We start from the raw sequence: 56,183 nt of genomic DNA, 5'->3' as shown, positions 1-56,183 counted from the left end.
CAAAACAGGCTTCGGCACTGGAGGCTGGCAACTTGCGGCGCTGCGCTGGTGCGCAAAAGCTGCAAGTAAACCAATAATTGCTGACGGCGGCATTCGCACCCACGGCGATATTGCCAAGTCGGTCCGTTTTGGCGCCACAATGGTGATGATTGGTTCCTTGTTTGCAGGCCATGAAGAATCTCCTGGTGACACGATCGAAAAAGACGGCAAGCTGTATAAAGAGTATTTTGGTTCTGCATCAGAATACCAAAAAGGCGAGCGGAAAAATGTCGAAGGCAAGAAAATGTACGTCGAGCATAAAGGTTCGTTAGCGGAAACACTATTAGAAATGGAACAAGATCTCCAGTCTTCAATTTCCTATGCAGGAGGCAAAAGGCTAGACGCAATCCGCAATGTCGATTATGTCGTCGTGAAGAATTCTATTTTTAATGGCGACAAAATTTATTGATAAAAAAACAACCGTCTTGGGGATGTTCATAAAGAGGATAGAAAGAATGGGAGTCTGTCTTTAGGCAGGCTCGTTTTTTATAAATAAAGTTTTAGAAGAGATCTAAAAATTAGAATAGGACAAAACTGAGTTATTTTTCACTTGACAAGAAAAAAGATCGTTGGAATAATAAATTTGGAAGCGCTTTCTTTGGAGGGGAGTTATTCTTTAAAAAAGGGACATTCTTGCTAACTTAGTTTATTTCATAAACAAACAAAGTGGATCACATAATTGGAGGAGGGGTATGTATGGGAAAAAGAGTAATGATTTTGGCTGTAGCTTTGAGTTTCTGTTTAATAGGATGCAGCGCGGAAGAAGAAGAAAAAGAGATTACGATTTGGAGCTTTACGGATGAAGGTGAGTACGCCGTTGAAGCATTTGTGGAAGAACACCCAGACGTAAAAGTTAATTTTCAGTTTATTCCTTCAAGTCAATATGAAACAAAGCTCCGCTCTGCTTTGTCAACAGGAATACGGGCACCTGATGTATTTGCACTAGAAGCCCAATATGTGCGAAAGTTCATTGACCATCCATCACTAGAATCGTTATCTGAAGCTCCGTATGACGCTGAGGCGTTGATTGACAGCCATTACGAGTATATTCAAGGCATGGAAAGGGATTCAAATGGCGATGTTCGCGCAGTTGGTTATCAAGGCACGACAGGTGGTGTTTATTTTCGCAGAGATTTGGCGAAAGAATATTTAGGAACAGATGATCCAAAAGAGGTTAGTGAAATGATCGAAACATGGGATGATGTGTTTTCGATTAGCAAGCGCGTTTATGAAGAAAGCGGTGGGACAGTCCATGGGTTGCCAAATTGGAATTCAATTGGGCAAGTGCAGGACGCACTCGTTAACCAAGCATGGGTTGTTGATGATAAATTAATCATCGATCAAGCAAAGAGGGACGTGCTGGATTTAGTGGATCAAGCGATTGAAGCGGACGCATTGGCAATGTTGGATGATTGGTCTCCTGGATGGACTGCTTCTATGCAACAAGGCTCCGTCTTGTTTTATCCAGGGCCATCTTGGTATTTGCAACATGTCTTGCAATCAAATGCTCCTGAAACAAGTGGGTTATGGGGACTGGCGAGTGGTCCTGCTGCTTTTAGTGGAGGCGGGACGTTTTATTCCGTTTATTCTGGCAGTGATAACAAAGACTTGGCTTGGGAATTTGTGAAAATGTATGGATTTGATGTTGACTTCTTACAGAACTTAGCTGTAGATGAACAGTATTATACAAGTCATCGCGGAGCAAATGAAGGCGTAGCGGATGAGATTACGAGCGATTTCCTAGCGGGCCAAAATTATTTTGAATTTTTTAATGAGGAGTCAGAAAATGTGCAGGCAGTTGTCCGTTCATCATTTGATGGCGACATTAATGACATTTTCAATGAACTTATGGGTTCATACGCCAAGGGAAATTTTCGTTCGCAAGAAGAGTTTTGGCAACGGTTTAAACGTGATGTGCAAACGTATTTTCCAGAACTTACGATTGAATAACCTTACTGGCTCCTAAAGCTATAATCCGAGGAGGGTTAACATGTTCATTAACCGCATTAATAAGGGAAATTGCGGATACTTTTTTATTGCCCCGTTTTTTATCGTATTCTTATTGTTTGGTCTATATCCAATTCTCTATTCTTTTTATTTAAGCTTAACCAATTGGGATGGGCTCAACGATCCAGAATTCATCGGCTTTGCGAACTACACCCGGGCGATAATCGATCCGTTGTTTCTTCAATCACTGTTTAATACATTCTTTATTTGGATTGTATCAGTGATACCTCAACTTACTGTCAGTCTAGTGCTTGCAGTCATTTTGACGAACAAATTCTTAAAAGGCAAAGATTTTTTTAGAGCGGTGTATTTCTTTCCAAACATTGTAACGGCTGCTTCCCTCGGCTTGCTCGTCAGTCTCATGTTTGACTGGCAAACGGGCAGTGTCAATCAGTTGCTTATGTCGATTGGTTTCTTGGACCAGGCCATTGATTGGAAAAACAACCCCTTGTTTATGCAAATGCTTGTGTCCGCCATTCTGTTTTTCCAGTACTTTGGCTACTCCATGCTTATCTATATCGCGGGCTTGCAAGGAATTTCGCCAGAGTATGCCGAAGCTGCCAAAGTAGATGGAGCGTCGAAAACCCAGATTTTCTTTAAAATAACCGTTCCGCTATTAAAACCGATTATTATTTTCCAAGTGATCACTTCATTAATTGGCGGAGTGCAAATCTTTGACCAGCCATACATGTTAACGGAAGGATCGGGTTCGCCTAACCATGCGACGTTGACGAGTGTCATGTATTTGTATCGGACTGCTTTTGAACAAGGCCGGTTTGGATATGGTGCAACCATTGCGTTTTGTTTATTTGTTGTCATTGTCAGCTTATCTGTCATTTCCTATTTGGTTTCAAGAAATAGAAGCAAAATCGCTTAAAAGGGGGAGTTAGCGTGAGCAAAGGGGCATTGCCTGTAAACGATGGAAAACTGTCTATGGAAGGACGCAGAAGAAAGCGGGCTCATCTCTCTCTTTATACAGGATTGATTGGTCTTGCCATTCTCTGTTTATTTCCGTTTTACTTAATGATCATGTATTCGACTCATGCAAACGCGGATATTGCCTCAACGTTTTTGTTTTTCCCGGGCGGGGAATTGGTTAACAATTTCACACGCATGGTGGAAAACGTCGATATTTTACGTGGGTTTATGAATAGTTTCATCATTGCCGGCGGTTCAACTCTATTAACGCTTTATTTCGGCGGCATGACGGCTTACGGGTTTTCGAAATTTAAGTTTCGTTTTAATACGATCTTGTTTTTGCTTATGCTGGCGACAATGATGATTCCCGCCCAGCTTGCATTAATTGGCAGCTATCGTTGGCTTGGTATGATTGGCTTGCTTGATTCCCATGCAGCTATTATTCTTCCAGCTGCGGCCAACACATTTGCCGTCTTTTTTATTAAACAGTTTTTAGACGGCAGCATTCCTGATGATGTGCTGGAATCCGCTCGAATTGACGGGGCGGGAGAGTTGAAGATTTTTCACCGGATTATTTTGCCGATGATCGTCCCTGCTCTTGCTGCAATTGGCATCTTTACCTTTATAGGAGCTTGGAACAATTTCATTGGCCCACTAGTCTTATTATTTTCCGAAGAGAAATACCCATTGCCCGTCATGGTGGCATTGATACAAGGTTACTATAATACAGATTACGGCTTAATGTACTTAGGCGTGGCCTTGTCCGTTTTACCAATTATTATCGTGTTTTCGCTATTTTCTAAACGGATTATGGGCAGTGTGGCAATTGGCGCTGTGAAAGGGTAAACGGTCTATTTCCTTCCTTTTCTTAATCACTTTTGGCTGTTTTCCATTTGTTTACGTGTAATAAAATCATCGCAGAACCAATTGACGAACCGTTTTTATTCTGGTGAAATAAAGACATGACAATAGCAAAAGCGTGTTATGAAAGGAAAAGATAGGGGAAGAGAGTGGTTCAACAATGGTTCACTATGACGGTAAGCAATTTGTGGCAAAGGAAAACAGTGAAAATGGCGAAGTTTCTTCAGCTACAGTCTTTCAATACAAACAGGAAGGCCGGATTTTGACTGGAACGTATAGCGGAGGCGAGATCCTTACAGGCACTTTAATAGGTTTAGTTGATGATCAAGGCCATTTGCGATTTCGCTATAACCATGTAAACGTCGATTATGAAATACGCGGTGGGGAATGCTACTCTATACCAGAACAATTGGCAGATGGACGAATCCGTTTGCATGAAAAATGGAAGTGGAATGATGATAGCAGAAGCGAAGGGACATCGATAGTAGAAGAAATTTTACGTTGATAGATGTTAAACATGAAAAGAACGCCTTGGGCAACAGCCCAAAGCGTTTCTTGACACTTTAAATCCAACTCCAGCCGCGGCGCCGGCCTCCATAGCCTCCGCCGTTATTCCCATTCTCGACAACCGATTCGTATTCTGTCCGCTCTTCGACTGATTCGGTTTGCGGAAAACTGTACTCACGGCGTACGACTTGGTTATTGACATAAGTCGTATGGGTCGGATACACTTCTGGGATAATGACGACTTCCGTTTGTTCTACAACGCGGTGCTTTGTAGGGTGAATGATCGGATCACATCTTTTCACCTTTGTCGGAAGTGTTTCGTAGCAAGGACGCTCAGTCTTTTTACAATCGCATGAGCATTTCTTATGGTCGCAGCTCATTTCTTACCTCCATGAAGAATTATTTAAAGCGCAAAGCTTTATACGATAACGTATGGAAAAAGCTGAATGCTCGTACTGGTTGGCTTTCCCATTTACGGGAAAATGGCTAAAACGTGGATCAGCGAATAGGAAGCTTGTTAAGAATTGTAAAGAAACGACTATGTGTTTCGAAAATTTCGTAAAGTTCGCTCTTTTTTGGCCGGTGTATGTTTGCCATTTGCTATACTAATCGTAAAGCAGTTCATTTCTTATTAGGAGGGACAGTATGAAAAGAGTGACTCAAAAAAGGACGATTCAGTCGGTTATCATTTTTGCTAGTTTTACAGTAGGCGTTCCGGCATTGGCAGAAAGCATTAGCGATCCTCCACCTGTATTGGAACCAAGTGACCCGAATGGAAAACGTGTATTGTTTGATAACAGCCATGGGCAAACAGCTGGTCAATCCGATTGGGTCATAGACGGAGCTTTTTCGGACTTTGCGGATGCACTAGTGGAAAACGGGTACTATGTCAAGGAACACCGTAGTGCAGAACCGCTAACTAACGCCGATTTAGACGGGTACGATGTGTTTATTATTCCTGAAGCGCAAATCCCATTTAAGGCGATTGAGCAAGAGGCGATTGCCTCGTTTGCAGAAGAAGGGGGCGGCGTGTTTTTTATTGCTGACCATTACAATGCCGACCGCAATTTTAACCGGCTTGATTCAAATGAAATTATGAACGGATGGCGCCGAGGGGCTTATGATGACATAACAAAAGGGATGAGCAACGAGGAAAAAGAAGCATTTGAAGGGGTTGTAAGTTCAGACTGGCTTGCTGAAGAATTCGGCGTTCGGTTTCGTTACAATGCCATTGACCATACAGTAGCCGATTCGATTGTCAGCCCTGAAGAGGCGTTCGGGATTACAGAAAACATTAGCGCGCTCTCCATCCATGCTGGATCAACGCTTGCGATTATTGATCCAAACGTTGCTAAAGGCGTTGCTTATTTGCCAGATGGCCTGACGCCGGAAGCGAATAAGTGGAACAACGCAGTTGACCAAGGTGTTTATCATGGCGGCGGAATGGAGGAAGGTCCTTATGCGGCTATCGGAAAAAAGGGATTAGGCAAAGCAGCCTTTATTGGTGATTCGTCACCAGTCGAGGATGCGACCCCAAAATACCGCAACGAAGAACATGGCGGGATGAAGCGGACGTATGATGGATTTATTGATCAAGACAATGGTGCTTTCCTCGTACAGGTAGTCGACTGGCTTGCTAAACAAGAATCCTATACCAACTTTGCTGAAGCAGGAATTCCTTTAGACGAACCGTCTCCACTTCTGGAAATGGAACAGCCTGAAAAAACAACAGAACCACAGGCTGAGCCATGGCGACAGCCGCAAGGGGATTATCGATGGTATGACCGTTCTACTTTTGCAGCCGGATCGTTTGGCAGTGGACAGGAAGCACCGCTAGAAGTGGAATATGATTTGGAAACGCCAGAGGCGCTCCCACTAGGAGGGCAGACGTTTTCTGTGACCGTAGAGCTCCGTCATTTGGCGCCGAACCAAACGGTCAACAGCCTTGACATGCAAGTATACTTACCAGGGGGACGTTCGATCTCGCAAATTCAAGGGGAGGATGGCAGTTGGCCTAGCTCTTACGGCTACCACCAAATCGGTACGTTGACTGCAGACGCTACAGGGACAGCAACGAAAACGGTCACGATGCGTCTGGACCCGTCTGTAGAGGCCGATTCGGCGATGATTCGCTTGCGCAATGACCGCCAAAATGTTGTGACGCAAACAGTTGCTCTTACTGCTGCCAGCGAAAAGGTGACGAAACTCCCGACGATTCAAAAGAGCTTAAAACGAAAAAGCGTACCAGTGGCACTAGCAGGAAGCTAGGGGATTTTTCCCCTAGCTTTTCTCGTTTACAAACAATGGAACGACTTTGCCGTTATTAACATCAATTAACCCGAAATCAGTAATTTTCAGGGCAGGGCTAACTGGCAAAGATAACGTCGACAGTGACATAATCGGATTGTAATGCTTATAACCTAATGCCGTTAGCGCTTTAACGAACGATTCGACTTTTGGCGCAAGCTCGGTTAGGGGCGCTTCAGAAAGAATACCGCCAACTGGCAATTCAAGCATCGCTTTCACTTCCCCGTTCTCTACTGCCGCACAGCCTCCTTGTGCTTGGATGACTGCGTTTGCTGCACAAACCATGTCTCTGACGTTTGCGCCGATAACGAGCAAGTTATGGTTGTCGTGAGAATACGTTGTGGCCACTGCTCCACGCTGTATAATGTCTCCGGCGATCAGGCCGTGGGCACGCCCGCCCGTTTTACCGTAGCGTTCAAATGTGGCAATAAGACGAAAGTCGCTGTCTTGCCATTGAAGGAGGCCGTTTGCAACAGGCACCTTTTCCTGAGTTTCCTTTGTAAAGGTTGAGCCATCTGCGACATTCATCACCCGGCAAACATGGATGCCGTCTTGGCGGTCGGCAACCACGTGAAAATCCTCATCCTGTAGAGGAGCAAGCTTGACGCTTTCGTAAAAATGTGGTGGAAACTGCCTTGGCTTTGGCGTTTGTTTGTACGGGCTTGCTGCATCAAAGGCGAGCATTCCATCTTTATAAACAGCGGAAAAAACAAATTGGCCGTCTTCTGCAAGAAGACTGAAGTCAGCGATTTTTCCAGGAGCAATCGCGCCCCGGTCATCAAGTTTCATCCGCTTGGCAGGTGCCATTGTACAAGCATAAATGACGTCCTCAAACTTCATTCCTGCTGCGAGCGCTTTGTTTGCAAGAACATTTAAGTGGCCACGTTTATAAAGGGAATCAGCCATGACATCATCAGTAACAAAGCAAAAATGTTCTCGGGTGTCGTTTTCAATCAAATAGGAAAGCACGTCGTCGGTCATCGATTTTTCTTGGATTTCTAAAAACATGCCAGCTTTAATGCGTGCTTCCATTCCTTCTCTTGTTTGGTGTGTATGGTCAGACCCAATTCCGGCAGCAACAATTTGATGAAGGTCGAGCCCTGTCAGCTTAGGCACATGCCCTTCGATAGGAAGAGCAGGATAGGAACGCCGGAAATGCTTGAGGATTTGGTTTGTTTTTGAATCAGGCTTTGAAATGACATCGACATAGTTCATGATTTCTCCTAAGCATTGGATGTCCTCTGTGTCCATTAATTCATCCATTTCTGCGATTCCGATGGCGCCGCCAGTCGTTTCCAAGCTAGTAGCGGGAACAGAACTAGGGATCGCATATTTCATATCAACCGTACAGGACGCGCTTGCCTCAATCATGGCTTTAATGCCTTCGATTCCAAACACATTGGCCATTTCATGAGGCTCTGCAACGATCGTTGTCACGCCATTTCGCAATAGTGCCCACGAAAAAGTTTCTGGTGTGACCATCGAGCTCTCGATATGCAAATGGATATCGATTAAGCCAGGAATCATTTGCCGGCCTTGGCCATCAATAGTTGCCTTGGCTTGAATCGATTCAAGTTCGTCGCTGTGACCGATCGCCACAAATCGGCCTTCGTTAATCGCGACGTCACTGGCGATAAATTGCTGTATATAGGCGTTATAGACGCGTACGTTTTTCACTAAAGTATCTACATGCATAATAAGTCCTCCAACTTCCGCAATGGACAATGGTTGTATTTCACTTTCGTATAGGGCCTAACGCAGGAAGCATTATTGGGTAATAATGATTTTATTGCTTGGAAAATGGAGGACGACAGGCGTGCCAATGTCAAGAGGCGTCGCCATGTCCGTATGGACGGTAAACGTGCCGGCTGCCGTTTCTACGATACATTGGTAACTTCGGCCGAGAAAGGTGCAGACAAGCACTTTTCCAGCTATGTGGTTGGCAGCGTCCCCTTGGTTTAAATCGAGAACAAGCTCAATGTCGTCAGGGCGGATTGCTCCTGTCATCCCTAAGTCGGAACCGGCATGTTTAGCGACTGAAAAGCGTTGTGCTCCGGAGGCAAATGCCCAATAAGCCCCTTTGTCTTCCCTGTCTGAGAATGGCAAGAAGTTTTTAAAGCCGATAAATTCAGCGACAAAGCGCGTTTTTGGATAGCTGTAAATATGGGATGGGGCATCAAGCTGTTCAATGACCCCTTTATTCATAATCGCGACATTGTCGGAAATGGAAAAGCATTCCTCCTGGTCATGAGAGACGTATACAGCTGTGATGCCGAGCTCTTGTTGAATGCGGCGAATCTCCACGCGCATTGTTTCACGCAAGTTTGCGTCCAAGTTGCTTAACGGTTCATCAAACAACAACAGGTCAGGTTCAATTACTAATGCCCGGGCGATAGCGACACGCTGCCGTTGCCCGCCAGACAGTTCTTTTGGAAAACGATTTTCAAACCCTGTTAAATTAACGACATCGAGGACATGGGCAATCCGTTTTTTTATTTCGCTTTGCGTTTGTTTGCGCATTTTTAAGCCAAAGGCAATGTTGTTATACACAGACAAATGGGGAAAAAGCGCATAGTTTTGGAAAACAAAGCCAAAGTTCCGTTTCGAAACGGGGACACGTGTGTAATCTTTGTCGTTAAATAAAAAGCGGCCAGATTTCGATTCGAGAAAACCAGCAATGAGGCGCAATGTCGTCGTCTTTCCACAGCCACTTGGTCCTAGTAAGGAAAGGAGCTCGCCTTTCTCGATCTTTAAATCAAACTGTTTTAAAATGTCTTGTTTTTGGTAAGCGACCGTCACTTGGTCTAATGTTAGTAAAGCCATGAGAGACCTCCATTCTTTTACAAAAGTTGCTATCAAGCATAGGGGAAACGGGAATCCGTTTCGTTATCGTTTCGTAAAATACGACAAGCCGACTAACCTTTCAATTGCAAACATCAATATAGCTGTCAACGCCATTAACATCACCGAAATAGCCGCAACCGTTGGGTCAAAATAATGTTCAACGTACGTCAGCATTTGGATAGGCAGCGTCGAAAGCCCTGGTCCGGTTAGAAAGACGGAAATATCAACGTTATTGAATGACTCTAAAAACGCGATGAGCACTGCAGCGATAATGCCAGATTTAATATTAGGCAAAATGACTTTGAAAAACGCGCCGAGGCGGCTTGCTCCGAGGCTCATTGCTGCTTCTTCAATCGAGAAGTCAAACGTGGCCATACTAGAAGCAATTACACGGATAATAAAGGGCAGCATCAAAATCGTATGCCCTACAAATAGCGCGACTTCAAGTGGAAGCTGATAAGCGACAATCAAATAGCGTAAAAATGTAAAACCGAGCACGGTGCCAGGAATGAGTATCGGCGATACAAACAACACATTCAACAGCGTTTTTCCTGGAAACTCGTAGCGGCTTACTGCATAGGCAGCTGGGATTCCAAGCAACAATGCACACAGATTGCCTAACAAGCTAACAAGCATCGAAAGCTTGAACGTGTCCATGAACGCAGACACAGCAAAAATATTTGCGTACCATTCAACAGAAAAGCCACTTGGCGGAAACTGCAGCACTGTACTAGGCTCAAAAGAAGCGACCGAAATAATAACGAGCGGCCCGAGCAAAAACAAAAAAATGAGAAAGGAAACAAACCCAAGGCCGATATGTTTTGATTGGTTCATCTGTTTACCCCCTTGGATTTAAAATCGCTGCGATTTTTTGGAAAAGACCAGTCACTACAAATGTGATGACAATCATAATGGTTGCAATCATCGCAGCAGCATGCCAATCATTTAACGTAATCGCATTTTGATATAAAAATGTCGAAATAACCCGTTGTTGGCCGCCTAGAAGCGCTGGCGTCGTGTAGGCGGTAAAACTGCCAACAAATACGAGCGTGCTGCCAATTACAAGGCCAGGTACACAGAGTGGCACCATCACTTTTAAGAATGCTTTTGCTTTTGAGGCACCAAGGCTTTCGGCAGCTAAAAACAAATCAGCATCAATGTTCTCCATTACGCCAACTAATGTAACGATCATGAGTGGCAAAAATAAATGGATGAGGCCGATTGCGACAGCGGCTGGTGTATATAAAATTGATAATGGCTCGTTTATCAGACCAGTCGCCATAAGAAACTCGTTAAGCAAACCATTGCGGCCGAGAATAATCATCCAGCTAAAAGACCGAACGACTGGGCTGACGAGTAATGGGAAAATGGCGAGCATGAGCATGATTGCTTTTTTGCCGCCTTTTAACTTAGAAATGTAATAAGCGGCGGGAAAAGCAAGAATGACGCAGCAAAAAGTCGTTAATAGAGCGACGAAAAGAGTTGTCCATAAAATTTCTAAAAAGTAGGCATCACCTAAAAAACGAAAATAACCGTCTAAGGAAAAGCTGCCGTTTTCGACGAATGTCGAGCTGATCGTGAGCACGAGTGGAATAAGCATAAAAACAGTTAAAAACAGCAGCCCTGGAATGAGCAAAAGCATGCGCATTGAACGGTTCACGAACAAATCACCTCACAGAAAAGAATGGCCCGGCATCGAGACGCCTAAGGCCATGTTCAGTTTTGAATTGAATGCAAAAAGTACGATAAAAATGCATCGCTGTCGATCTCAGTGGCAACGTTAACGTTTGCCGGTTTTCCTAAGCGCTGTTGCCTGTCGCATACCGTCTGCCCATCGCAAAATTGGCTGTTTGTTTCTACTTCCACAAACATCTCTTCCAAATGGAGCAATTCGGGTTTTAAGGCATAAGCAACGGCAAGAGGATCGTGGAGGGCACAAGCTGCCACGGTGTTGCGCGCTTCATACCGTTTTATATAGTCTGCGGTGCACGTTTTGATAAACTGCTTGATAGGCGAGTCAACGAGCGATCCAATGTTTTCCCTAGTGAGAAGTGCTTTGCGGGTAACATCTAATCCGACTTGCACAAGGGGGGCGAAGCCGGCATGGATCACCTTGCGCGCTGCTTCAGGATCGACATACATGTTGTACTCAGCCACAGGGGTGACATTGCCATGTGTAAAGGCGGCACCACCCATATAGACGACGCCCGCCACGAGTTTTGGCAAATCAGGGCATTTTTCAAGCGCTAACGCCAAGTTCGTCAGCGGCCCTGTCATGACAAGCGTGAGTTCGCCTGGATAACGGTTTGCCTGTTCGATTATATAATCAGGAGCATAACCGTCGGCAGGCTGTGCCGTTGGCTCAAAATGAGGCAAAGCACCGCCAAGGCCGTCATTGCCGTGGACGCTATGTTCAAAAAAGCACGGGCGCCGAAGTGGCGCATGAGCCCCTTGGATAACGGGAATGTCGCCCTCTTTATGAAGAAGTGTCAACACTTTTAACGTGTTAACAGTCGCTTTTTCTAAAGAAACATTTCCGTTCACTGTCGTAATTGCAAGCAGTTGTGCGTCCGTGCTTTTGGAGGCAAGGATAATGGCGAGGGCATCATCTACGCCTGTATCAACGTCAAGTAAGATTTTTCTGGCCACTTCAATGCCTCCTTAGTTGGCAATTTCTTTATTCCAGCGGTCAATCCATTCGGCTGATTCGCTGTTTACGTATTCCATGTCAAGCAGGTTTAGCGCCTCAATTGTTTCTTCCCCATAAGTGACGCCTTCCGCTTCCTGTTCAGACAACTCAACATCGATGTTCACAGGGGAGTCGACTTTCGCTTTAGCTGACGCTTCCTGGACTTCTTTGCTCAAATGCCAATTGATAAAAGCTTCCGCTAATTCTTTGTTGTCACTGTCTTTAACGACATTGACTGTATTCATGACTGCGTAGCCACCTTCTGTCGGGGTAACGAACTCAGCTTCAGGGACAGCGGCTTGCAAATCATGAAAATACATTTCCATAAATGGCCCAGCAGCAATCTCGCCTTGGGTAAACATGTTGACGAAGTCGGATGATTTATCATACTCTTTAACAATATTTCCTTTCAGGTCGGCAATGGCTGCAAATGCTGCATCGGCATTAAATTCTTCCTGTCCTGCTACGATGGAAGCTGCATCTAAAAACATTGGCCCTGTTGTCGATGTAATAGAAGGAATCGTTAAATTGCCTGCAAGAGAGTCATCCCATAAGTCGCTCCAGCTTTCGATTGGGCCTTTCGTTTGCTCAGGATTGTAAGCAATCCCGAATTGGCCAATCGTGTAGGCTGGTCCGTATTCTTCGCCAAGAGGGGCTTTCGCTATATCATAAAGGTTGTCAATATTTTCGATGTTGCTGCGATCGATTTCAGCAAATAAACCTTCCTCGATGCCTTGCTGGGCGTAATAATCAGATAAATAAACGACATCTACATTAGCAGTTCCTTGGCGAATTTTGTTAAGACGTTCTGCGTTGTTGCCGATATCGACAACAATATTAACGTTGTATTCTTCTTCAAATGGCTTGTAAACTTCTTCCTTAAAAAAATCCTCTGCAAATCCCCAAGTGGAAATGACAAGGTCTGTTGGTTTTTCATTGCCGTCCCCTGAAGCGGAGCATGCGCTAACAGCGACCAAGCTTGACGTGATTACAAATAAGCAAGAAAGATGTTTTTTCATTTAGAAAGTCCTCCTAGTACACATTTTTAATAAAGAAAAAAAGAAGACACACCTGTAGCAGCATTTGCCATCTACAGGTGCATCTTCCTTATGTAAACATAAGCAAAAGCAACCGTATTGAAAAGAATCGCAAATCCTCAACCAGACATGTCCAGTCTGCATTTACGAAGTGGAAAAAAGAATGTTTGTAAAAGCCCATTGCGTTTTTGCATCATAATCACGCAGCACAACCTCGATCGGGTCGTGGAAGTGCGTCGCTAATTGTTCTGCAAGTTTCCGTTTATAGAGAAGGGAAAGATGAAAATCAACTTCCATTTTTAAAGAAGGCACTTCTCCTTCAAGCGCAGTTGAACGGGCTGCCCGTTTATGCTTCGCTTGAATTGTTACAAGTGCCCCGGAGATGGAAACCTTTAATAAAGTTGTGCCAACGCCGAACATTTCTTTTGAAACATCATTATATAGATGAGCCAATATTTTTTTATTTTCGTTTGTATCGCCTATCATCCCATCACCTTTAAACGAAAAACAAATGATGTAAACTATTGTACATAAATTGCTATTGATATGCAATAAAATGTTCGGATTTAATTGAGTGTAATTTTCTTGAAGTCGAAAAAGGATGTCAAAAACAAGCAAACGACGAACATTGATAATAAAAAACGAGATACTCTTATTTTCTATTTAGATTTTTATCTAATTAGATTATAATAAAATTAGAAAGGAGAATGTGAACATGAAAATCGGCCAACTAGAGAAGGAAAACATCATACGTCATTTTATAGGGAAGGATGGCCGCTTAAAGACCATACCGGCTAAATTCAAGAAAAAGCTCATTCTTTTAGAACATATGTTAACAGGATTAGAGGAGAATATCGTTTATGAAGAACGGGAGATTAACGCTCATATTCAGTCTTTTCATGATGACTTTGCCACGATCCGCAGAGCATGGGTAGAGACGGGGTTTATGGAAAGAAAAGAGGGACGTTATACACTTGTGTCGCCAGCGAAGCGGCCAGCTTTTTTTAATGAAACTAATTAGATGGATGTCTAATTCGTTCTTTTGATCTTTTTTCATGGCAACAGGCAGCGTAATCCTAAATGAGACGATGACGTGGCAGCAGCAAACAAAGTCGTGATTTTAGGTCGGTATGACTAGTAGCATCTGAGCCTTTTAGAGCGCTCAGATGCTTTTTTATAGTCGTATTTAAAATACAAATTCAGTAGTTTTGTCAAAATTGGTACAATTGTTTTAATCTATGATGAAGGAAGTGAGTTGTATGGTTGGAGAAAAAGAGGAACCGTTTGTCGATCTGTGCCTTGAATGGCTAGGTTGCATTCGAACAGGAAATCCTGCTCAAATGACGAATTTGCAATCAAGAGCAAGGAGGCTTTTGGCCGCTGAAAGGAATGTCGATGACGCAGTCATCTCTCTTTACTTGCTCAATTCACACCTCCATTCTGAACAGTTAAAAGGCAATGGGAACACGTCTGAATTCATTAAGCTTGCTAACATTACCTATTTTTTAAGCCATTTCATCAGTGGAAGGATCAAACAGAGCAAAGCGGATTCGAATGGAGCTTTGCGAAATTATTTAAAGGCCGAACATGTGCTTACCTTTATTGAAGACAGCTGTGAAAAAGCAAAATTTTACGAAGCGGTAGCGGCTGCTTATAAAAATCTTCAGGAGGAAATCGCGGCAAACGCCTATTCGAAAAAACATAAGGAAGAGGCGGCAAAGTGCATAGTAGTGACGTAGCAGCAAATGTGGCTGCTTAGAGTTTTTCTAAGAATGTTCATAACATGAAGGCGGTAGGCGTTGCCATAGCTGTTATAATAAAAGAGAAGGATGCTTTTAAAGTCTCTAATCAGGAGGGAGTTGGAAGCATGTATAAACGAATTCTTGTTGGTGTCGATGGATCGAACCAGTCTGACCACGCCTTTTCGAAAGCGCTTTCCATCGCCGGAGAATGTAGGGCAACACTTATCATTGGCCATGTTTTGGACATTCGCAATTTTCCCAATGAGCATATGCTTTATGCAGGAGAGTTGTGGGATGAGTGGAAAGGCAAGGCCGACGCCATGCTTGCTCGTTATAAAGAACAAGCAGAGGCAGCAGGCATCAAAACGGAAATCGCGTTTGCCTCAGGGAATCCGCGCATTCAAGTCGCAAAAACATTGACAAAGGAGCATGGAGCGGATCTACTCATTACGTCAGCGACAGGGCGGAACCGAATGGAACGGTTTTTTACCGGCAGTGTCGCTGAAGCGTCCATTCGTCATGCGCCATGTGACTACTTGATGGTCAAAGACTATGAAACAGCTTCTCCGTACTATAAGACGATTCTTGTCGGCGTGGATGGCTCCGACCAAGCGGAAGATGCTTTGTCGGAAGCGGCATGGTTGGCCAAACAATATGAGGCAGCACTGACGATTGTTCATGTCGAGCCGATTGGCATTTATACAGGGGGAGCGATGGCTGCCGCTCCGTTATCCTATGAAGATAACCATCGACTAGAAGCTGAGCGCATGTTGACATCATATAAACAACAGGCAAAGGAGTCTGGAGTTTCAACTGTAAAAACGGAATACGTGCATGGGAATCCCCGTGCCAAACTTTCCACTGATCTACCGGAATCGCTTCAAGCGGATTTGCTCGTTTGCGGCGCAACTGGAACAAATACAGTCACCCGCCTTATGATTGGTAGTGTGGCAGAGGCAGCGATGCGCCATGCGCCATGCGATGTGCTAATGGTGAAGCGGGACAACAGCCGTTAGGCTGCAAGGAGCCGTCTTCAAAGAGGACGGCTTCTATTAGTGGAGTGAGAGAAAGGTACAGCCAAAGGGGACAAGCATTTGCCTTACAGTATTGGACTCGCCTCAGCTATTTAGCGAAACGCGGCTACTACGCGTACACTTGGAAATAATAAAGAGTGACATAAAAAAAGAGGACGATAAACACAAAGCTTGGTAAGCCTAGCGCGAATAATATGGATAAGAGTGGTGCATATGAGCAAACCGTTATTTAACATTCCTTATAATACATTTGAACGACTTAGTGACACAGAGCGTTATTTGTTAACTTACATTCATGACCATCTGGATGAAATTGCAACGATGTCGATTGTTACATTAAGCGAACGGGCGGCAGTCTCTACTGCCACTGTTGTCCGGCTGATGAAAAAAATTGGTTTTAAAGGCTATACGTCGTTTAAATACAAGCTTGAACAGGATAAGCAAATGATAGACAAAGAAGGAAGTTTGAGCGATATTGGCAACGAAATAAAGCAAGCGCTGCAAAAAAACGAAGAGGAAGTGCGCCGTACCATTCAACTGCAAAGCATTGGCCAAATTGAGGACGCGGTGCAAAAAATGCATGACGCCAACAAAATTTACATCTTTGCCCGTGGCTTTTCGCAAATGATTGCCAAAGAGATGGCCGTTAAGTTGCAAGTTCTTGACAAGACGTGTGAGATGCATGATGATCCGAATATTATCCGCATCAAATCGCAAAAAATGCATCACGATACGGACTTGGCGATTTTTGTTTCATTAAATGGAGAGACGAAAGAACTTGTGGAAGCTTGCCAAAACTTGAGCATCCGCCAAGTGACGACCATTACGTTAACGACCAAAGTGAACTCGACACTGAATAAGTTGTCTGATATGACGTTGATCGGATACAAAAGTGAACACTCGTTAATCCCAGATTATGAAGTTCGCTCACGCCTTTCCTTAAATGTGATCGCGAGAGTGCTCCTAGACGCCTATGTCATCCGTACAAAAGAATCTGTAAAGCCGCCCCATTGAACTAGAGGGCGGTTTTTTTCTTATGAAATCAACGCTGAAGGCGCTTTTACCAAATATTGTTTTTCAAGATGCGAAAACATTTTCATGTACGCCAATGGGATAATAAAGACATCAAGGATCGCATTTCTGAGACATTAAACGAAGTTGGTGAGGGCAAAATGATTTATACATGCACGATGAACACAGCAATCGACTTATATGTACAGTTGGAAAAGCTTATGCCCGACAAAGTCAACCGCACGATGGATGAAGACTACCAGCCAAACGGCAAAGGCGTCAATGTGTCGATTATGCTAAAACGCTATGGGATTGAAAGCGTCGCCACAGGCTTTATAGCTGGTTTTACAGGGGAATTTATTCAGGACTCTTTACAGAAGCTAAACATTAAGACTGACTTTGTGCACGTCGATGGCATTACACGGATTAACGTGTTTATGAATGCAGACAAGGAATACAAAATCGTCAATCAAGGGCCGTCCATTAGTAAAGAAAAGCAACGCTTGCTAATAGAAAAAATTGGCCAATTGGAAGCAGGCAGTACGTTAATTGTTTCAGGAAGTTTGCCTGTAGGCGTGTCAGAAGCCATTCTCGCCGAGATTGGCGCCATTTGTAAAATGAATGGCGTCCATTATGTCCTTGATACGAGCATTTCTTCTTTAGATGGCGTGTTGGCCTCTCAACCTTATTTATTGAAGCCGAATGAAGAAGAGTTAGCAGGTTTCTTTCAAGTGAAACATCGATTGAGTGAGAAGGAGCTTGTCTACTATGGGTATGAACTGATCAAACGTGGAGCGCAACAAGTACTCATTTCTCGCGGAAAAGACGGCAGCATTTATTTGAATAAGGACACTTGCTTGTTTGCGACGTCTCCTAAAGGCAAAGTACTGAACACGGCTTGTGCTGGCGATGCTTTGTTGGCCACGTTCATTGGCCATATCCAGCAAGGCACACCTGTGGAAGACGCACTAGCGAAAGCAACAGCAACAGGGGCTTCTACTGCCTTTTCTAAGGGGTTAAGCGATTTAAAAGATGTTCCAATGCTTCTCGATCAAGTACAAATTACACGGAGGGGATTCACATGGCAAAAGTAAAGATTGTCGCTGCAACGGGCTGTCCTACAGGCATTGCTCATACTTTTATGGCAGCGGAAGCGCTGAAAAAAGCAGCGAAACACATGGATGTAGAGATCAAAGTTGAAACGCATGGCCAAGCGGGAATCGAAAATGCGTTAACAAAAGAAGAAATTGAAGCGGCAGACGGTGTCATTGTCGCTGCCGACAAAGATGTCAATACGGAACGCTTTCATGGCAAGCGGCTCGTGGATGTCCCAGTAGCGAAGGCATTGCGAGGCGCCGAAGAACTAATCCAACAAATTATCGATAAAAGCGCGCCGGTCTATCGAGCCAAAGGCGGAGTGCTGCCAGAAGAAGCGACTGGCGAAGACAATCAGCCAACTGGCAAAAAGAACATTGGTCGTTCACTGTATAAGTCACTGATGAATGGTGTTTCCCACATGCTGCCATTTGTAGTAGGCGGCGGCGTGTTGATCGCAATTTCCTTTTTGTTTGGCATTTATTCTGCTGATCCGAACCATGAATCGTACAATGCCTTTGCCGCATTTCTAAATAAGGTTGGCGGCTTGAGTTTTAGTGTGATGGTACCCATTTTAGCGGCATTTATTGCCGAAGCGATCGGCAAACGTTCTGGCATGGTTGCCGGTTTTATCGGCGGTTTGCTCGCGGTTGAATCGGGGGCTGGTTTTCTTGGCGGCATCATTGCTGGTTTTGCGGCTGGCTATTTAATTGTGCTGTTGCAATACCTATTCAAAAAATTACCTCGGTCATTAGACGGGCTTAAAACAATCTTCCTTTTTCCGGTACTTGGCATCTTTCTAATTGGCGCGGTCATGTATCCATTGATGTCGCCAGTCGCCGCTCTAAACGAAGCAATGATGGCGTTTTTAGCTTCCGTTCAATCATCAAGTCCGCTGCTGCTCGGCTTAATTGTAGGCGCCATGTGCGCATTTGACATGGGCGGGCCTGTTAACAAAGCCGCATACGTAACAGGGACATTGTTGCTATCTGAAGGAAATTTGTACTTCATGGCTGGCGTGTCCGCAGCGTGTATAGCGCCACCGCTTATCACCGCATTTGCGGTCTTGTTCTTCGGAAAGTACTTCAATAAAGAAGAGCGAAACTCAGGAATGGTGAACTTTATTTTAGGATCCACCCATATTACAGAAGGGGCAATTCCGTTTGCTGCCAAAAACCCGATTGTCGTCTTGCCGATATTGATGATTGGTTCAGCGATTGCAGCAATCATGACGTATATGTTTGGCGTGCAAGTGCCAGCACCCCATGGAGGCTTTCTTGTACTGCCGGTTGTGACTGGAGCGGTGAAGTGGGTGATAGCAATTTTAACAGGATCGGTTATTGGCGGGGTCTTGTTCGGGCTCTACCGTAAAAAAATAGCGAATGGCAAACCAATCGAAGGGTAAAAGGAGAGACAGACATGATTACAGAAAAGCAAATTCAATTGCACTCAAGCGCATCAACACAGGAAGGCGTTTTTCAGGCGATTGCAGATTTGGCTGTGGAAAATGGCATTGCTGTAGACAACGCTAGTGTTGTTGCTGGATTAAAAGAGCGGGAGTCCTTAAGTACAACGGGCTTCCAAGATGGTTTTGCGATTCCACATACACAGTCTGACTCGATCACAAGACCAGCAATTATAATCGTCCGCACGGAAACAGGAATTGAGTGGGAATCATTTGATGGGAAGCCAGCATTCTTTTTTATTTCATTGCTCGTGCCACATGAAGAAGCAGGAACAACGCATTTGCAGGCGTTAGCGGCTCTGTCTCGGGCCTTAATGGATGATGAGTCGCGCCAAGCGTTCCTTACTGCGCAATCCAGTGAGCAACTTGCACATTTAATTAAAAATGCCATCCAAGGAGATGAGTAATTTGGGAATTGTATCGACTACACCAATGCTAAAAAGAGCAAAAGCAAATAAACATGGGGTGGTGGCATTTAACGTCCACTCTTTCGACAGCATTTTTTGGGTGCTGGAAGCTGCGGCAGATTTGAGATCACCGGTTATTTTGCAAACAACGGTCGGCACTGTAAAAGCGCTTGGCGCTAAAAACATTGTGGAAGTTGCCCGAGTCGCATCTGAGCATTTTCAAGTGCCAACAGGCCTACATTTAGACCATTGTACCGATTACCAAGTGATTAAAGAAGCAATCCGGGCAGGCTATTCCTCGGTGATGATTGATGCTTCTATGTACCCGTTTGAAGAGAATGTGGCCCGTACAAATGAAGTCATGGCTCTTGCCCAATCGTTAGAGGTAAATGTGGAAGCAGAACTCGGCAAAGTGGGCGGTGTGGAAGAGGATATTGTCGTTGCTGAAGAGGATGCCAAAAAGGCGGTACCCGAGGAATGCAAACGGTTTGTTGAGTTGACAGGCGTACCAACGCTTGCACCTGCAATCGGAACCGCCCACGGCATCTACAAAGGCAAACCAAATATTGATTTTAAACGGATTGCCCGTATTGCTGAACTAGTTGACGTCCCGCTTGTGCTCCACGGCGGTTCCGCTGTCCCTGATGAAGATATTCGCCGCTGTGTTTCATTAGGAATGGCGAAAGTCAACGTATCCACCGAATTAAAAAATGCTTACTCTGCGGCGATCCGTGAACATTTCGCCTCCCATCCAAATAGCCTTGACCCACGCGCCTATTTGCAAAAAGCGAAAGAGGCAGCTATCGAAATGGCAAAAGCTAAAATCAGATTGGTAGGAAGCGAAAATACTGTTGTCCCAGCGTTTGCTTAAAAGCGATTCCTCCCTCCTTATTATGTAAGGAGGGATTTTTTTGCAAAGAAAGAAAATGAATCCGTACGTGCCAAGCACTAGGCGCATACACTGGTTTTGAATGAAAGGAGTGAAGGCAATGAAGCCTACAAATGAAGACATTCAACACCCATACGGGATAGACCAAAATGCCCAACCGAGCCAACCACTCGAGGCGGATACGGTCTACAGAAATAGTTACGGGGCGGCAAATCAGATGGGAAATATGGCTCAACAAATGAACTGGCATCAGCCTGTTCAACAATTCGCGATGAACCAAAACATGCAACATACTCTTGAATATGGCAGTAACACACAGCCATTTGCATCACAAGAATATGGCAGTAACACACAACCATTTGCATCACAGGAATATGGCAATAACACACAGCCATTCGCACAGGCAGAAGCCAATCAGTTTTCACAGCAGGGGGCGATGAAAGAGAAGTGCCGCCAAATGAAAGACCATCATGTCGAGGTAAAGATGGCAAACGGCCAATCGGTAGACGGAATTTTAACTGAAGTGAGAGAAGACGGCATTACTGTTTTAGTTGGTGAAGATGTCCATCAAGAAGAATCCCGCCAATTTGGTTGGCGGTATCGCCGCTATCGCCCACGCTTTTTTCCTTTCGGTGGATTTACCGGTCTTGGCTTTTTTCCATATTTCTTTCCGCCGTTTTTCTTCTATTGATGCAATTAGTAAAAGAGAGAGTGTGTCGAAGCTTGGCGACACACTCTTTCTTTTGGTAGTAGGCAGTCGCGCTTTTAGTTGTTGCGAATCAATCTCTTACGCCTGCCCCTTCTCGGGAATGGGCGAGCCGGCTGGAAGCAGCAGCAGCGATCGCGCCGACAATATCATCAAGGAATGTATGGCATTTTCCGCCTTTATGTTTGTTTAACTTACCGAGAATGCCAGGTTTGATTTTATCGACATAGCCAAAATTCGTCAGCCCAATTGAGCCATAAATGTTAACGATCGAAAGGGCAACAATTTCATCAATGCCATAAAGGCCTTCATCTGATTGCACTATTTCTTGAAGAGGGGAGCTAAGCTTGCCTTGTTCGGCGAGGCGGTCAAGCTCGATTCCTGTTAATAACGCATTTTGCACTTCTCGCTTAGCCAGCACTTTCATTACATGAGGCCGGCACATTTCCTTCGTCAAGTCTGGAACATATGTGCTTTGCAATTCATAAACAAGATCCATAATTTCTTCAATCGTAACCCCTCGATCTTCCAATGCTTCCAACGCTAATTCAATTGTGATTTTATGTATCATCGAAACAATCCCCTTTCAAAGCTCTACCTATAAAGATACCCTATTTTTCATTGAAATACACGTTTAGCTTAAAAGGGAAGGGATTCCGGATTAGGGAACAGAAAGAGGGTGAAATGGGCTGCATCTGTTTGGATTGCTGCTTTAGTTATTGTGAAAAGGGAGGAAAAATAGATGTTAAAGGATGATGGGGCTTATAGTAGGAGCATTCGCAAAAAAGAGGAGTCGTTGGATCAAAGCAGCAATCCAAGATGCAGAGATGAAACGGGAAAAGTCCGAAAACAATTGGAAAAGCGAAAAAAAGTGAAGATGAGAGACAGCTAGCCGGAATTAAAGATAATTTTTCTTTAAGGAGAACACTTCTTGCTCTAGTGAGACCATTTTTGACATAAGAAAATCATGAACGGTATCTGCCCGCTTTTTGTCTTCTAACCGTTCGGCAGTGCTATGTTCAAGTAGATAGCCGACCCCATTCAATCTTTTCTCCATTCGTTCAAGCCTGTTCTCTGTGTTCTGTTGAAAAGCCTCGAATGTTTGGTTGAATTTGGTTTGTTGGTTGTTAAACTTGCGCTGATTCTCGTTGAAAGCAAGCTGCTCCTTTTGGAAATGACGCATTTCATTATTGAAAGCAAGTTGTTCCTTTTGGAAATGGCGCATTTCATCATTGAAAGCAAGCTGCTCCTTTTGGAAATGGCGCATTTCATCATTGAAAGCAAGCTGCTCCTTTTGGAAATGGCGCATTTCGTCATTGAAAGCAAGCTGCTCCTTTCGAAAATCGCGCATTTCGCCATTAAAAGCGAGTTGATTTTGCTTAAAATTATCAAATTCATCAAGCAGCTTTTCTTGTTGGTTATCTAGCTTTGTCAGTATCTTGAGGATTTGTTCAGTCACTTCATTCGCCTCCATTTTGAGTATTATAGCGCATGTTCCTGGCATAAACCACCTCCTTTTAATGGCATCATAAATAAGCATAATGTGCTTTACAAAAAACGATAAGGTGTTTCATCTACATTAGGTTGGTATTACTTTAATGAGGATAGCTAGCTGCGTCGTTCGAAGTAGTCCAACAATGGAGGCACCATTGTAGCGAGTGTAGGTGATTGATGTTCGTCGATGGTTTTCCTTGTATAGCCAATATTCTACATAAGGTTCATCATTCCTCCTAAAAAGTCAATTATTTTTATAAAAAAAGAGCTTATGAATCAGAAGCTGTTGATTTTCACGAAAAACCCGGAATGCTGCATAATTTTTTAATAACGATGGAAACTAACGGCAAAACAGGCAAGGAGGGAATGGAATGGCCAAAAGAGATGACCGCTCCAATAATCCAGAAAGAATTGAAAATATAATTGGCAACACGCTACAAAACATGGATGAGGCTAGAGATTATGCCAAAGCTCATTCAGAGGAGCTAAGTGAGGAAGAAAAACAGGAGATTGAACAAAAAAATGAACGCCGTGAGCAAAGCATCGACGGCTTACGCGAAGAATTAAAAGACGAAGTCAATGACCAAAAGAACAACAGCTAAACAATCGCTAACTGGCATCGGGAATTCCCGGTGCCAGTTTTGTGTTAGTAGCAGTCAAACAATTAAATCAGAGCTGATTGTTAACTATGAAACCAATCTTTTTGCTCCCGCAATGCGCTAATAAATGTCTCTAACTTCCGCGAAACCCATTTATTTTTGTGATAAGCAGCGTAAATGCCGATGGGTTCTATGGGCGCCTTTGTCGGCACTTCTTTTAAAGTGCCTTCTGCTAGGGCATCGCGAACGGCGAATTGAGGCAAAAAAGATTGGCCTAATCCGCATTCGACACATTTTTTGATTGCCTCGATGCTTGGAAATTCGATCTTTTTCATGCCAAATTGCGCTTCCTCAGATAAATACTGCTCAATGATCGGGCGCCAACTGCAAGCATATTCCGTAACGAGCATGGTTTCAGGGATGTTACGGAACGCATGGTCAGCTGTTTCGACAAGTATTAATGTGTCACTACTAATTTTCTCGAAAGAAAGTGCTTTAGGTTGCCACTGATTTGATTCGACAAGAATAGCTGCTTCGATTTCGCCTTTTTTTAGTTGAGTTGTGAGATGTTGGTAATCAATCAATTTAAGCGTTAATTCAACTTTAGGGTAGGTTTTTGTAAAGTTCGTAATAAAGGTCGGAAGCCAATATAACAGCAATGATTCACTTACGCCAATGGTCAATTCTCCTGCTAGATCAACTGTGTTAAGGACGGCTTCTTTAGACTTGGCATAAAGATCAATAATTTCAAGGGCATATGGCAAAAAACGTTTACCTGCTTGTGTCAACACCACTTGTTTGCCTAAACGGTCGAAAAGCAAGTACCCAAGTTCATTCTCTAATTCCTTAATGTGGTTCGTAACAGATGATTGGGCATAACCAAGGGAATCGGCGGCTTTTTTAAATCCACCGGTATCTACAATTGTTTTAAACGTGTTCAAGTGACGCAGCTCCATGTAGTAGACTCCTATCAATATTAATGATCGTTTTAATTCGAAAGTTTAATTTTACAGAATCACGACTGTATTATAAACTTTTCAGTACACATTAGCAAAGAGGAGTTGGAGAGCATGAAAGTAATGGCCTTGTTTGGAAGTGCCCGTATAGAAGGGAATACAGAACAACTTGCCGATATCGCATTAAGGGGAATCAATCACCGGAGAATTCATTTGCTGAAATGCGGTTTTGATCCTATTATTGATGAACGCCATGCACCAAATGGATTTACTGCTGTGAACGATGGCTATAAAGAAGTTCTTGATGACTTTCTTAATCAAGACATTGTTCTGTTTGTGACGCCTTTATATTGGTTCGGCATGTCAGGACAAATGAAAGGGTTTTTTGACCGTTGGAGTCAGTATATGCAAGACCAGAGATTGGGCTTCCATGAGCGGATAAGGGGAAAGAAAGCGTATGTAATTGTTGTGGGCGAAAATCCTCATCCGCGCATAGCTGCTTTGCCATTAATCCAACAGTTTCATGCTATTTTTGAATATACCGGGATGGAGTTTAGTGATTATATCATTGGCAAGGGAAATCGACCAGGTGCTATTAAACAAGACCAGTTGGCTTTGGAAAAAGCCGATTTTTGGAACAAAACCTTTCATCAAAATTTTGTACAATAGTGAAACAGACAACAAGGGCCCTTCTAAAGTATACGACTTTGATGAAAACAGATTTGCTAGATTTTGCTATAAATAGACTTCATCTTTTCGAATGGCCAGGAAACGAACAGAATGTCGCTTCCTAGCCATGCTAAAAACAATCGTACGGAATTATTTCTTAGTGGAAATTCCTTCCAAAATAATGTCGATCATTTTTTCAGGTTCATCCCCGTGATCAGGTTGAAGCCCTTCGCCAAGAACTTGGTGGTAAAAGATATAGCCGAAGATGATATAAAAAAATAAATTGGCAATAACAGACTCATCCATGTCCTTAAACTCACCTTGTTCTTGTTTTTGCTTAATAAATGATTTTGTCGATTCCATCGCAGGACTAGTGATGTTCGTTACAATTGCTTTCTTAATTTCGTCCTGTGAATAAGCTTCTCGAAAGAGGACTTTTATAATCGATTGGTTTTGAGCAAGCTGTTCCAGCCTGTCTTGAAAAGCCATTGTCAACGTTTCTTTCGCATTATTTGGCTCAGGTGCACGGAAAATCTCTTGAATCGTTTCCACATATTTTTTTGAACCAAGTTCAATAAAAACAGGTGCTAAAATATGGTACAACAGATTTGACTTTGACTTGAAGTTACGGAACAATGTTACTTCGGCAACGCCAGCCTGTTTAGCGATATCGGCAGTTGAACTAGCCTCATACCCTTTTTCTGCGAATAGCTTGGCAGCTGCTTGGATAATTTGTTCTTGTTTTGCTGTTTTTTTCTTCGATTCATTTAGCGAATCTAAGAAAAGCTGAAATGCTTCTGTTAATGATGGACTATTGTCGTCGTTGTTCATTTTGATCACCTATTTACTGGAGATGCTTTTTAAATTTTGCAATTGTTGCGATGGAAAGCAGAACGGTAAATCCGAGCAATACAAAACTTTGCGGCCATAGAAGCTGTAGGGAGTTTGCTTTTAAGAAAATGCCCCTTAAAATCTCCAAAAAATACGTTAAAGGGATCAAGCCTCCTAATAGTTGAATCAGCATTGGCATCGATTCTCTCGGAAAAACAAAACCGGAGAGAATAACGCTTGGAAGAATAACGGCAAAGGACATATACATGGCTTGGAGTTGGTTTTTGGCGATGGTGGAAATGAAAATACCCATCGCTAAAGTCGCAACAAGAAATAGCAAACTTAATAATACCAGTAAGAAAGGGTCGCCGGCAATCGCTACATCAAACCAAAACACGCCTGCTAAAAGAACAAAAGCAAAAGACAATGTCCCAATGATCGTATAAGGCACTAGTTTGCCAATAATTAACTCTGCTGGACGGATTGGCGTAACGATCAACTGTTCAATCGTGCCTTGTTCCTTTTCGCGGACAAGAGCAAATGCAGTCAAAATTAATGTAACTTCTTGCATGATGAGGCCAATTAAAGCCGGAATATTAAACTCCATGCTGTCCATGGAAGGGTTATAAAACACCTGTGTTTCATGCTTTAACGGGCTATTGGGGACTTCTGTCCCACTTCGGATCAATTGTTCCGCCTGAACCGTATGGGCATAGTTTAGCAAAAGCGACTCACTTCGAAACAATGCCTCTTGCGCATAAGTCGGATCGGACCCGTCAATTAAAAATTGTACATTCGCTGTATTTGTTGTAAGTTCTTTTGAATAATTCGCTGGAATAATAAGACCTGCATGAATGTCGCCCTTATCCAGGAGGTGTTCCAGCACACTGACGTTGTGTTCATAACTCATAATGGTAAAGTCGCCTTGGCTTGTTAAACGGTTAATTAGTTCTCTGCTTTCTGCCGTTTGTGACTGGTCTAGAATAGACAAGTGAACTGATTCGACATCGTCATTCATCGCATAGCCAAGCAAGACGAGCAGCAGAACAGGGAGAACAAGAGCAATGGCAAGGCTGGCAGGATCTTTTTTTATTTGAATAAATTCCTTGCGAACGATTGCTTGTAGTCGTACGAAACGAAAACGCTTTTCTCGGTTATTCAAATGAATCACCCTTTTTTAGATGGGAAGCATGTTCTTGCTCTTGTTGTTCTACTAGCTTAACAAACAAATCATCTAAGTTTTTGACACTGTATTCGTCCATAATCTCTTTTGGCCCGCCGTTAACAAGCAAGTTTCCGGCATACATAAACCCGATGTTGTCACAAGTTAAGGCTTCGTCCATGTAATGGGTCGTGACGAGGACGGTGACGTCATCTTTTTTCAATTGATGGATGATCTCCCAAAATATTTTGCGCGAGACAGGGTCTACGCCTGCAGTTGGCTCATCAAGTATGAGCAACTCCGGTTCATGAAGCATGGCACAGCATAATGCAAGCCGCTGTTTCCAGCCACCTGACAACGCTCCGGCCCGTTGGGAAATGCGGTCCTCTAACTTTGTTAATCGCAAAAGCGTTTGGATACGCGCAGCGAGCTCTTTCTTCTTTAGTCCATAAATCGCTCCATAAAACTGCAAATTTTCAAGTACCGTTAACTCCAAGTACAAGCTGAATTTTTGCGACATATAGCCGATTCGCTGCTTAATTTGCTCTGGCTGTTCTGCAAGGCTATAACCAAGCACAGTTCCGCTCCCAGATGAGGGCGGGAGAACGCCACACAACATGCGAATGACAGTCGATTTTCCGGCTCCATTGGAACCAAGAAAGCCGTAAATCGTGTTTTTTTTCACGGAAAGGTCAAGGGGCTTGACAGCCATCTTAGAACCGAACTTTTTTGACAACGCGTTACAACGAATAGCATCCTCTGTCATGTGTTCAAATCGCTCCTGACCGCCTTATAATGAATCAATCCAAATCTCGACATCCATCCCGGCTCTTAATTGCTCGTCGTTGCTTTCAATTGTAATGTGCACAGGGAAAACTTGACTGGCTTTGTCTTCGTTTGTCTCGATCGTTTGCGAACTGTATATCGCTTCCTTTTCAATAAAGCTGACAGTTCCTTCGAATGTTTCTCCAGGCAAAGCGACAGCGCTTATTTGAACGGCCATCCCCTCAGAAAACTCGGAAAGTTGGCTTTGCGGCACATAAATCGTCGTTTCCAAAGGAGCGTCTGTCAAAATCGTTACAAGTGGTGTACCAGTTTGAACAAAATCGCCCTCATCGATTAGCCATTCCAAAATGGCGCCGTCTTTTGGTGAATGAATGCTTGCTTTTGATTGGTGGTATTGGGCCTGCTCTAGACGGGCTTGTGCTTGATCGCGTTGGCTGTTAAGAGCGTCTAATTGCACATTAGAAGCGGCCTCATTTTCTGCCTGCTCAATTTCAGCGTCGGCTAATCGTACCGATGCTTCCGCTTCTGCCGTTTGTAGCTCCAATAAACGCTCGTCTAAAGACACGAGCAGCTCATCTTTTGCAACGGCTTCCCTTTCAGCAACATGAATGTTTTGGATTTCCCCTTGTAAAGGGCTGTAAATCGTTTGTTTTTTCGCTTCAATCGAACCAGTGTAAGCTGCTTCTTCGGTTTGCGAACAGCCAACTAGCAAACACAAAGATAAGGAGAAGATTGCTGGTTTTGCAAAAGACATAACAGCACCTCGTTATTGAATGTAAGTACTTACTTTCAAATATAATCGAAGAAAAAGAGAAAATCAATGGGGAATGAAAAAATTTTTCAAAGAGCATGCCAGTGACAGAATAGTCATTGTCGCCCTCATTTGGTAAAAAGTGCGGTTATTTCTTACTTTTCTTAAGGCTTTACTAGGTGCGCAATTTGGCAGATCCAAACAGATGTGCATAAAGGAGGTGGAAAACAAAAACGCATTTCAAACGTTTGCTTTGGAAGGGCGGTATTATTTTGCTATGTGGTCACTTGCCTTTGTCCCAGAACCACATAAAGGGATGACGATCGTTTCTGTTTCACAGTGTCGGTAAACGTGAAGGGCGGCGTAGGTAGCGGCGCTAGTAGGTTCCACATCAAAACCTTGCTTGGCAAGTGCCGAGCGTGCTTTCGCTATTTGTGCTTCGCTAACAGTTATGAAGGTGCCGCCCGTATTGCGGACTGCCTCTAATATTTGCGTTGCACGAGGTGGTGCAGCGATCGCAATCCCTTCAGCAATCGTCGTTTGGCCTACTATAGGCGTAATAGATGGTTCTCCTGTGGCAAACGCATGAGCAAGAGGGGCGCATTGTTGAGCTTGCACGGCCACGATTTTCGGGCATTTGCCAATGAGACGGTTCGCTAAAAGCTCAGAAAAGCCGTAATAAGCACCGAGTAAAAGGGTGCCATTGCCAACAGGGATAATCACTGTGTCTGGTGCGTCGCCAAGCTGTTCATAAATTTCGTACGCATACGTTTTCGTGCCTTCATAAAAGTAGGGATTATACACATGGCTTGCATAAAAACCGCCTTCTTCTAAGTTGGCGGCTTTTTGCTGTGCGGCACGTGCGACATCTTCACGTGTACCGGCAATGGTGTGGACCTTGGCATTGTATGCTGCCATTTGTGCTTGTTTTTTCGGGGAAACCGTATTGCTGCAAAACACTTCGCAAGCAATGCCAGCTCTTGCTGCATAGGCCGAAACGGCAGTCCCTGCATTGCCGCTGCTATCGGCAATGACAGATGTGGCACCAAGTTCTAGCGCTTTTGCGATTAGGACAGCAGCGCCACGGTCTTTAAAAGAGAGCGTCGGCATTAAATAGTCGACTTTTACATAGACATTCGGCTTATCAGCAGAAACAGGTAGAAGCGGCGTATTGCCTTCGCCTAAAGTCACGTTTTGCCAACTTTTCGCGTCTTTTTCAAACGGCAATGCGTCCAAAAAGCGCCATAGTGTAGGAGGACCAGATTCCCAAGCCGTAGGTTCGAGCAATGGCATTTGTTTGTCAAGGTCGAGCAGACCGCCACAAAGGCACTTCCAAAGATCACGCGAAACAGGGTAAGTGGTATGGCAACTGCGGCAAACGTACGATTGCTTCATCAATAGATCGCTCCTTTTGTAACATTCATAGAAAATGCCAGTTTGAGAGAAATGTTAACTTTTTTATTGGGAAAATCAAAAAACTACTAGTTTTATAAACAATGTTAATAGATACTAGATTTGAATCCATTATACCCATTATGAGGAGGCGTGATCAATGAAACGAAGTCACTTATTTACTAGTATTACATTAGCATCCGTTGTTACGTTGGCAACTGCTCCGGCAGCTTCTGCTGCTAGTTTCCTGTCACCGTTACAAGCTTTGAAAGCATCATGGTCGTATGAGGGGGAGACGGGACCTGAATTTTGGGGAGACTTAGACGAAGCGTTTGCTGCGTGTTCGAATGGAAAAGAGCAATCACCAATCAATTTGTTTTATGATCGTGAGCAAACATCAAAGTGGAATTGGGCCTTTTCATATAGCGAAGCTGCTTTTTCTGTTGAAAATAATGGGCATACGATTCAAGCTAATGTGGAAAATGAGGATGCCGGTGGTTTAGAAATTAATGGCGAAGCTTATCAGCTGATACAATTCCATTTCCATACTCCGAGTGAACATACGATTGAAGAAACATCCTTTCCGATGGAGCTTCATCTAGTTCATGCAAATCATGCAGGGGATTTAGCGGTGCTCGGCGTTTTGATGGAAATGGGCAATGATCATGAAGGCATTGAAGCCGTTTGGGAAGTCATGCCCGAAGAAGAAGGGACTGCTGCGTATTCCATTTCTCTAGACCCGAACCTATTCCTGCCGGAAAGTGTGACTGCTTACCAATACGACGGTTCATTGACAACCCCTCCTTGTAGCGAAGGCGTAAAATGGACAGTGCTTAACGACACCATTTCGATTTCAGAAACGCAACTTGATGCATTTAGGGACATCTATCCACAAAACTACCGTCCTGTCCAAGAGCTAGGCGACAGAGAAATCGGTTTTCATTATCATTAATGAGAAAGCGCCCACTACCTAGTGGGCGCTTCAGCTTAACCAAACGCTCGCACCGCCTGTGTTTTCTTTCAGTCTGAGTGGCAAACGCTTGTTGGCGTCTTCGGTTGCTATGATCTTCTATTTACTCGCATCTTCATTCCTCGTCTTACATGCGTTGATTATTCCGACGCATTCACTCTAATGAAACAGGAGACGGTACCTTTTACGTGGCCGGCCACGAAGTTTTTCCTGCCTTACTGTTGTTTCCTCTGCGGCTTGTCCTTGTTCTAATTTCTTTAAAATTCGATTGGCGCTTCGCGTCGTGATGCCTAAATGAAGCGCAAGATCATTTGCACAGACATCATGGCGCTTTGTTTTTGCAGGTATTGCCAAAATTTTTTGCAGTTGCAACACAGATACGCCAGTTTGTTTGCTCCATTTTTGCAATTGAAGCGGATCCAGTTGTAGTTCAAGTCGTTTCCCATCGCCAAGAGGGCCGAGCAACGTGCTTTCAGTCAAGATATAAGGGCAGCCGATTCTCTTTTGTTGCTTGTTGGCTGTTTTTGCGTTTGTCCGTGCTTCATGGAGTGTTTTTCCTGCGCCCCAGCCTAATTGAAACATAATTTTGGGGTGTTTGCCTTTTAAATAGGCAGATAAAGCACATTGTTGGAAGCTGTTGGTGAGGCGCTCTAAATCGCCAAACGACGTTACTAACTCAAAGCTTGTTTCATTCGCATGAACTAAAAGTGGCTCTCCTTCCATTTCTGAGTAAGAAAGCAATGCATGGTGGAGCTTGATTTTTTCTATTTCTGTTTTTGCCTTAAAAGTCAAATAGCCAATCGCGATTTGTTTGTCTGCTAATTCTTGTGTTTCTAACTGTAGCAGCAATGTTTCTACTTGTTTATGGATGGAACTAGTTGATGGCGCTAAAAAAAGTGTCGGGATGCCGTCCTTTTGCAAGACCGGCAAAATATTGCTGAACCTCGTAATTGATAATTGCGCGCCATCCATATGTGCGTGTCGATGAAAGGCAATCAGTTTCTCGTACATTTGGTCGTTGACGTCTTGAAAAAGCGAATCGCTATAGTAAAGGGGGAAATCGTCTGAAGGCACAAACGACTTTAAGTTCATATAGTCATTCTCTTTGTTGAGAAAATCAATGACCGTTCGCTTCATTTCAAAGGATCGTTCAAATGTGCAAGTGAGCAACGTTTTATAAAAGTCTTTTTCGCTTAAATCGACAAACACAGATGGCTTAGGCAAAGGGCCAATATTTTGTTCAAAATAGAGTTTTGGAATAATGCCGCCAAAAACCCAGCCATCAATGTCATGACGGTACTGCTGATAAATCGTTTTAATTTCGCTTAAGTTTTTATATGAAAAATAAATAAAGCTAGCATTTGTTTGCAAACTCATTAATGCTTTCTTTATATGGGGAGTGGTATGGAAGGCGGCCATAATGCCGATCGTTGCCATTGGTCATCCTCCAAATGTCTTATTTTTTTTAGTTTACCAGACTTTTTTAAAAAAAGTATTGGCGATTAAGGCGATTTTATAATAAAGTAAGGAAAATACATATGTCTGAAAACTGTCTTTTAATTTATAGGAGGGGGATTATGGATCAACGGCTTTTTTTAAAGCGCTATATTGACGAACATCAAAACTTATTTCAGCGGGTAGCGTTGGCCATTTGGAATTACGCTGAGTTACGGTTTGAAGAGTGGGAATCTTCAAAACTCATTAGTGGCATCCTTGAGGAAGAAGGTTTTGCAGTTGAACGGGGGATTGGCGAAATGAAGACAGCCTTCGTTGCAACGTATGGAACAGGAAAACCTGTCCTTTCATTTTTAGGCGAATTTGATGCGTTGTCTGAACTGAGTCAAGCAGGCGGTACAGCCGAGCAACAATCGATTGTTGCTGGAGGGGCAGGGCATGGCTGCGGCCACCATTTGCTCGGGACGGCGTCATTGGCGGCAGCACTCGCGACGAAAGCCTACATGGAGCAGCACGGAGTCGTTGGCACGATCCGTTATTATGGCTGCCCAGGGGAAGAAGGGGGCTCCGGCAAAACGTTTATGGCAAAAGAAGGCGCATTTGCTGGTACGGACACTGCCATTAGTTGGCATCCTGGCACTTATACGAGCGTATGGACGGCCGAAACATTGGCGAATATCCAAGCTTCGTTTGCTTTTATAGGAAGAGCTTCCCATGCTGCTGCCGCTCCCCATTTAGGGAGGAGTGGACTTGATGCAGTCGAGTTAATGAATATCGGGAGCAATTATTTGCGGGAACATCTCATTGATGAGGCAAGGGTACATTATGCCATTACAAACGCAGGCGGCCTTTCGCCAAACGTCGTCCAGCCAAAAGCAGAAGTCCTGTATTTAATGCGGGCTCCAACGCTTGAGCAAACAAAAGCTATTTATGAACGTGTCAAAAATATAGCAAAGGGCGCAGCACTGATGACAGACACAACGTTAGAGATTCGTTTTGAAAAAGCGTGCTCTAATTTTGTGCGCAACTACGTGCTTGAGGATGTAATGAATGAGGAATTGATTGCAGTTGGCCCCCTTTCTTACACGGAAGAAGAGCATCGTTTCGCTGAAACGATTCGCCAGACATTTTCGGAAGAAGACCGGGAACAAACGATGGTGGAGTTGGCAAATCTCGTCGAGAATCCGGGCCAAGAATGGCTTGGACAATTGCGTCACAAAGCATTAATTGATGAAATGGTACCTGTCTCAAAAAAGCGAACGCTCCTGGCTGGCTCGACTGATGTTGGTGATGTAAGCTGGATTGCGCCAACTGTTCAATGCTATGTGACATGCTTTGCATCAGGGACAGCATTCCATACATGGCAAATGGTTTCCCAAGGGGCAACAACGACTGCCTATAAGGGAATGAGCCACGCGGCCCTCATAATGGCTGCGACAGCCGTGCGCTTATTGCATGATCCAGACTTGGTGCGTCAAGCGAAAGAGGAATGGGAGGAACGGTTTGCCAACCTGCAATACGTTTCCCCTATTCCAAATGGCGTAAAGCCAGCTCCTATGCAGCGCTAATTGTTCGTGACAGGTTATCTGCCAGAAAAGGCATTTGCACGTTCGAAACGTGATAGACTGTTAGCGAATTAAAGACATATTTGAGACACTGGAGGAACAGCGATGACAGAACAAACTGAAAAACGTTCATTTTTTTCAAAAGTACTGGATGGAATTGAACGTATCGGAAACAAACTCCCCCATCCGTTCATGTTGTTTATTTACTTGGCTGTGTTTTTAATGGTCGTTTCAGCCGTTTTACATGCGTTCGACTTAACGGTGGTAGATCCAGGCACCAACGAAACAGTAGCTGTAAGGAGTTTGCTATCTCAAGAAGGGTTTCTCTACATTCTCTCGTCGATGCTTAGCAATTTTACAGGATTCGCCCCTTTTGGACTTGTTATTACGATGATGCTTGGTATCGGCTTGGCCCAAAAAGCGGGGCTATTTGAAACATTCATGAAGACAACGATTTTAAAAGCGCCAAAATCACTTGTTACATACGCGGTTGTTTTTGCAGGGATACTTGGCAACATTGCTTCTGACGCGGCGATGATTATTATACCGCCGGTTGCGGCCATGGTTTTCCACGCTATAGGACGGCATCCCCTTGCTGGGTTAGCCGCTGGGTTTGCAAGTGTTGGAGCAGGCTTTACAGCCAATTTTATGATTGCCGGAACAGATGCATTATTAGCAGGCATTTCAACGGAAGCAGCTCGGACAATTGACCCTGATTTCGTTGTAACCCCTATCGACAACTGGTTTTTTATGTCGGCTTCGGTTGTCATGCTCGTTTTCCTCGGTGTATGGATCACAGAAAAAATTATTGAAAAACGGCTTGGCGCTTATGATCCAGCCTATGCAGACGAAGGCATCAACGACCAAAGCCTCGATTATCCAACAAAGCAAGAAATAAAAGCATTGCGCAATGCTGGGATTGCCCTTCTGCTTTATATTGGCGCTGTAGCTATGCTTGTTGTTCCAACAAATGGAATTTTGCGAGGCGAAGAAGGGACCATTATCCCGTCGCCCTTTATCGACAATATCATTCCGATTTTGCTTGTCATGTTTGTCGTTGTAGCGGTTGCCTATGGGATCACAGCAGGGACAATAAAGTCCACAGCAGACGTGCCGATCTTAATGGGAGACGCGATGAAAGACATGGCCGGTTATATAGTGCTTGTGTTTGCCGCCGCCCAGTTTATTGCTTACTTTAATTGGACGAATATTGCGACGTTGATTGCTGTAGGCATTGCTGATTTTTTACAGCAAGTCGAATTTACAGGGCTAGGATTGTTCGTTGTCTTTATTTTGCTCGTAACCGTGCTAAACTTGTTTATAACGAGTGGTTCCGCGCAATGGGCGCTCATGGCCCCTGTGTTTGTGCCGCTGTTCATGTTGCTTGACTACAATCCAGCATTTACTCAACTTGCATACCGGATCGGGGATTCGGCGACCAATGTCATTACGCCGATGAATCCATATGTCGTGATGGTGCTTGGTTTTATGAAACGTTATGACAGCAGGGCCGGTTTTGGCACGTTAATGTCGACGATGCTCCCATACAGTTTGATCTTCCTTGGCGCTTGGATTGTCCTCTTTATCATTTGGAACGTAGTTGGTTTGCCGATCGGTCCAGGCAGTGGCATGTTGTTAACGAAGTAACCAAAAGGAATGAATGGACGGTGTATAGAATGGAAAAATTACAGAATCAACTAAAAACATGGCGCCGTGATTTGCATAAGCGTCCTGAATTAGGCTGGTGTGAGTACCAAACAACGGCTTACATTTATCATGTTTTAAAGCCTTTATGCTTCACCCTTCATCTTGGCAATGAAGTAAGTAGCAAAGAGAAAATGGGTGTCCCTTCCTCTGAAGTGGATCGCCTCCATTTCAAGCGGGCAGAGGAGGCAGGCATAGATGCAAAGTTGCTCGAGAAAATGGCTGGCAATCAAACCGGGCTTGTGGCGACTTTTGACACAGGCAAAGCAGGTAAACATATGGCTTATCGCTTTGACATTGACGCGCTGCCCATTTTTGAGTCAAACGATGCCTCCCATTTGCCGGCAAAAGAAGGATTTCGCTCTATCTATGATGGGCATATGCATGCCTGCGGCCACGATGGCCATACAGCTATTGGGCTTGGGCTGGCTCAGCTCATCCATGAACATCGAAACGAGTTAAATGGCGTATTTACACTGATTTTCCAACCAGCAGAAGAAGGAGTAAGAGGGGCGAAAGCGATTGTTGAAAAAGGCTGGCTTGATCATGCTGACTATTTCCTCGCTGGCCATATTATGGGTCAACCCCTTGGCACGGTCGTACCTGGCGTAGCTTCTGCATTGGCGACAACGAAGCTAAATGTTACGTTTACCGGAAAATCAGCCCATGCAGGAGGCAACCCAGAAGAAGGCAGGAATGCATTGTTAGCCGCAGCACAGGCTACTGTTCAACTTCACAGCATCCCTCCACACTCACAAGGGGCAACACGTTTAAATGTTGGCACGTTTCACGCTGGCAGTGGTAGAAATATTATTGCTGACCGGGCAGAGCTTGAACTGGAAACAAGGGGCGAGACGACGGAACTGAATGCGTATATGGCTGAAAACGCCAAACGAATCATCCGCCATACAGCAGAGGCATGGGGTGTTGATTATGCGCTCGATCGAGTCGGAGAAGGGATTTCGGCCAAATCTGATCCCCAGTGGCTAGAAATGGTGAAGCGAGCGCTTGCGGCAAGCAATCTAGTTGAAGAAGTTAGTGACCGCTATGAAGCAATTGGAGGTTCCGAAGATGCGACATTCATGATGGAACGTGTCCAACAACATGGCGGGCTTGCTACTTACTTGCTTTACGGCAGCACTCTAGCGGAAAAGCACCACCACCCATTTTTTGATTACGATGAACGGGTGTTGGAAATTGCAGTTGATAGTTTATGGCGTTTAACCTTGCACTTACAATAACCCATATGGATAATTATGGGGAATAAAACGTGCTCATAAGCATACTAAATGAGGCAAGTGTCTGAATGAGGTATCTATGTTTAAAGCGGAGCCTGCTTGGCTCCGCTTTTCGTTATTCTACTCCAAAAAACGCCTCCGCCTTTTTCAAGAAAGGCTCGTCCTCTTTGCTCATTTCATATTCCTCCACGATCGCATCCACAGGACAGACGCCTTGGCAGGCGCCGCAGTCGATGCAAATATCGGGATTGATAAAGTACTGGTCATCGCCTTCTTCGATGCAATCAACCGGGCAAACCTCAGCACATTCTCCTGCCTTTTCGCCAATGCAAGGACTTAAAATGACAAATGACATTCTTGTCACACCTCCAATCTAAAGTTTGTACAAGGCAAGTTCTAATTCAATGCGGTCTTTTATTTTTGAAAGGCATTCTTCTGCAGTTTGCCCAAAAATCTTTTTGCCGTTCACAATCGCGTAAGGACGCAAGGCGCACATGCCGCAAAAAGAGAGGCAGCTGTTTGTAATGACAGCTACTTCTGGGTATTCACTTTCTAACAGCCCCTCCACATCTACAGTATGGATGAGGTTTGAATCGCATATTTCTACCACAATAATTCCCATCGTTTTCCCTCCTTTCGCGGCCTGTGCTTGCCAAGCAAAAAAGAAAGGCGGAAAGCTTGAACTGCTTTCCTCCCTTCTTATCTTTAACCGATCGCCTTTTCGTATGCTTCCGATACGGCCTCCCAATTAATAATGGAGAAAAAGTTCGCAATGTACTCTGGCCGCTTGTTTTGGTAGTTCAAATAGTAGGCATGCTCCCAAACATCAAGACCGAGGATGGCTTGTTTTCCGTCCATAATCGGATTGTCTTGGTTGGCTGTACTGTAAACTTCTAACTCTTTGCTTTCATTGACGACAAGCCAAGCCCAGCCTGAGCCAAAACGTGTCGTTGCTGCTTTAGTAAATGTTTCTTTAAAGCCTTCAAAACTGCCGAATGCTTGATCGATGGCTTCTTTTAAAGCAGCGCTCATTTCATTTGCGCCTTTTGGCGGGGCAATTACTTGCCAGAACAATGAATGGTTAAGGTGGCCGCCGCCATTATTGCGGACTGGGGTTTGAATCGATGCCGGAAGTGACTCGATGTTGGCGAGCAATTGTTCAAGCGATTGGCTTTGCAACGATGGCTCGTTTTCCAATGCCGCATTCAAATTGGTAACGTATGTTTGATGATGCTTGCCGTGATGGATTTCCATTGTTTTTCTGTCAATCGTTGGCTCTAGCGCGTCAAAAGCGAAGCCTAGTTCTGGTAATGAATGGGTAGCCATAGAATCCCCTCCAACTTGTTTATGTACTTTGTATACTTTATAGTATAAAAAGAATGTCTTTATAATACCGTGAAATCCTTTTAAAAATCAAGGGGGAACGCATTGCTTCTTTTCTGTTTTTATACGATATAGTAAACTAATGTGTAAGAGCAGCAGGAGGAGTGTAAACATGGAAAAACAAACAACGAAAGAGAAAATCCTCGAGTTGCTGAAAAAGCAAGTAGAGATGAGTGTCGGCGAATTAACGGATGCGCTCGGGATCACCCATATGGCTGTGCGCAAGCACTTGAATGTTCTTTTAAAAGACGGCTTTATCCAGTTTCGTGAAATAAAACAAGAAATAGGGCGGCCGCTGCAAATGTTTTCAATTTCAGAAAAAGGAGACCGCCTTTTCCCAAAAAATTATGAAGGGTTGACAGTCGACTTTTTGCACGACATTCGAGACCTTCATGGCGACGAATCCATCCATTATTTGTTTAAAAAACGGGAACTGCGTTTAACGGATCGTTATTTTAAGCGGATGGTCCATAAATCGCCTGAAGAAAAAATGGCCGAGCTAGCGAATATCCAAAACGAAAAAGGATACATGGCCGAAGTCACTCAGCATGATGCCCGGACATTTGAGCTTGTCGAGCATAACTGCCCTGTATTTGCAGTCGCCAAACAATTTAAAGCTGCCTGCCAATGCGAAACATCCTTGTTTAAAAATGTACTTGAAACGGAATCAGTCAAACGAGTGGCATGTCAATCAGACGGCGACACTGAATGTCGGTTCGTGATGGCCTTTTCAGAAAAACGGCAAGTGGAGCATCGTTGAGCGCTGATATGCGTATAAAGCGATAGCAAGTTAAAATTGTGTAAAAGATGTTAAACGTTCGCGCCTTTTGTAAAGAAGGGCGCTTTTTTCTTTTTGGCATGACTTTGCTACAATCATGCTGTCCATACTAGATGATAGAAGGAAATGGACGGGAAGGAAAAAGGTTGTGGTAAAACGTGCTTGCTAGACATGCATTTGCTTATCTCCTCTCACACGGGGTACCAGCATTGGTCGGGTTTCTCGGCATTGCCGTATATTCACGGATGCTCTCACCAGAACAGTACGGGCGCTACGCTCTTGTGCTTGCAGTGAGTGCACTCGTCAATGCCATTGTGTTTGAATGGCTGAAAGTCAGTGTGCTTAGGCATTACAAAAGCAGCAACCAAAGCGAAGCTTTTTATATGACGGTAAAAGTTGCTTTTATAGGGCTAATGGCCGGAACGCTAGCGATCGCAGCCATAACGTTGCTCGTTTCCGAGTGGCTGTCGCCGCCACTTGTGCTTTTAGCACTGTTGCTGTGTTGGGCCCAGGCATGGTACCAGTTGAATTTATCGCTTTTGCGGGCAGAACTTTCCCCTGTGAGGTATGGAAGGGTTGCGTTTGCCCGCTCACTGCTCGGGCTAATTTTAGGGATCTTGTTTATTGCGGCTGGGTACGGGGAAATAGGCTTGGTCATTGGAATTGTGGTCGGTTTGGTGCTGCCGCTCCTCCCTTTATTTTGGCAACGGTGGGGATGGCGTTTCCATCAAAAAGCAATGGACTACACGCTTTTACGGCAATTTGCGGCGTACGGATTGCCGCTTACGCTGACGTTGTTGCTTGGGATGGTGATTCATCAATCGGACCGGATTATTATTAGTGAAATGATTGGGATAGAAGCAACGGGTATGTATGCAGTGACATACGATTTAACGGAACAAACGATCTTTACCCTGATGTTAATTATCAATCTTGCTGCTTTTCCACTTGCTGTTAAGGCGCTTGAGGAAAAGGGGGAAGAAGCAGCGCGGGAGCAAGTAAAAGCCAATACTAGTCTATTGCTTGCTATAGGTATTCCGGCGCTTTGCGGTTTAGTCGTGCTTCGTGAAGGGGTTGCCGAGCTATTTTTAGGAGAAGCGTTTCGGGAGACGGCAGTGCTGCTCATGCCTTACATTGCCGTGGGCGCCTTGTTAAAAGGCTTTAAACTCTATGGCGTCGATATTATGTTTCACTTGTATAAGCAAACAAAGCTGCAAATGGTGCCAGTCGCAGTAGCTGCCATCGCCAATGTGATACTAACGATTGCCCTTCTTCCTACTTATGGCTTAGAAGGGGCCGCTTTCGCGACGGTGGTTGCTTATGGGTTGGCGATTGCTCTTGCGTGGCTGTTTATAAATAAGCAAATGGGGAGGCTGCCATTTCCGGGTAAAGATTTTGTAAAGGTTTTGTGTGCAACAGCGATCATGCTCCTTTGCATGTGGCCGTTTTTAGGCAGCGCTCACTGGGGCATGCTTATCCTTCAAGTGGGGATCGGAGGGCTAAGCTATGGTGTTGCCTGTTTGCTGCTTTTTCGGAAACAAGTACAGCGCATGTACAAAAAGGTAAATCGAAAACAAAATCAACCAGTCATTGAAAAAAGGGGAGACGGACAATGATTACATTTGTCGTGCCAACGCTTGGTGAACGATGCAACGAATTTGAACGATTGCTTGCCAGTTTGGATAAGCAAACGGATAAACGGTTTGAGTTAATTGTCGTGTCTCAAGGCAATTACGACCAAGTAGAGCAATGGCTGAGCGCTTTCCAGTTGCGCTCGACCCATATTAAACTAGGGGAGAAAGGCTTATCTAGAGCGAGAAATGCAGCTTGGCCAGCGCTGAAAGGCGACATAGTCTCTTTTTCCGATGACGATTGCTGGTACCCCCCTAATGCAGTCGAACGGGTACACAGCGCATTTGCGCAAGAAGGCGCTGATGCTTACTGCTTTCAAATTTATGACCCGATCCAACAAAGCCCGTATAAACACTATGACACATCGCCTGGCATTGTCCGAGGACGACGCGTTTGGAAAAAGTCCTCCATTGAGCTGTTTTTCCGCCAGACAGCAATTGAATCGCTGCGCTTTAATGAAGCATTCGGGCTTGGCGGAACGTATCCAAGCGGAGAAGAAAACTTGTTTTTGCGGCAATTTTTAGTGGCAGGCCATACACTGATGTACATACCTGAAACAATTGTATTCCATGAGAAACCGTCTCAAGCGTCGCGGCTCCAGGAGGCGCAATTGGTCAGCAAAGGCCCATTATTTAAAACAATGTACAACGGGCCGTTTGGCTTTGTCTTGCTTACCGCATTGTTTGCTAAAAAATATAGGCATTTAAAGCACCCAGCTGCGAGCTATGCGAAAGCGGTACGGGCATTGCTGGACTATAAGCCGAAGGAGGCAAGGCCGTGAAAATCGCGTTTGTGCTCTATTCGTTTGCAGCGGGTGGGGTTGAGCGGATGACGCTTCATTTAGCAGAGGCGTTTTTACAAAAAGGCAAGCAAGTCGATTTGCTTGTTATCCATCCTGAAGGCGAATACAAACAAGCCGTTCCAAAAGGCGTCAATCTTTTCGCGTTTGGCAAAAGTACGGCAAAGGAAGCGTTGCCAGGGATGATTTCTTATTTGCGCCGGGAGCAGCCAGACGTGGTTTGTTCCGCAAAAGACTACTTAAATGTCCTTGTAATTGCTGCTAAGAAGCTGAGCTTTTCGAAAGCACAGTTAATCGTCTCATGCCGCGTCCATTTGAGCGAGCAAGCACGGAAACAGCCTGGCCAGTTTCGCCGCATTAAAACAGCAGTTCGTTACAGTTATCGCTTTGCCGATGACGTCGTTGGCGTCTCCAAAGGCGTAGCTGAAGACATCAAGACAATTGCCCAATTGCCTGATGAAAAGGTTCATGTCATCTATAACCCAGTTGTGACGAAAACGTTAGAGGAAAAGATGGAACAGCCTGTTAACCACTGTTTTTTTGAAGAAAGGAATGCCAAAGTCATTGTCACAGTTGGCCGCTTGCATGTGCAAAAAGACTATCCTACCCTATTGCGGGCATTTGCGAATCTACAACAAAACGAGTTGCCCGAAGCAAGGCTGCTATTTATAGGCGATGGGGAAGAAAACGAACCGTTGAAAAAACTCGCTTTTGAGTTAGGCGTCAGTTCTGTTGTTGATTTTGCTGGTTTCCAACCGAACCCTTACGCCTATATGAAAAAAGCGCATGTGTTTGCCCTTTCTTCCGCTTGGGAAGGGTTTGGAAATGTGATTGTGGAAGCACTTGCGACTGGGACTCCTGTCGTTGCGACAGACTGTCCAAGTGGGCCAAGGGAAATTTTAGCGGACGGGAAATATGGTCAATTGGTTCCAGTGGGCGACACAGTGGCGTTGGCACAGGCAATGAAAGACGCTTTGCTTAGCCATCATGACGAAGCGGAATTAATAAGCCGTGCTCGTGAATTTACAGTAGAAGCTTGTGCTGCCGCCTATGAAACATTATTTCGTTAGGTGGGGAAAGTCTCTTTTTTGCGGCTATCCTTCTAGCCATAGGCGAACATTCCCATTTACAAATAAAAAGATAAGAGGGGCTTCCTTTATGGGGGCCCCTCTTATCTTTTATGGAAACGTGAGTGCGGCGATTTTAAAGACGCCACTATCTTCTGTTTCTGTCCAATCAGCAACGTAAAGCAACTCGCCTTCCGTATCGTAACGGTAAATCCGGTTTTCGGCCAGCATGTAGCGTGTGTGTTCATGTTCAGACAGCAGCGTCTGCAGTTTTGTATAAGCGTCTTCCTCGATGGCGGCTTGTTGGGCGAGCAACGATTGGAATTGCTGCTCGGATAGTTCAGACGCATTGTTGCGCAAATAGCTGTCTCCTTCAAGGGCGCTGCGGATGACGAGCGTTTTCTCCCCGCATCCTCCTAGGAATAGCAGCAACATAACTGCAAAAGTCAGCTTTTTCATGATGACATTCAGCTCCTTGCTCCATTGTGCCCTAAGTATAGCGCGCTTAGACGCAGAAGTGTAGATGGCAGAAAACGGATTGTAAAGGCGAAAAAAGGACATGCTAACAAGAGTTATCCTCCGTCAGAAGTGGGTTTACCGATTTTAAGGCTGGCAAATTTTTTACAAAGGGCGAGAAACTTTAACCAATTCTTTACACCGCCTTTATAAATGCTCTTTGTTTGCGTGATACGATGGCGACAGTTCACGTTGAAAGGATCTTCATGTATGCAATCTTACCGAATTCCGTATGTCATTTCTGCGCATGTGCCTGCTTTTGCTTTCGCAGTGGCAGGTGTTTATGCAGCACTGGCTCCAGTAGCCGTCTCCCACGTGTTCCAACATGTTTTGTTTGTGCCCAGCTCAGTGCTATTGACTGGGTTAGCGATTTTTCTATTGGGACTAGCCTGGTTTTCGCGTAGTGAAGGAGTCTATGTAAGACAATTACAGCCAATCGCGATTAGTATGCTTGCCGCTGTCGTTATTCCAGCACTTTTAGCGACGATTGCTGCCGGCTATGCTTTAACGGTTTTCCAATCAACCGAGTATACCGCCTACATACAGCAGGCGTTGCCGCGCAGGCTGATGAACCTCGGTTTATTTGCTTCTTTAACCATTCTGATCTTGCTGTTTTTAAAACAGGCGCCTTTGCGGATGACCCGTTCTCTGCTTATTGGCTATTTGACAGGCGCAAGCCTCCTTGTCATAGGAGGGATCTGGCAGTTTCTCCATTTTTCGATTGGATATCCGATGCCGGGGTTCGAAACGCGGGCGTTTGTGCATAGTGTTAGTCAAGATGTGCTCATAAATTTTCGACTAACTTCCTTTACTGATGAGCCAAGTTTTCTCGTTCCATTTTTAATTGATGGCCTAATTATCGGCGTGCTGCTTTTCACGAGAAAAAGCTACGCGTTGTATAGCATTTCGGCCGTGCTGGTCTTGTTGCTTTCTTTTTCCGTCAGTGGTTATGCCAACTTGGCGCTTGTTGGGGCGGCCGCCGTTGTGTTGCTGTTTTCCCGGGGATGGATATCGAAACGAGTCGGCCTCTACGCCGCCTTAGCGTTGCTCCTATTCGCTGTTTTAGCAACGCTTGCTTTTCCGCAAGTCGTAATCGGTTTATTTATGCCGATTATCGGCCGTTTAGACAGCCTGTTTGATGTGATGCATCATAGCCGTTTGTATATGCTCGTGTTCCCATTTGTGTGGCTGTTTGATTATTCTTTCGTCAACGCTTTGTTTGGATACGGGCCAGGAGGATATGACTTTTTGGCACGAACAAAATTTTTAAGCCACCAAGGCGCTGTTAGCGGCACATCAAACAATGTGTTTGTCGATTTGCTATTCGAACATGGGATGATTGGCGGCATGACTTTTGCTATCGTCTTTCTAGCTGTGTTTGTCTATTTGTGGAAAAAGCGAAATGGCCATTTTTACTATTCGGTTGCCTTGGTGTTGTGGCTCCATTTAGGAGTGACCTCCTTGTACCGCTCTGATTTTGTCTCACCGCGATTTTGGATTCTAGTTGCGATTACTGCTGGTTTAGCCGAGATGGCGAGGAGAGGCTTGTTTTTTCAAGCACATCAGGATCACCATACATCAGAAAAGAAGGTGGAAACGTTATGAAGCTTTGTGTGATCGGAACGGGATATGTCGGACTTGTGTCGGGAGTGTGCTATAGCCACATTGGCCATGAAGTTGTTTGTGTCGACCGAGATCAGGAAAAGATCAAGCGTCTTAGCCAAGGAGAAGTACCGATTTTTGAACCGGGACTCGAAGATATGCTAGCAAGCAACATGGCGGCAGGACGGCTATCGTTTACGACCCGTTTGTCTGAAGGGCTGGCCGGGGCAGATGCGGCGATTATAGCCGTTGGTACGCCAGCTCGGGCAGATGGATCGGCAAATTTGGATTATGTGGAAGCAGTCGCCAAGGAGATTGGCTCATGTATAAAAACGGGGCTTGTCGTCATTACGAAAAGCACCGTTCCAGTCGGAACAAATCGCAAAGTGAAGAACTGGATTGCTGAAACTTGCGGACACGAAGATTTCGAAGTTGCCTCCTGCCCAGAGTTTTTGCGAGAAGGCACTGCCATAGCCGACACGCTTGAAATGGAGAGAGCGGTCATTGGCGTAGAAAGCGTCAACGCGGAACGGCTCCTCCGCGACTTGCACAAACCGTTTCAGACAACCATTGTCACGTGCAATCTCGAAACGGCAGAAATGGCTAAGTACGCAGCCAATGCGTTTTTAGCAACAAAGATTAGCTTTATTAATGAAGTCGCCAACGTCTGTGAACAAGTTGGCGCCGATGTCACTTCTCTTGCCGAAGCCATCGGTTTGGATCACCGGATTGGACGCCACTTTTTAAAAGCTGGCATCGGTTACGGGGGTTCTTGTTTCCCGAAAGACACGCAAGCGTTTATCCGCGTCGCCCAACAAGCAGGCTACGACCTGCAAATTGTGCCTGCAGTAGAACGAGTCAATGCTGCCCAGCGCCTAACGGTTGTCCATAAACTGAAAACAGCACTCGGTCATAATTTGGCAGGCAAACAGATTGCGATGCTAGGTCTCGCGTTTAAGCCAAATACAGACGACATGCGGGCTGCTCCCGCCCTTGATGTGTATCCAGCGCTAGAACGTGAACAGGCAAATACGGTTGCTTTTGATCCGATTGCCACCGAGCAAGCAAAAGCAGCGTTGCCTGGCATTCAACTAGCAAACACATGGCAACAAGCAGTCAAAGATGCTGATGCTGTTCTGCTCCTAACGGATTGGGAGACATTTAAGGACATTTCCTTGCCAGAGTTGAAAAAGTTGACGAAGCAACCGATCGTCATTGACGGCCGCAACATGTTCGACCCTAAAGAAATGGAAATGCACGGCTTTTATTACGATTCAGTCGGCAGGCCGGTCGTTGATGGGCGGCTTGAACGCATCCGTGAATGGGAAGATCTTGTGCTGGGGGTTTATGACCGCTTCGCCAATGGATAGATGTTGAACCTGAATGATGTTGCTGACTTTGTCGGCAACATCATTCAAATTGTCTATTATCTGGAGCACGACTCTTTGTTGTAGGACAAGCAAAGGAGGAGACCATGCTAAAAAATTCCCTAATTGCCTGTGGCATTTTGCTGTTTTTAAGTGGTTTCTTTTTTTTAGATGAGGGAGAAGCCAATCCATATAAAGAAGAAACCACGACCATTGACCAGAAGACTTTTATGGAAGTAAAGCTTGCTCATGAAGCTGCAAAATATGTACTCGAGAATCACGAGCAGCAATGGTACAGCCATCATTTTACAAGAACACTTTCGGAAGAAGAACAAGCTGCTTTTCTTGCTATTTCGTTAGAAAAAGAGGCCGAAGTTGCAGAAGAAGGGGAAGAACAGGTGGCCCTTTCTTATAATGGCACGGTCGTCTCGTATGAAAAAGTGGACAATGTTTGGAAAATAGCGCAAGTGGAGGAGGCGCATAGGCAGTGGAACAACAACCACTTGTATCAATAATTACTCCTGTTTATAATTGCGAGACCTTTTTACATGAGACGATTGAATCCGTTTTAGCGCAAACATATGCCAATTGGGAGCTATGGCTGATCAATGATGCTTCTAGCGATGGCAGTAAGTACATTGCTGCTCAATTTGCAGAAGCGGACAGCCGAATCAAGCTCATTGATTTAGAAAAAAACTGCGGTGCAGCAGTGGCGCGTAACAAAGGCCTGGAAAGGGCAGAAGGCAAGTATGTGGCTTTTTTGGATGGCGATGATCTGTGGCGGCCTCAGAAATTAGAGAGGCAAGTCGGTTTTATGGAGGAGACAGGCCATTTGTTTTCGTTTACGAGTTACCGGATTATGAGAGAGGATGGTACAGAGCGCAGCAAAGTGGTTGAAGCGCCGTCTGTCGTCACGTACGAGCAGTTGCTTTCCAACACGATTATTGGGTGTTTGACTGTCATGTTAAATCAAGATGCATTAGGAACGCTGCAAATGCCTACAATAAGGACGAGACAAGATTTCATGCTGTGGCTTTCAATATTGAAGAATGGCTACTCCGCTTACGGAATAAAGGAGGAGCTGGCGGTATACCGCAAAGTAGGCAACTCAATATCAAGCAACAAATGGCAAGCGGCGAAACGAAACTGGGAAATTTACCGAAAACATGAGGAACTGCCCTGGCTGAAAGCGTGCCGTGTTTTTGTCGGTTACGCGTGGAATGGGATGAAAAAATTGTAAGGAATTTAAAGCGTTTTAAGGGTTCATGAAGAACATGTAAATTGTCCCTTTTATTCGATAGATTTTGCTATTCTTGCTTAAGTAGCAACTTGATAAAAAGAATAGCAAAAGCGAGGGTGGCAAACATGGAAGCTTACATACTTGCAATCATTAGCAGCTTTGCGGCAGCCATCGCGGTCACACCCCTTGTGATCAAATGGGCACATCGCTTTGGCTTTGTCGATCAGCCAAACAAGCGAAAAGTACATCAAAAACCAATGCCTCGCATAGGCGGTTTAACCTTTATTTTTGGGACAGGAATCGGATTGTTGGCAGTGGCAGACCAGCTGGCGGCTGATTGGCAAACGACAGTAGCAATTTTGGCAGGCGCTTTACCAATCATAGCCATTGGCTTACTTGATGATAAGTTGGCGCTCCGAGCTAGAACGAAGTTGTTGTTCCAACTTCTCTCCGCCTCGATTGTCGTCATCGGCTCCGGAGTGTCGATTGACTTTATTTCAATCCCGTTTGGAGAACGGATTGACTTAGGCCTGTTAAGCAGTATTGTAACAGTGATATGGCTGATTGCGATGATGAATGCCATTAATTTAATAGATGGCCTGGACGGGCTTGCTGCAGGCGTGGCCATCATTGCGCTAAGCACAATGCTAGTCATTGCGGCAGGAAACCCAGCTGCTTATGGGCTTGTCTTCGCCTTTGGATTCCCTTTAATTGGTAGTATTGGCGGGTTTTTGATATTTAACTTTCATCCAGCGAAGTTCTTTATGGGCGATACAGGCTCGCTGTTTCTCGGATACATGATCGGGATTTTATCAACAATGGGCTTTTTCAAAAGTGTAACGATTGTCAGCGTCGTGGTGCCTCTGTTCATACTCGGCGTACCCATTCTTGATACCGTGTTTGCGATTATCCGCCGCAAACTGAACCGACAAAAAATTGGTTCGCCGGATAAAGGCCATCTTCACCACTGCTTATTAAACAGAGGATACGGCCACAGGCAGGCGGTGTTGACGATTTATGGCGTTAGCCTCTTGTTCGCAGCTTGTGCAATTCTTTTGTCCATGTCAAGCTTATGGTTCTCACTGCTCGTGTTGATCGTTGTCGCTTTGCTGATCCAACTATGTGCAGAGTGTATAGGCTTAATTGGCGAAAAACGAAAACCACTTTTAAATACGATTAGAAAATGGGCAGGCGCAGGGGCGCCATTAAGAAGCAAATAACAAAGCTCTGGTGCAGTCAGCTGGCACCGGGGCTTTGTCCGTTTCAAGCGGAATGCTGGCATATCATGGCACAGATCAGGTACGATTAGGAAAAACGCCTTGGAGGAGATAGTATGACAACGATCAATTGGGCAATACTTGGCCCAGGAGCCATCGCCAGCGATTTTGCCCAAGCACTAAACAACATCAACGGAACGATTTATGCAGTCGGTTCAAGATCGATTGAAAAAGCGCAGGCGTTTGCAAGCAAATTTGATGTCAAGCATGCGTTTGGAAGCTATGACTCCTTGCTTCACGATGAAAACATTGACGCCGTTTATATTGCAACGCCCCATTCCAACCACTATGAATACATTAAAAAAAGTTTGCAAAGTGGAAAACATGTTTTATGCGAAAAGGCAATCACGGTAAACGGCCAACAGCTTGAAGAATTAATGAGCCTCGCAAAAGAAAAACAACTTGTGCTGATGGAAGCAATGACCCTTTTTCACATGCCGCTCTATGCCAAGTTACAACAGGTGATTCGTTCAAATACGCTAGGGCCTGTCAAAATGATCAATGTCACATTTGGCAGTTTAAAGGAAGCGAACCCGCAAAATCGTTTTTTTAATAAAGAACTTGCCGGCGGGGCGATTTTAGACATTGGCACCTATGCGTTATCGTTTGCGCGCTTTTTTTTAGAAAGCCAGCCACATGAAGTGTTGACGACGGTCAAGCCGTTTGAAACAGGCGTTGATGAACAGTCGGGAATTGTCCTTAAAAACAAACAAGAACAGTTGGCAACAATTGCACTAGCAATGCGCTCGAAAATGCCGAAGCGAGGCATTGTCGCCTGTGAAGGGGGCTACATAACCGTCGATGACTTCCCACGGGCCCAATCAGCGCTGCTCACTTATCCTGATGGCTCAACCGAGGAAATCACCGCAGGCCAGACAGAACATGCCCTCCAATACGAAATCCAAGCGATGGAAGCAGCAATAGCCGGCCAAGGAGACACACATATAGCGCTCTCCCGCGATGTAATGGAGCTAATGGATACCGTTCGCCGCCAATGGGGCATCACGTATCCATTTGAGTAACCGCAGAAAAAGAAGTTTAACATAGCCCGATAACGTCTATTTAGATAAATACACATCTAAAAGGAGGCGTTATCGATGGCAAACGGAACAACCGACAAAATGAAAAGCGCAGCAAACAAAGCAAAAGGAGCAACCAAAGAAGCTGCCGGAAAAGCGGCAGACAATAAAAAAATGCAAGCAGACGGCAAGAAAGACAAACTAAAAGGCAAAGCCCAAGAGATGGAGGGGGAAGCTAAAGAGAGGATGAAGGAGTAAAATAGGCTTAGTATTGGGACAAGAGATATAGAAAACCAAAAAGGTTCCGATCATCTAAAAAGGATGATTAGAACCTTTTTGTAATTATTTTTGCTAGCTAAGTCCCAACCTCGTTTAAAAGCTGTCGGCCCCGCCAACCCCTCCTAAGGGCTGGTGACTATCCATAGTAGTAGGATATAAGGGAGAAGAACTTAAAACAAAGGCTACTAATAAGGCTACTGATAGTTGTCTTATCATTTTTTAAGCCTCCTTTTAGTTGAGCGTTGTTAATATCAATTTGTCGAATTCTTCAAACATCCAATAACAGACAGGAATCTCTCCTTCCTTTGCTGCAATCTTTAAAGCGTTCATATAGAAAGAAATGTTATTTGTAGCTTTAGCACGATAAAAAAAGCTATATTTTGAAGCACCGTACTTACTTTCCTGTAAATTTAACAATTCTAATGCTCTTTTTCTATTGCCTCTTACTATATGTTGGTGTGCTTGTTCCTCTAAATCAACTTTTTCATTTAAATCAATATACTTATTATGAAGATTATGCAAAAATACAATATCTTGATATAAAATACTATCTATTTGGTCGTGGGCATTAATTTCCTCATAAATAGATATTGCTAACTGAAAATGCTCATAGGATTGATCGAATTTGTTTTTTTGATATAGATAAATTTGTCCTAAAATCCTATAAGCAGCTCCTAAGAGGATGTTTTCTGAAGTTGGATTAACAACAGTGCTTAAAGCATAAAGTTCTGCCTTCTCAAAGTCAGCATGAGTATTCAAGTAGCCTAGAGCTAAGTTACAAGAAAAACGAGCAGCGAAGACAGTTTTTAAGTATCGATTGTCCAATTGACTAATCGTAATTTCAAGTTTTTGTAGTAAATAAAATGCAGTTTGTAATTGTTTCATCCTTAAAAAGGCTGTGAATTCTAAAAGCTTTAATTTTATATAAGTAGCATCATGTTCGTTCGTAGCCAACAAAGATTGGGTACTAATTAAAAGATTCTCAGCCGATATGTTATTCTCTAATAAACGCTTTCCTAAACTATAAACTTTACAGCAATGAGTCAATAATACATCGTTTTGGTGACGATTGATAAGATAATCAATAAGTGCTAAATCTTTATAAACAAAAGCAAATTCAAATGAAGAATAAACCTCTTGGAGCTTCTTAGCGTCTTTACAATATGAAATCATGAGAGGTTTGAAATGATCTTCATCCACATACTTCACGATCGTCAATATATCCTCAAACTCTAGCGAAGGATACTTTTTGGTCAATTGTACAACCGAATCGTATGTAAGCGTTTGTCCACGTTTCATGCCTTCTTTTGCCAGTAACGCCTTGTTTTCTTCACTGATCCAAGCCAAGCTGGTCACCTCCACGATATCCGGTGTACTAGCACTATAACATAAAAAAGTGCTAGCAATAGCGGGTTTGACATTGGGAAAATTCGTTTATTGCAGTTGGGAATTTTCCATTTTTGAAGAATGAAAACATGAAAAATCCTTAAAATGGCAGTTAGGTAAATGTCATTCCTAGTAACTAATAGTATATTTCCCAATAAAAGGGTAAGTTTGTCTGGGCGTTTATTTACTTTAAGTTAAGATTTGCCTACTGTTATTCAAACGGCCAAAGCTGTTGGTCTCAAAGGCGTTTGGGGGAACGTTTGATCAAAGAGAAACCGTCATTGTTAAAGTTTACGATTGACCTCGCCTGTCTTAGTCCGAGGCTTATTTTTGTCGCAGCACACTTTCGACTTTATCACTTGTAATTACCTGGTTTTTTTAGGCTTGAAATAGTTGAACATGTAAAAGGATTCTTTTATGCTTGATATATATGGAAAAAGAAGGGGTATATACGAATGGATTATTCAGCAAACATTACCCAGTTGAGAAATGAAGTTGGTTCGCTTCGTGGGGAAATTGCGTCCATCCAGCAAGATATCAGGCGTCTTCAAGAGGCGAAAAGCACTCTTATGGAACAACAGGTCTCTTTCCATCACGAAAAGGCACAGTTACAAGAACCAGGTTTAACCGCTGGGGTATGGCATGGAAACGAAGCAAATGACCATGACACCAAGCGTTCTAGTTTAGAAACGTCTTATCGAGCCTCTGAAGACCAGTTGGAAGAGATCATTTCCTCAATTGAAAGGAAAATCAACCTTTTGCGAAGTGATATTCAACACGCACACACACTTATTGACGTTAAACAATCGCAAGTAGCGATGTTCAAGCGTCTGCAAAATGAATCAGGGTGATGAAAATGGCAGAAATCAAAGTGAATGAAAGTAACGCATTAGAAGTGTTTCAACATGTCACAAATGCTGCAACTGGCTTAGCTTCAATAGAAGCAACAATTGAAATGGCAACATCATCACTTGATGTTCTTGAGCAACTTAACCACTTGGAGAAAGCATATCAAGCGCAGCTCAAGTCGTATATGGAAACGTTAAACAAAACGAAACAAGAGAGCCAACAGCTAATTAAAATATACGGGGAAATAGACCGGGCTTTGGCCAATCAATGAAGAAAGGAGCATAGCTAATGAAAAAGTATGTTGCCTCTGATTTTTTCTCTGCCCTCGATAAGATCGACTCGGACATGAATCAGTACACAGAGACATTGAGCAACATTCATTCTGCTATTCAAGGCGTCGTGAATTTGGGAGACAATCTCACAGGGCAAGGCGGAGAAGCGCTCAAAAACTTTTACGCCAATAACCATGTGCCGCTGCTTTCCTATTGGACGATGGCCTGCCAACAAGTTAAAATAGCTACGGCAAAAATGCGGATGAACGCGCTAAGCTTTGAGAGCAGCGATGCAGTGATTGATGAAAGCTTTATTGAAGGAGAAGTCATTCCTCAATTAGAAAAAAATCAGCGAAGAATCCAACAACATCAAGACAGAATTAATGGTGTTGTTGATAGCGTCTCGGATATTGTGTCTTTGCCTAAAATTGACACAAGCGCCGTACAAAAAGGGATACACGAAGCGAAGCAGCATGCAATGAATACGGTTGAAAAGCTCTATGCTTTCGACCATGCGCAATCAGCAGCGGTCGATCAACTGATTTCGTTGATGGCGCCAATTAGCTCGTTTGTTGCAGGCTTAAATGGGGCGATTGAATCAGGTGTTAGCATTACGGCACTTGCCGGCTACATTGCTTCCCAAGATGTGCCACCAGAAATAAAAGCGATGCATCCGATGTTAAATGGCACGTATAATGTATTGACTCCATATCAGAACTTTAACGACCAAGCGGTACATACACAGAACTTCTTGCTTTCACCAAATCCGTTTGGATTTATTCATTTTAACAATCCGTTCATCTTAAATGCGGCTAAGCGACTTTATTTGGCTGGTGGCCATATCGATGTGGTTCATCATTACTCGCCAGATCATCAGATTGCAGGTACAACTGTCGACGCGAACGGGAACGAAATTCAAGATGTGGCCAAGATGGGGCAAGGCGAGATTATCAACGATTGGGGAGACGGGCATGTTGAAGTAAAAGGGGAGTACGTAGATATAGAAGCGTTAAAAGACGCTGGGGTACGTGTACATACGTTTACTACCGTGTCAGGTAAAGAACTTCATTATACGGTTGAAAATGGAGAATTTATCTTATTTAGAAACGATCCTGATGTACACTATTATACAAATGGATACACGCAAACAAAGTCTAACGTTATCATAAGTCACTTAACAACGTTTTTTGGTGGAATTATAGGTTATAGAATAGGTAAATCCTTCTCTCGTGGTGATTCTAAAAAAATAAATAACAGTAATAAGGACGCCGGTGAGATAAAAGAAAAAAATGATAAAACAATTGTTGATTTCGGAAAAGATTATGGTAAAAACCTTGTGATAGGTAGTTTGCCTATTATTGGAACGCCGATGCCCAAAACAGGAAGTCAGGAGATAATTGTTTGGCTAAGTGATGATGAAGGTAAAACGTGGGATACAAAAGTGCACATCGAAGTCGAACCTAATGGGGAAGTTAGAATAGGCGACTATGAAGACCGAAAAAATATTGTAGATAAAGTAATTGAATACTTTACAAAAGATAATAAGTGAGGCAGGTGAGATATATGGAAGAACCAACTACATCTATGACTTTTTGGAATAAAATACAGGCATTTCTGTTAATGCCGCTTTATATGATGGCAGTTTCATTATCATTGTATTTTGTTACTTCCTTAACTTTTATAAAAGCAGAAGGAGTCATAACCATTTTGATTTTAACTATTGGTTTTTGTTGGGTATACGTTCCAATTAGTAACAAATTTCACTTTAACACTCTTTATTATCAGGACAAATCCATGTCTATCAAAGAAAAAGTTAAAAAAAATAGTCGCGCTATAGCAGAATATAGCATCGTAGCTGCATTCTTTGCAGGGATCGCTTTCCTATACCACTTCACACAATAATGAAACACCGTAATTTTCATCTCAAAATGTAAAATAACGTATAATTCGAATTGAATTTAGAGCAATCTATTTCATAATTTGAGAGGTGTTCCTTAAGATAACAAGTAGGTGATTAGATGGAACAGCATGAGAAAAGATAGATGGACTTACGTAACAAATTTCAAGCTTTTGTGTTGATGCCTGGCATTATTATGTTAGTAGCGTGGATGCTCTATTTTATTTTCACTTTAGGGAAAACAAATTATCAAGGGGTGATTCCAGTAATTGCAGCCCCTTTGATTATTTGTTGGGTATGTAATCCCTTCTTTGAAATAAACGAATATAAGGAGATGTTTTATGAGGATGCGGATATGCCCCTCAAAGACAAAATAATGAAATATATACCAACACTTGCAGGATATGCAGTAACCACTATCGGTATTGCAGTTTGTGCATTGATTATGCATCACGGATAAATTTTTCCGTCTCGAAACCAAGAGGTTCATCTATATTCGAGACGGAATTTGTTTGAAACATCAACTATAAACCTATTAGCTTTTATTTTAATATAGAGACATGTACCTTTTCCTTCTGCTGGTGGAATAAGTACTGATGAAGGGGAAACATGGGATACAAAAGTGTATATAGAAGTTGATGCAAACGGAAAGGCTCATATGAGTGAGTACGAAAACCGTTCCTCCCCAGGGGTTTTTGGTTGGCTATATGACCGATAAAGGAAGTGTTAGCACTTGGCAGATCGAAAATTAAACAAAAAAAACAAGCTTTTAGCATTTGTGTTTATGCCTCTGTATATGATTGGCCTATTTATCATTGTGTATACTGTAACACTTTTATCGAATGGCTGGTCATATGATCTAATTTCCATTATTGTCTTTATTTTTGCCACTTGCTTCGTTTGCTACATAGCCGCACCAAAATTGAATGCATTTCAGTTTCAACACATTTATGTAGTAAACGAACATTTATCTCTAACCCAAAAAATAAAAGAGTTTAAAGGCATGTATATCATGATAGGTTCTTTTTCAATGGCTACAGGGTTACTTTTTGGACTTACCTAAAATGATTCCCCTCAAGTCGCTAAGGGGAAATACACGATCGAAAGGTGGTAAAGAAAATGAGAGAACCTGCTAAACAAGAGATTATTGATAAACTGGAGCTTGTGCTACAAAATAAACTTACAAAAGAAGAAGTGGCTGACTGGGCCTCCAAATATGTGGTGACAGACGATCACCCTGTAACGGATCTAACTGTTTTCAAGTTTTTAACAGTTGTCTCAGGCCTAGATACGCTATTGGCTCCTGGAGAATACATGTATGATGATGGTGATATTAAGAATTGGATTAACAAGTATTCGAACAAGTGATTATGTAGTCATTCCCGCAAATTAGCGGCGGGGATTTTTTGTTTTATTCCACTCTACCCAATTTACGGTAGGACTAGGATCCCCGTGACGGAACCTACTTTCACTAATCACTCATTGCTCGATAAGCCTTGTCTTTCCAAATCCAAAAGCCGTGTCTTCATTTCTAATCCACCACGGTAGCCAGTTAATGATCCATTCTTTCCTACTACACGATGACATGGTACGGTGATTAATACTGGATTCGCTCCAATCGCCGCCCCTACAGCTCGAACGGCTGCTGGTTTATTTATAGAATTGGCAATGTCGGAATAGGACCTAGTTT

General features: G+C 43.9%; 63 protein-coding genes (2 of these 63 running past the window's edge). 40 read left to right on the top strand and 23 right to left on the bottom strand.

What is annotated here, in order from left to right:
- From guaC to BUC05_RS14725, 5 genes are all read left to right on the top strand, one after another.
- Positions 1-448 carry the 3' end of a GMP reductase gene (guaC, locus tag BUC05_RS14745; protein WP_035202909.1) on the top strand. It extends 536 nt beyond the left edge of the window, so only the last 448 of its 984 coding nucleotides appear in the window; its start codon lies beyond the left edge, outside the window; its stop codon occupies positions 446-448.
- 287 nt (positions 449-735) lie between these two features.
- Entirely contained in the window at positions 736-1,989 is a 1,254-nt protein-coding gene (locus BUC05_RS14740; protein ID WP_011248057.1) for an ABC transporter substrate-binding protein, read from the top strand.
- Positions 1,990-2,029: 40 nt separating this feature from the next.
- Positions 2,030-2,923, top strand: a complete 894-nt coding sequence (locus BUC05_RS14735; RefSeq protein ID WP_011248056.1) for a carbohydrate ABC transporter permease — start codon at positions 2,030-2,032, stop codon at positions 2,921-2,923.
- A gap of 14 nt (positions 2,924-2,937) precedes the next feature.
- On the top strand, positions 2,938-3,810 hold the full coding sequence (locus BUC05_RS14730; protein ID WP_011248055.1) for a carbohydrate ABC transporter permease: 873 nt from the start codon (positions 2,938-2,940) through the stop codon (positions 3,808-3,810).
- 175 nt (positions 3,811-3,985) lie between these two features.
- A complete protein-coding gene (locus BUC05_RS14725) occupies positions 3,986-4,330 on the top strand; it encodes an avidin-fold protein (RefSeq protein WP_011248054.1) in 345 nt (114 codons plus the stop codon).
- Positions 4,331-4,388: 58 nt separating this feature from the next.
- On the opposite strand, the gene BUC05_RS14720 is transcribed toward BUC05_RS14725, so the two are convergent.
- Positions 4,389-4,712 (bottom strand): CotD family spore coat protein, encoded by a 324-nt coding sequence (locus BUC05_RS14720; protein WP_051881162.1) that lies wholly within the window; start codon positions 4,710-4,712, stop codon positions 4,389-4,391.
- A gap of 265 nt (positions 4,713-4,977) precedes the next feature.
- Between BUC05_RS14720 and BUC05_RS14715 the strand changes: the two genes are divergently transcribed.
- Positions 4,978-6,600, top strand: a complete 1,623-nt coding sequence (locus BUC05_RS14715) for a DNA-binding protein (protein WP_035202905.1) — start codon at positions 4,978-4,980, stop codon at positions 6,598-6,600.
- 12 nt (positions 6,601-6,612) lie between these two features.
- Here the strand turns inward: BUC05_RS14715 and BUC05_RS14710 are convergent, their stop codons facing one another.
- The 7 genes from BUC05_RS14710 to BUC05_RS14680 form a co-directional block, all read right to left on the bottom strand.
- Positions 6,613-8,334 (bottom strand): adenine deaminase C-terminal domain-containing protein, encoded by a 1,722-nt coding sequence (locus BUC05_RS14710; RefSeq protein WP_035202903.1) that lies wholly within the window; start codon positions 8,332-8,334, stop codon positions 6,613-6,615.
- A gap of 72 nt (positions 8,335-8,406) precedes the next feature.
- A complete protein-coding gene (locus BUC05_RS14705) occupies positions 8,407-9,462 on the bottom strand; it encodes an ABC transporter ATP-binding protein (protein WP_035202901.1) in 1,056 nt (351 codons plus the stop codon).
- 63 nt (positions 9,463-9,525) lie between these two features.
- A complete protein-coding gene (locus tag BUC05_RS14700; protein ID WP_035202899.1) occupies positions 9,526-10,317 on the bottom strand; it encodes an ABC transporter permease in 792 nt (263 codons plus the stop codon).
- A 4-nt stretch (positions 10,318-10,321) separates the two neighbouring features.
- Complete coding sequence (locus BUC05_RS14695; RefSeq protein WP_035203631.1) at positions 10,322-11,131, bottom strand: ABC transporter permease; 810 nt, start codon at positions 11,129-11,131, stop codon at positions 10,322-10,324.
- A 68-nt stretch (positions 11,132-11,199) separates the two neighbouring features.
- Positions 11,200-12,132 (bottom strand): nucleoside hydrolase, encoded by a 933-nt coding sequence (locus BUC05_RS14690; RefSeq protein WP_011248047.1) that lies wholly within the window; start codon positions 12,130-12,132, stop codon positions 11,200-11,202.
- Between the two features lie 12 nt (positions 12,133-12,144).
- Positions 12,145-13,191, bottom strand: a complete 1,047-nt coding sequence (locus BUC05_RS14685; protein WP_035202896.1) for an ABC transporter substrate-binding protein — start codon at positions 13,189-13,191, stop codon at positions 12,145-12,147.
- Positions 13,192-13,353: 162 nt separating this feature from the next.
- A complete protein-coding gene (locus BUC05_RS14680; protein ID WP_050749060.1) occupies positions 13,354-13,695 on the bottom strand; it encodes a hypothetical protein in 342 nt (113 codons plus the stop codon).
- A 229-nt stretch (positions 13,696-13,924) separates the two neighbouring features.
- On the opposite strand from BUC05_RS14680, the gene BUC05_RS14675 reads away from it, so the two are divergent.
- The 9 genes from BUC05_RS14675 (at position 13,925) to BUC05_RS21140 (ending at position 21,543) form a co-directional block, all read left to right on the top strand.
- Positions 13,925-14,230 carry a DUF2087 domain-containing protein gene (locus BUC05_RS14675; RefSeq protein ID WP_011248044.1) on the top strand — a complete coding sequence of 102 codons (306 nt, stop codon included), beginning with the start codon at positions 13,925-13,927 and terminating at the stop codon, positions 14,228-14,230.
- A 238-nt stretch (positions 14,231-14,468) separates the two neighbouring features.
- Entirely contained in the window at positions 14,469-14,948 is a 480-nt protein-coding gene (locus BUC05_RS14670; protein ID WP_011248043.1) for a hypothetical protein, read from the top strand.
- 128 nt (positions 14,949-15,076) lie between these two features.
- A complete protein-coding gene (locus BUC05_RS21145; RefSeq protein ID WP_011248042.1) occupies positions 15,077-15,967 on the top strand; it encodes a universal stress protein in 891 nt (296 codons plus the stop codon).
- 231 nt (positions 15,968-16,198) lie between these two features.
- Entirely contained in the window at positions 16,199-16,999 is an 801-nt protein-coding gene (locus tag BUC05_RS14660; protein WP_011248041.1) for a MurR/RpiR family transcriptional regulator, read from the top strand.
- A 158-nt stretch (positions 17,000-17,157) separates the two neighbouring features.
- Positions 17,158-18,090, top strand: a complete 933-nt coding sequence (pfkB, locus tag BUC05_RS14655; RefSeq protein WP_011248040.1) for a 1-phosphofructokinase — start codon at positions 17,158-17,160, stop codon at positions 18,088-18,090.
- Positions 18,078-19,496, top strand: coding sequence for a PTS fructose transporter subunit IIC (locus tag BUC05_RS14650; RefSeq protein ID WP_011248039.1), 1,419 nt, complete (start codon positions 18,078-18,080; stop codon positions 19,494-19,496). The genes pfkB and BUC05_RS14650 overlap by 13 nt, the downstream gene beginning before the upstream one ends.
- A 14-nt stretch (positions 19,497-19,510) precedes the next feature.
- Positions 19,511-19,963 (top strand): PTS sugar transporter subunit IIA, encoded by a 453-nt coding sequence (locus tag BUC05_RS14645; protein ID WP_011248038.1) that lies wholly within the window; start codon positions 19,511-19,513, stop codon positions 19,961-19,963.
- 1 nt (position 19,964) lies between these two features.
- Entirely contained in the window at positions 19,965-20,834 is an 870-nt protein-coding gene (locus BUC05_RS14640; protein ID WP_011248037.1) for a class II fructose-bisphosphate aldolase, read from the top strand.
- 118 nt (positions 20,835-20,952) lie between these two features.
- Positions 20,953-21,543 carry a hypothetical protein gene (locus BUC05_RS21140; RefSeq protein WP_084140068.1) on the top strand — a complete coding sequence of 197 codons (591 nt, stop codon included), beginning with the start codon at positions 20,953-20,955 and terminating at the stop codon, positions 21,541-21,543.
- Positions 21,544-21,631: 88 nt separating this feature from the next.
- Here BUC05_RS21140 and BUC05_RS14630 read toward each other — a convergent pair whose 3' ends face one another.
- Positions 21,632-22,129 carry a phosphatidylglycerophosphatase A family protein gene (locus tag BUC05_RS14630; protein WP_011248035.1) on the bottom strand — a complete coding sequence of 166 codons (498 nt, stop codon included), beginning with the start codon at positions 22,127-22,129 and terminating at the stop codon, positions 21,632-21,634.
- 171 nt (positions 22,130-22,300) lie between these two features.
- On the opposite strand from BUC05_RS14630, the gene BUC05_RS21530 reads away from it, so the two are divergent.
- On the top strand, positions 22,301-22,450 hold the full coding sequence (locus BUC05_RS21530; RefSeq protein ID WP_011248034.1) for a hypothetical protein: 150 nt from the start codon (positions 22,301-22,303) through the stop codon (positions 22,448-22,450).
- A 6-nt stretch (positions 22,451-22,456) separates the two neighbouring features.
- Here BUC05_RS21530 and BUC05_RS14625 read toward each other — a convergent pair whose 3' ends face one another.
- Positions 22,457-23,062, bottom strand: a complete 606-nt coding sequence (locus BUC05_RS14625) for a hypothetical protein (protein WP_063608574.1) — start codon at positions 23,060-23,062, stop codon at positions 22,457-22,459.
- 361 nt (positions 23,063-23,423) lie between these two features.
- Here BUC05_RS14625 and tlp point away from each other — a divergent pair, with 361 nt between their 5' ends.
- Complete coding sequence (gene tlp, locus BUC05_RS14620; RefSeq protein WP_011248032.1) at positions 23,424-23,654, top strand: small acid-soluble spore protein Tlp; 231 nt, start codon at positions 23,424-23,426, stop codon at positions 23,652-23,654.
- A gap of 80 nt (positions 23,655-23,734) precedes the next feature.
- On the opposite strand, the gene BUC05_RS14615 is transcribed toward tlp, so the two are convergent.
- Positions 23,735-24,607, bottom strand: a complete 873-nt coding sequence (locus BUC05_RS14615) for a LysR family transcriptional regulator (protein ID WP_011248031.1) — start codon at positions 24,605-24,607, stop codon at positions 23,735-23,737.
- Between the two features lie 114 nt (positions 24,608-24,721).
- On the opposite strand from BUC05_RS14615, the gene BUC05_RS14610 reads away from it, so the two are divergent.
- A complete protein-coding gene (locus BUC05_RS14610) occupies positions 24,722-25,276 on the top strand; it encodes a flavodoxin family protein (RefSeq protein ID WP_073305195.1) in 555 nt (184 codons plus the stop codon).
- Positions 25,277-25,426: 150 nt separating this feature from the next.
- Here the strand turns inward: BUC05_RS14610 and BUC05_RS14605 are convergent, their stop codons facing one another.
- From BUC05_RS14605 to BUC05_RS14585, 5 genes are all read right to left on the bottom strand, one after another.
- Positions 25,427-26,107, bottom strand: coding sequence for a TetR/AcrR family transcriptional regulator (locus tag BUC05_RS14605; RefSeq protein WP_073305193.1), 681 nt, complete (start codon positions 26,105-26,107; stop codon positions 25,427-25,429).
- Between the two features lie 13 nt (positions 26,108-26,120).
- Positions 26,121-27,278: an ABC transporter permease gene (locus BUC05_RS14600; RefSeq protein ID WP_082369203.1), complete on the bottom strand. Its 1,158-nt coding sequence runs from the start codon at positions 27,276-27,278 to the stop codon at positions 26,121-26,123.
- Positions 27,262-28,035, bottom strand: coding sequence for an ABC transporter ATP-binding protein (locus BUC05_RS14595; RefSeq protein ID WP_035202879.1), 774 nt, complete (start codon positions 28,033-28,035; stop codon positions 27,262-27,264). Before BUC05_RS14595 ends, BUC05_RS14600 begins: the two co-directional genes overlap by 17 nt.
- Before the next feature lie 24 nt (positions 28,036-28,059).
- Positions 28,060-28,809 (bottom strand): efflux RND transporter periplasmic adaptor subunit, encoded by a 750-nt coding sequence (locus tag BUC05_RS14590; protein ID WP_035202877.1) that lies wholly within the window; start codon positions 28,807-28,809, stop codon positions 28,060-28,062.
- Positions 28,810-29,073: 264 nt separating this feature from the next.
- Positions 29,074-30,201 carry a threonine synthase gene (locus BUC05_RS14585; protein WP_035202875.1) on the bottom strand — a complete coding sequence of 376 codons (1,128 nt, stop codon included), beginning with the start codon at positions 30,199-30,201 and terminating at the stop codon, positions 29,074-29,076.
- A 157-nt stretch (positions 30,202-30,358) separates the two neighbouring features.
- On the opposite strand from BUC05_RS14585, the gene BUC05_RS14580 reads away from it, so the two are divergent.
- A complete protein-coding gene (locus BUC05_RS14580) occupies positions 30,359-31,150 on the top strand; it encodes a carbonic anhydrase (protein ID WP_011248024.1) in 792 nt (263 codons plus the stop codon).
- A gap of 177 nt (positions 31,151-31,327) precedes the next feature.
- Here BUC05_RS14580 and BUC05_RS14575 read toward each other — a convergent pair whose 3' ends face one another.
- Entirely contained in the window at positions 31,328-32,605 is a 1,278-nt protein-coding gene (locus BUC05_RS14575) for a helix-turn-helix domain-containing protein (protein WP_011248023.1), read from the bottom strand.
- 140 nt (positions 32,606-32,745) lie between these two features.
- Between BUC05_RS14575 and BUC05_RS14570 the strand changes: the two genes are divergently transcribed.
- The 3 genes from BUC05_RS14570 (at position 32,746) to BUC05_RS14560 (ending at position 37,133) form a co-directional block, all read left to right on the top strand.
- The gene (locus BUC05_RS14570) at positions 32,746-34,191 is read left to right on the top strand and encodes an amidohydrolase (protein ID WP_011248022.1); all 1,446 of its coding nucleotides are present in this window, start codon (positions 32,746-32,748) and stop codon (positions 34,189-34,191) included.
- Between the two features lie 102 nt (positions 34,192-34,293).
- Positions 34,294-35,835: an AbgT family transporter gene (locus BUC05_RS14565; protein ID WP_035202870.1), complete on the top strand. Its 1,542-nt coding sequence runs from the start codon at positions 34,294-34,296 to the stop codon at positions 35,833-35,835.
- 29 nt (positions 35,836-35,864) lie between these two features.
- A complete protein-coding gene (locus tag BUC05_RS14560) occupies positions 35,865-37,133 on the top strand; it encodes an amidohydrolase (protein WP_035202868.1) in 1,269 nt (422 codons plus the stop codon).
- Between the two features lie 112 nt (positions 37,134-37,245).
- On the opposite strand, the gene BUC05_RS14555 is transcribed toward BUC05_RS14560, so the two are convergent.
- From BUC05_RS14555 to BUC05_RS14545, 3 genes are all read right to left on the bottom strand, one after another.
- The gene (locus BUC05_RS14555) at positions 37,246-37,485 is read right to left on the bottom strand and encodes a ferredoxin family protein (RefSeq protein ID WP_011248018.1); all 240 of its coding nucleotides are present in this window, start codon (positions 37,483-37,485) and stop codon (positions 37,246-37,248) included.
- Between the two features lie 18 nt (positions 37,486-37,503).
- On the bottom strand, positions 37,504-37,752 hold the full coding sequence (locus tag BUC05_RS14550) for a YuzB family protein (RefSeq protein ID WP_011248017.1): 249 nt from the start codon (positions 37,750-37,752) through the stop codon (positions 37,504-37,506).
- A gap of 83 nt (positions 37,753-37,835) precedes the next feature.
- The gene (locus BUC05_RS14545) at positions 37,836-38,456 is read right to left on the bottom strand and encodes a superoxide dismutase (RefSeq protein WP_035202867.1); all 621 of its coding nucleotides are present in this window, start codon (positions 38,454-38,456) and stop codon (positions 37,836-37,838) included.
- A gap of 169 nt (positions 38,457-38,625) precedes the next feature.
- On the opposite strand from BUC05_RS14545, the gene BUC05_RS14540 reads away from it, so the two are divergent.
- The 4 genes from BUC05_RS14540 to BUC05_RS14525 all read left to right on the top strand — a co-directional run bounded on the left by BUC05_RS14540 (position 38,626) and on the right by BUC05_RS14525 (position 42,792).
- Positions 38,626-39,273, top strand: coding sequence for a helix-turn-helix transcriptional regulator (locus tag BUC05_RS14540; protein WP_011248015.1), 648 nt, complete (start codon positions 38,626-38,628; stop codon positions 39,271-39,273).
- Between the two features lie 176 nt (positions 39,274-39,449).
- Positions 39,450-40,907, top strand: coding sequence for an oligosaccharide flippase family protein (locus tag BUC05_RS14535; protein ID WP_035202866.1), 1,458 nt, complete (start codon positions 39,450-39,452; stop codon positions 40,905-40,907).
- Positions 40,904-41,704: a glycosyltransferase family 2 protein gene (locus tag BUC05_RS14530; protein ID WP_035202865.1), complete on the top strand. Its 801-nt coding sequence runs from the start codon at positions 40,904-40,906 to the stop codon at positions 41,702-41,704. The genes BUC05_RS14535 and BUC05_RS14530 overlap by 4 nt, the downstream gene beginning before the upstream one ends.
- Positions 41,701-42,792, top strand: a complete 1,092-nt coding sequence (locus BUC05_RS14525) for a glycosyltransferase (protein ID WP_035202864.1) — start codon at positions 41,701-41,703, stop codon at positions 42,790-42,792. The genes BUC05_RS14530 and BUC05_RS14525 overlap by 4 nt, the downstream gene beginning before the upstream one ends.
- A 108-nt stretch (positions 42,793-42,900) precedes the next feature.
- Here BUC05_RS14525 and BUC05_RS14520 read toward each other — a convergent pair whose 3' ends face one another.
- Positions 42,901-43,248 (bottom strand): hypothetical protein, encoded by a 348-nt coding sequence (locus BUC05_RS14520; RefSeq protein WP_035202863.1) that lies wholly within the window; start codon positions 43,246-43,248, stop codon positions 42,901-42,903.
- 267 nt (positions 43,249-43,515) lie between these two features.
- On the opposite strand from BUC05_RS14520, the gene BUC05_RS14515 reads away from it, so the two are divergent.
- The 7 genes from BUC05_RS14515 (at position 43,516) to BUC05_RS14485 (ending at position 50,068) form a co-directional block, all read left to right on the top strand.
- A complete protein-coding gene (locus tag BUC05_RS14515) occupies positions 43,516-44,910 on the top strand; it encodes a hypothetical protein (RefSeq protein WP_035202862.1) in 1,395 nt (464 codons plus the stop codon).
- The gene (locus BUC05_RS14510) at positions 44,907-46,277 is read left to right on the top strand and encodes a UDP-glucose dehydrogenase family protein (RefSeq protein ID WP_035202860.1); all 1,371 of its coding nucleotides are present in this window, start codon (positions 44,907-44,909) and stop codon (positions 46,275-46,277) included. Before BUC05_RS14515 ends, BUC05_RS14510 begins: the two co-directional genes overlap by 4 nt.
- A gap of 104 nt (positions 46,278-46,381) precedes the next feature.
- Positions 46,382-46,789, top strand: coding sequence for a hypothetical protein (locus tag BUC05_RS14505; protein WP_011248008.1), 408 nt, complete (start codon positions 46,382-46,384; stop codon positions 46,787-46,789).
- Complete coding sequence (locus BUC05_RS14500) at positions 46,762-47,514, top strand: glycosyltransferase family 2 protein (protein WP_035202858.1); 753 nt, start codon at positions 46,762-46,764, stop codon at positions 47,512-47,514. Before BUC05_RS14505 ends, BUC05_RS14500 begins: the two co-directional genes overlap by 28 nt.
- A gap of 125 nt (positions 47,515-47,639) precedes the next feature.
- Complete coding sequence (locus BUC05_RS14495; RefSeq protein ID WP_035202856.1) at positions 47,640-48,734, top strand: glycosyltransferase family 4 protein; 1,095 nt, start codon at positions 47,640-47,642, stop codon at positions 48,732-48,734.
- Between the two features lie 113 nt (positions 48,735-48,847).
- On the top strand, positions 48,848-49,813 hold the full coding sequence (locus BUC05_RS14490; RefSeq protein WP_035202854.1) for a Gfo/Idh/MocA family protein: 966 nt from the start codon (positions 48,848-48,850) through the stop codon (positions 49,811-49,813).
- A gap of 75 nt (positions 49,814-49,888) precedes the next feature.
- On the top strand, positions 49,889-50,068 hold the full coding sequence (locus tag BUC05_RS14485; protein ID WP_035202852.1) for a CsbD family protein: 180 nt from the start codon (positions 49,889-49,891) through the stop codon (positions 50,066-50,068).
- Between the two features lie 252 nt (positions 50,069-50,320).
- Here BUC05_RS14485 and BUC05_RS14480 read toward each other — a convergent pair whose 3' ends face one another.
- Entirely contained in the window at positions 50,321-51,436 is a 1,116-nt protein-coding gene (locus BUC05_RS14480; RefSeq protein ID WP_035202851.1) for an AimR family lysis-lysogeny pheromone receptor, read from the bottom strand.
- A gap of 494 nt (positions 51,437-51,930) precedes the next feature.
- Between BUC05_RS14480 and BUC05_RS14475 the strand changes: the two genes are divergently transcribed.
- The 7 genes from BUC05_RS14475 to BUC05_RS14445 all read left to right on the top strand — a co-directional run bounded on the left by BUC05_RS14475 (position 51,931) and on the right by BUC05_RS14445 (position 55,861).
- Positions 51,931-52,326, top strand: a complete 396-nt coding sequence (locus BUC05_RS14475) for a DUF5082 domain-containing protein (RefSeq protein ID WP_062750915.1) — start codon at positions 51,931-51,933, stop codon at positions 52,324-52,326.
- A 5-nt stretch (positions 52,327-52,331) separates the two neighbouring features.
- Positions 52,332-52,595, top strand: coding sequence for a DUF5344 family protein (locus tag BUC05_RS14470; RefSeq protein WP_041824021.1), 264 nt, complete (start codon positions 52,332-52,334; stop codon positions 52,593-52,595).
- A gap of 17 nt (positions 52,596-52,612) precedes the next feature.
- Complete coding sequence (locus BUC05_RS14465) at positions 52,613-54,145, top strand: LXG domain-containing protein (protein ID WP_073305191.1); 1,533 nt, start codon at positions 52,613-52,615, stop codon at positions 54,143-54,145.
- A 14-nt stretch (positions 54,146-54,159) separates the two neighbouring features.
- The gene (locus tag BUC05_RS14460) at positions 54,160-54,498 is read left to right on the top strand and encodes a hypothetical protein (protein WP_041824017.1); all 339 of its coding nucleotides are present in this window, start codon (positions 54,160-54,162) and stop codon (positions 54,496-54,498) included.
- Between the two features lie 140 nt (positions 54,499-54,638).
- Positions 54,639-54,953, top strand: coding sequence for a hypothetical protein (locus tag BUC05_RS14455; protein ID WP_011247999.1), 315 nt, complete (start codon positions 54,639-54,641; stop codon positions 54,951-54,953).
- A gap of 273 nt (positions 54,954-55,226) precedes the next feature.
- Positions 55,227-55,556, top strand: a complete 330-nt coding sequence (locus BUC05_RS14450) for a hypothetical protein (RefSeq protein ID WP_073305189.1) — start codon at positions 55,227-55,229, stop codon at positions 55,554-55,556.
- A gap of 56 nt (positions 55,557-55,612) precedes the next feature.
- Positions 55,613-55,861 carry a hypothetical protein gene (locus BUC05_RS14445; RefSeq protein WP_167369578.1) on the top strand — a complete coding sequence of 83 codons (249 nt, stop codon included), beginning with the start codon at positions 55,613-55,615 and terminating at the stop codon, positions 55,859-55,861.
- A gap of 107 nt (positions 55,862-55,968) precedes the next feature.
- On the opposite strand, the gene adaB is transcribed toward BUC05_RS14445, so the two are convergent.
- Positions 55,969-56,183: the final stretch of a methylated-DNA--[protein]-cysteine S-methyltransferase gene (adaB, locus tag BUC05_RS14440; RefSeq protein WP_073305185.1), read on the bottom strand. It continues 319 nt past the right edge of the window; 215 of the gene's 534 nt are visible here — the last part of the coding sequence; its start codon lies off the right edge, out of view; its stop codon occupies positions 55,969-55,971.

The sequence above is a fragment of the Shouchella rhizosphaerae genome, from assembly GCF_900142675.1.
Taxonomy (GTDB): Bacteria; Bacillota; Bacilli; order Bacillales; family Bacillaceae_D; genus Shouchella; species Shouchella rhizosphaerae.
This window is presented reverse-complemented; position numbering and strand designations above follow the sequence as displayed.

Bases quoted from the DNA above. Each gene is read 5' to 3' on its own strand.
- BUC05_RS14740 (WP_011248057.1), top strand. From the start codon at position 736: ATGGGAAAAAGAGTAATGATTTTGGCTGTAGCTTTGAGTTTCTGTTTA.
- BUC05_RS14735 (WP_011248056.1), top strand. From the start codon at position 2,030: ATGTTCATTAACCGCATTAATAAGGGAAATTGCGGATACTTTTTTATT.
- BUC05_RS14725 (WP_011248054.1), top strand. From the start codon at position 3,986: ATGGTTCACTATGACGGTAAGCAATTTGTGGCAAAGGAAAACAGTGAA.
- BUC05_RS14720 (WP_051881162.1), bottom strand. From the start codon at position 4,712: ATGAGCTGCGACCATAAGAAATGCTCATGCGATTGTAAAAAGACTGAG.
- BUC05_RS14715 (WP_035202905.1), top strand. From the start codon at position 4,978: ATGAAAAGAGTGACTCAAAAAAGGACGATTCAGTCGGTTATCATTTTT.
- BUC05_RS14710 (WP_035202903.1), bottom strand. From the start codon at position 8,334: ATGCATGTAGATACTTTAGTGAAAAACGTACGCGTCTATAACGCCTAT.
- BUC05_RS14705 (WP_035202901.1), bottom strand. From the start codon at position 9,462: ATGGCTTTACTAACATTAGACCAAGTGACGGTCGCTTACCAAAAACAA.
- BUC05_RS14700 (WP_035202899.1), bottom strand. From the start codon at position 10,317: ATGAACCAATCAAAACATATCGGCCTTGGGTTTGTTTCCTTTCTCATT.
- BUC05_RS14695 (WP_035203631.1), bottom strand. From the start codon at position 11,131: ATGCGCATGCTTTTGCTCATTCCAGGGCTGCTGTTTTTAACTGTTTTT.
- BUC05_RS14685 (WP_035202896.1), bottom strand. From the start codon at position 13,191: ATGAAAAAACATCTTTCTTGCTTATTTGTAATCACGTCAAGCTTGGTC.
- BUC05_RS14680 (WP_050749060.1), bottom strand. From the start codon at position 13,695: ATGATAGGCGATACAAACGAAAATAAAAAAATATTGGCTCATCTATAT.
- BUC05_RS14675 (WP_011248044.1), top strand. From the start codon at position 13,925: ATGAAAATCGGCCAACTAGAGAAGGAAAACATCATACGTCATTTTATA.
- BUC05_RS14670 (WP_011248043.1), top strand. From the start codon at position 14,469: ATGGTTGGAGAAAAAGAGGAACCGTTTGTCGATCTGTGCCTTGAATGG.
- BUC05_RS21145 (WP_011248042.1), top strand. From the start codon at position 15,077: ATGTATAAACGAATTCTTGTTGGTGTCGATGGATCGAACCAGTCTGAC.
- BUC05_RS14660 (WP_011248041.1), top strand. From the start codon at position 16,199: ATGAGCAAACCGTTATTTAACATTCCTTATAATACATTTGAACGACTT.
- pfkB (WP_011248040.1), top strand. From the start codon at position 17,158: ATGATTTATACATGCACGATGAACACAGCAATCGACTTATATGTACAG.
- BUC05_RS14650 (WP_011248039.1), top strand. From the start codon at position 18,078: ATGGCAAAAGTAAAGATTGTCGCTGCAACGGGCTGTCCTACAGGCATT.
- BUC05_RS14645 (WP_011248038.1), top strand. From the start codon at position 19,511: ATGATTACAGAAAAGCAAATTCAATTGCACTCAAGCGCATCAACACAG.
- BUC05_RS21140 (WP_084140068.1), top strand. From the start codon at position 20,953: ATGAAGCCTACAAATGAAGACATTCAACACCCATACGGGATAGACCAA.
- BUC05_RS14630 (WP_011248035.1), bottom strand. From the start codon at position 22,129: ATGATACATAAAATCACAATTGAATTAGCGTTGGAAGCATTGGAAGAT.
- BUC05_RS21530 (WP_011248034.1), top strand. From the start codon at position 22,301: ATGTTAAAGGATGATGGGGCTTATAGTAGGAGCATTCGCAAAAAAGAG.
- BUC05_RS14625 (WP_063608574.1), bottom strand. From the start codon at position 23,062: ATGCCAGGAACATGCGCTATAATACTCAAAATGGAGGCGAATGAAGTG.
- tlp (WP_011248032.1), top strand. From the start codon at position 23,424: ATGGCCAAAAGAGATGACCGCTCCAATAATCCAGAAAGAATTGAAAAT.
- BUC05_RS14615 (WP_011248031.1), bottom strand. From the start codon at position 24,607: ATGGAGCTGCGTCACTTGAACACGTTTAAAACAATTGTAGATACCGGT.
- BUC05_RS14610 (WP_073305195.1), top strand. From the start codon at position 24,722: ATGAAAGTAATGGCCTTGTTTGGAAGTGCCCGTATAGAAGGGAATACA.
- BUC05_RS14605 (WP_073305193.1), bottom strand. From the start codon at position 26,107: ATGAACAACGACGACAATAGTCCATCATTAACAGAAGCATTTCAGCTT.
- BUC05_RS14595 (WP_035202879.1), bottom strand. From the start codon at position 28,035: ATGACAGAGGATGCTATTCGTTGTAACGCGTTGTCAAAAAAGTTCGGT.
- BUC05_RS14590 (WP_035202877.1), bottom strand. From the start codon at position 28,809: ATGTCTTTTGCAAAACCAGCAATCTTCTCCTTATCTTTGTGTTTGCTA.
- BUC05_RS14585 (WP_035202875.1), bottom strand. From the start codon at position 30,201: ATGAAGCAATCGTACGTTTGCCGCAGTTGCCATACCACTTACCCTGTT.
- BUC05_RS14580 (WP_011248024.1), top strand. From the start codon at position 30,359: ATGAAACGAAGTCACTTATTTACTAGTATTACATTAGCATCCGTTGTT.
- BUC05_RS14575 (WP_011248023.1), bottom strand. From the start codon at position 32,605: ATGGCAACGATCGGCATTATGGCCGCCTTCCATACCACTCCCCATATA.
- BUC05_RS14570 (WP_011248022.1), top strand. From the start codon at position 32,746: ATGGATCAACGGCTTTTTTTAAAGCGCTATATTGACGAACATCAAAAC.
- BUC05_RS14565 (WP_035202870.1), top strand. From the start codon at position 34,294: ATGACAGAACAAACTGAAAAACGTTCATTTTTTTCAAAAGTACTGGAT.
- BUC05_RS14560 (WP_035202868.1), top strand. From the start codon at position 35,865: ATGGAAAAATTACAGAATCAACTAAAAACATGGCGCCGTGATTTGCAT.
- BUC05_RS14555 (WP_011248018.1), bottom strand. From the start codon at position 37,485: ATGTCATTTGTCATTTTAAGTCCTTGCATTGGCGAAAAGGCAGGAGAA.
- BUC05_RS14550 (WP_011248017.1), bottom strand. From the start codon at position 37,752: ATGGGAATTATTGTGGTAGAAATATGCGATTCAAACCTCATCCATACT.
- BUC05_RS14545 (WP_035202867.1), bottom strand. From the start codon at position 38,456: ATGGCTACCCATTCATTACCAGAACTAGGCTTCGCTTTTGACGCGCTA.
- BUC05_RS14540 (WP_011248015.1), top strand. From the start codon at position 38,626: ATGGAAAAACAAACAACGAAAGAGAAAATCCTCGAGTTGCTGAAAAAG.
- BUC05_RS14530 (WP_035202865.1), top strand. From the start codon at position 40,904: ATGATTACATTTGTCGTGCCAACGCTTGGTGAACGATGCAACGAATTT.
- BUC05_RS14520 (WP_035202863.1), bottom strand. From the start codon at position 43,248: ATGAAAAAGCTGACTTTTGCAGTTATGTTGCTGCTATTCCTAGGAGGA.
- BUC05_RS14515 (WP_035202862.1), top strand. From the start codon at position 43,516: ATGCAATCTTACCGAATTCCGTATGTCATTTCTGCGCATGTGCCTGCT.
- BUC05_RS14510 (WP_035202860.1), top strand. From the start codon at position 44,907: ATGAAGCTTTGTGTGATCGGAACGGGATATGTCGGACTTGTGTCGGGA.
- BUC05_RS14505 (WP_011248008.1), top strand. From the start codon at position 46,382: ATGCTAAAAAATTCCCTAATTGCCTGTGGCATTTTGCTGTTTTTAAGT.
- BUC05_RS14495 (WP_035202856.1), top strand. From the start codon at position 47,640: ATGGAAGCTTACATACTTGCAATCATTAGCAGCTTTGCGGCAGCCATC.
- BUC05_RS14490 (WP_035202854.1), top strand. From the start codon at position 48,848: ATGACAACGATCAATTGGGCAATACTTGGCCCAGGAGCCATCGCCAGC.
- BUC05_RS14485 (WP_035202852.1), top strand. From the start codon at position 49,889: ATGGCAAACGGAACAACCGACAAAATGAAAAGCGCAGCAAACAAAGCA.
- BUC05_RS14475 (WP_062750915.1), top strand. From the start codon at position 51,931: ATGGATTATTCAGCAAACATTACCCAGTTGAGAAATGAAGTTGGTTCG.
- BUC05_RS14470 (WP_041824021.1), top strand. From the start codon at position 52,332: ATGGCAGAAATCAAAGTGAATGAAAGTAACGCATTAGAAGTGTTTCAA.
- BUC05_RS14465 (WP_073305191.1), top strand. From the start codon at position 52,613: ATGAAAAAGTATGTTGCCTCTGATTTTTTCTCTGCCCTCGATAAGATC.
- BUC05_RS14460 (WP_041824017.1), top strand. From the start codon at position 54,160: ATGGAAGAACCAACTACATCTATGACTTTTTGGAATAAAATACAGGCA.
- BUC05_RS14455 (WP_011247999.1), top strand. From the start codon at position 54,639: ATGGACTTACGTAACAAATTTCAAGCTTTTGTGTTGATGCCTGGCATT.
- BUC05_RS14445 (WP_167369578.1), top strand. From the start codon at position 55,613: ATGAGAGAACCTGCTAAACAAGAGATTATTGATAAACTGGAGCTTGTG.